53 protein-coding genes, 1 tRNA gene and 1 pseudogene (1 of these 55 running past the window's edge) are annotated in these 57,671 nt (G+C 36.8%); 3 read left to right on the forward strand and 52 right to left on the reverse strand.

The window, feature by feature from the left end; all coding sequences use genetic code 11:
- Positions 1-2: 2 nt before the first annotated feature.
- The 29 genes from E7L28_RS04170 to E7L28_RS04310 all read right to left on the reverse strand — a co-directional run bounded on the left by E7L28_RS04170 (position 3) and on the right by E7L28_RS04310 (position 28,503).
- Positions 3-78, reverse strand: a tRNA-Asp gene (locus E7L28_RS04170).
- A gap of 50 nt (positions 79-128) precedes the next feature.
- Positions 129-725, reverse strand: a complete 597-nt coding sequence (locus tag E7L28_RS04175; protein WP_278466642.1) for an MBL fold metallo-hydrolase — start codon at positions 723-725, stop codon at positions 129-131.
- Between the two features lie 15 nt (positions 726-740).
- Positions 741-2,228, reverse strand: a complete 1,488-nt coding sequence (locus tag E7L28_RS04180; protein WP_316691694.1) for a TrkH family potassium uptake protein — start codon at positions 2,226-2,228, stop codon at positions 741-743.
- Between the two features lie 12 nt (positions 2,229-2,240).
- Positions 2,241-3,581: a Trk system potassium transporter TrkA gene (gene trkA / locus E7L28_RS04185; protein WP_008713810.1), complete on the reverse strand. Its 1,341-nt coding sequence runs from the start codon at positions 3,579-3,581 to the stop codon at positions 2,241-2,243.
- Positions 3,582-3,586: 5 nt separating this feature from the next.
- Positions 3,587-4,495: a CvfB family protein gene (locus tag E7L28_RS04190; RefSeq protein WP_024061794.1), complete on the reverse strand. Its 909-nt coding sequence runs from the start codon at positions 4,493-4,495 to the stop codon at positions 3,587-3,589.
- A gap of 1 nt (position 4,496) precedes the next feature.
- Complete coding sequence (gene rsfS, locus E7L28_RS04195; protein ID WP_021148083.1) at positions 4,497-4,859, reverse strand: ribosome silencing factor; 363 nt, start codon at positions 4,857-4,859, stop codon at positions 4,497-4,499.
- Positions 4,860-4,875: 16 nt separating this feature from the next.
- Positions 4,876-5,997 (reverse strand): LCP family protein, encoded by a 1,122-nt coding sequence (locus E7L28_RS04200; protein ID WP_021148082.1) that lies wholly within the window; start codon positions 5,995-5,997, stop codon positions 4,876-4,878.
- A 12-nt stretch (positions 5,998-6,009) separates the two neighbouring features.
- Positions 6,010-6,579, reverse strand: coding sequence for a bis(5'-nucleosyl)-tetraphosphatase (symmetrical) YqeK (gene yqeK, locus E7L28_RS04205; RefSeq protein WP_004693186.1), 570 nt, complete (start codon positions 6,577-6,579; stop codon positions 6,010-6,012).
- A 3-nt stretch (positions 6,580-6,582) separates the two neighbouring features.
- Entirely contained in the window at positions 6,583-7,197 is a 615-nt protein-coding gene (gene nadD / locus E7L28_RS04210) for a nicotinate-nucleotide adenylyltransferase (protein WP_004693184.1), read from the reverse strand.
- A 139-nt stretch (positions 7,198-7,336) separates the two neighbouring features.
- Positions 7,337-8,596 carry a glutamate-5-semialdehyde dehydrogenase gene (locus tag E7L28_RS04215; protein ID WP_287507883.1) on the reverse strand — a complete coding sequence of 420 codons (1,260 nt, stop codon included), beginning with the start codon at positions 8,594-8,596 and terminating at the stop codon, positions 7,337-7,339.
- A gap of 9 nt (positions 8,597-8,605) precedes the next feature.
- Positions 8,606-9,727 (reverse strand): glutamate 5-kinase, encoded by a 1,122-nt coding sequence (gene proB / locus E7L28_RS04220; protein ID WP_004693178.1) that lies wholly within the window; start codon positions 9,725-9,727, stop codon positions 8,606-8,608.
- A gap of 72 nt (positions 9,728-9,799) precedes the next feature.
- A complete protein-coding gene (yhbY, locus tag E7L28_RS04225) occupies positions 9,800-10,084 on the reverse strand; it encodes a ribosome assembly RNA-binding protein YhbY (RefSeq protein ID WP_004693176.1) in 285 nt (94 codons plus the stop codon).
- Positions 10,085-10,092: 8 nt separating this feature from the next.
- The gene (gene obgE, locus E7L28_RS04230; RefSeq protein WP_316691696.1) at positions 10,093-11,364 is read right to left on the reverse strand and encodes a GTPase ObgE; all 1,272 of its coding nucleotides are present in this window, start codon (positions 11,362-11,364) and stop codon (positions 10,093-10,095) included.
- A 17-nt stretch (positions 11,365-11,381) separates the two neighbouring features.
- Positions 11,382-12,521, reverse strand: a complete 1,140-nt coding sequence (locus E7L28_RS04235) for a S41 family peptidase (protein WP_316691697.1) — start codon at positions 12,519-12,521, stop codon at positions 11,382-11,384.
- Between the two features lies 1 nt (position 12,522).
- Positions 12,523-13,704 (reverse strand): murein hydrolase activator EnvC family protein, encoded by a 1,182-nt coding sequence (locus E7L28_RS04240; protein ID WP_012864280.1) that lies wholly within the window; start codon positions 13,702-13,704, stop codon positions 12,523-12,525.
- A 5-nt stretch (positions 13,705-13,709) separates the two neighbouring features.
- Complete coding sequence (gene ftsX / locus E7L28_RS04245) at positions 13,710-14,597, reverse strand: permease-like cell division protein FtsX (protein WP_012864279.1); 888 nt, start codon at positions 14,595-14,597, stop codon at positions 13,710-13,712.
- On the reverse strand, positions 14,587-15,273 hold the full coding sequence (ftsE, locus tag E7L28_RS04250) for a cell division ATP-binding protein FtsE (RefSeq protein WP_004693165.1): 687 nt from the start codon (positions 15,271-15,273) through the stop codon (positions 14,587-14,589). The genes ftsX and ftsE overlap by 11 nt, the downstream gene beginning before the upstream one ends.
- A 14-nt stretch (positions 15,274-15,287) precedes the next feature.
- Positions 15,288-16,220 carry a transketolase family protein gene (locus tag E7L28_RS04255; protein WP_316691698.1) on the reverse strand — a complete coding sequence of 311 codons (933 nt, stop codon included), beginning with the start codon at positions 16,218-16,220 and terminating at the stop codon, positions 15,288-15,290.
- Positions 16,220-17,056, reverse strand: coding sequence for a transketolase (locus tag E7L28_RS04260; protein WP_316691699.1), 837 nt, complete (start codon positions 17,054-17,056; stop codon positions 16,220-16,222). The genes E7L28_RS04255 and E7L28_RS04260 overlap by 1 nt, the downstream gene beginning before the upstream one ends.
- 33 nt (positions 17,057-17,089) lie before the next feature.
- On the reverse strand, positions 17,090-18,190 hold the full coding sequence (gene csaB / locus E7L28_RS04265; RefSeq protein ID WP_004693157.1) for a polysaccharide pyruvyl transferase CsaB: 1,101 nt from the start codon (positions 18,188-18,190) through the stop codon (positions 17,090-17,092).
- Positions 18,183-20,225, reverse strand: coding sequence for a DUF5693 family protein (locus E7L28_RS04270; protein ID WP_021148074.1), 2,043 nt, complete (start codon positions 20,223-20,225; stop codon positions 18,183-18,185). Before E7L28_RS04270 ends, csaB begins: the two co-directional genes overlap by 8 nt.
- Positions 20,226-20,237: 12 nt before the next feature.
- On the reverse strand, positions 20,238-20,933 hold the full coding sequence (locus E7L28_RS04275) for an LmeA family phospholipid-binding protein (RefSeq protein WP_004697145.1): 696 nt from the start codon (positions 20,931-20,933) through the stop codon (positions 20,238-20,240).
- Between the two features lie 8 nt (positions 20,934-20,941).
- Positions 20,942-22,049, reverse strand: a protein-coding gene (prfB, locus tag E7L28_RS04280) for a peptide chain release factor 2 (RefSeq protein ID WP_206669385.1) whose coding sequence is annotated in 2 segments (ribosomal slippage) — positions 20,942-21,991 and positions 21,993-22,049 — 1,107 coding nt in all. Because the reading frame shifts where the segments join, the coding sequence is not laid out codon by codon here.
- A gap of 120 nt (positions 22,050-22,169) precedes the next feature.
- Positions 22,170-24,605, reverse strand: coding sequence for a preprotein translocase subunit SecA (gene secA, locus E7L28_RS04285; RefSeq protein ID WP_316711456.1), 2,436 nt, complete (start codon positions 24,603-24,605; stop codon positions 22,170-22,172).
- Positions 24,606-24,823: 218 nt separating this feature from the next.
- The gene (gene hpf, locus E7L28_RS04290) at positions 24,824-25,351 is read right to left on the reverse strand and encodes a ribosome hibernation-promoting factor, HPF/YfiA family (RefSeq protein ID WP_004693058.1); all 528 of its coding nucleotides are present in this window, start codon (positions 25,349-25,351) and stop codon (positions 24,824-24,826) included.
- A 241-nt stretch (positions 25,352-25,592) separates the two neighbouring features.
- Positions 25,593-25,790 (reverse strand): cold shock domain-containing protein, encoded by a 198-nt coding sequence (locus tag E7L28_RS04295; RefSeq protein WP_004693056.1) that lies wholly within the window; start codon positions 25,788-25,790, stop codon positions 25,593-25,595.
- A 516-nt stretch (positions 25,791-26,306) separates the two neighbouring features.
- Positions 26,307-27,032: an amino acid ABC transporter ATP-binding protein gene (locus tag E7L28_RS04300; protein WP_004693054.1), complete on the reverse strand. Its 726-nt coding sequence runs from the start codon at positions 27,030-27,032 to the stop codon at positions 26,307-26,309.
- Positions 27,029-27,685: an amino acid ABC transporter permease gene (locus tag E7L28_RS04305; protein ID WP_004693053.1), complete on the reverse strand. Its 657-nt coding sequence runs from the start codon at positions 27,683-27,685 to the stop codon at positions 27,029-27,031. Before E7L28_RS04305 ends, E7L28_RS04300 begins: the two co-directional genes overlap by 4 nt.
- Positions 27,686-27,696: 11 nt before the next feature.
- Positions 27,697-28,503 carry a basic amino acid ABC transporter substrate-binding protein gene (locus tag E7L28_RS04310; protein WP_008600779.1) on the reverse strand — a complete coding sequence of 269 codons (807 nt, stop codon included), beginning with the start codon at positions 28,501-28,503 and terminating at the stop codon, positions 27,697-27,699.
- A gap of 903 nt (positions 28,504-29,406) precedes the next feature.
- Here E7L28_RS04310 and E7L28_RS04315 point away from each other — a divergent pair.
- Positions 29,407-30,009 (forward strand): HD-GYP domain-containing protein, encoded by a 603-nt coding sequence (locus tag E7L28_RS04315; RefSeq protein ID WP_004693025.1) that lies wholly within the window; start codon positions 29,407-29,409, stop codon positions 30,007-30,009.
- A gap of 41 nt (positions 30,010-30,050) precedes the next feature.
- Here the strand turns inward: E7L28_RS04315 and E7L28_RS04320 are convergent, their stop codons facing one another.
- The 16 genes from E7L28_RS04320 to polA form a co-directional block, all read right to left on the reverse strand.
- Positions 30,051-30,746, reverse strand: a complete 696-nt coding sequence (locus E7L28_RS04320) for a ComF family protein (protein WP_004693022.1) — start codon at positions 30,744-30,746, stop codon at positions 30,051-30,053.
- Positions 30,746-32,899, reverse strand: a complete 2,154-nt coding sequence (recD2, locus tag E7L28_RS04325; protein ID WP_316691702.1) for an SF1B family DNA helicase RecD2 — start codon at positions 32,897-32,899, stop codon at positions 30,746-30,748. The genes E7L28_RS04320 and recD2 overlap by 1 nt, the downstream gene beginning before the upstream one ends.
- Positions 32,899-33,663 carry a shikimate kinase gene (locus E7L28_RS04330; RefSeq protein WP_316691704.1) on the reverse strand — a complete coding sequence of 255 codons (765 nt, stop codon included), beginning with the start codon at positions 33,661-33,663 and terminating at the stop codon, positions 32,899-32,901. Before E7L28_RS04330 ends, recD2 begins: the two co-directional genes overlap by 1 nt.
- A gap of 12 nt (positions 33,664-33,675) precedes the next feature.
- Positions 33,676-34,608, reverse strand: coding sequence for a bifunctional riboflavin kinase/FAD synthetase (locus E7L28_RS04335; RefSeq protein ID WP_123137981.1), 933 nt, complete (start codon positions 34,606-34,608; stop codon positions 33,676-33,678).
- A gap of 2 nt (positions 34,609-34,610) precedes the next feature.
- Complete coding sequence (locus E7L28_RS04340; RefSeq protein WP_270278807.1) at positions 34,611-35,552, reverse strand: tRNA pseudouridine synthase B; 942 nt, start codon at positions 35,550-35,552, stop codon at positions 34,611-34,613.
- Between the two features lie 2 nt (positions 35,553-35,554).
- A complete protein-coding gene (locus tag E7L28_RS04345) occupies positions 35,555-36,496 on the reverse strand; it encodes a DHH family phosphoesterase (RefSeq protein ID WP_004693013.1) in 942 nt (313 codons plus the stop codon).
- Between the two features lie 17 nt (positions 36,497-36,513).
- Positions 36,514-36,870, reverse strand: coding sequence for a 30S ribosome-binding factor RbfA (rbfA, locus tag E7L28_RS04350; protein ID WP_004693011.1), 357 nt, complete (start codon positions 36,868-36,870; stop codon positions 36,514-36,516).
- A gap of 9 nt (positions 36,871-36,879) precedes the next feature.
- On the reverse strand, positions 36,880-39,342 hold the full coding sequence (gene infB, locus E7L28_RS04355; protein ID WP_316691708.1) for a translation initiation factor IF-2: 2,463 nt from the start codon (positions 39,340-39,342) through the stop codon (positions 36,880-36,882).
- A gap of 15 nt (positions 39,343-39,357) precedes the next feature.
- Positions 39,358-39,663 carry a L7Ae/L30e/S12e/Gadd45 family ribosomal protein gene (locus tag E7L28_RS04360; RefSeq protein WP_004693007.1) on the reverse strand — a complete coding sequence of 102 codons (306 nt, stop codon included), beginning with the start codon at positions 39,661-39,663 and terminating at the stop codon, positions 39,358-39,360.
- 12 nt (positions 39,664-39,675) lie between these two features.
- Positions 39,676-39,945 (reverse strand): RNase P modulator RnpM, encoded by a 270-nt coding sequence (rnpM, locus tag E7L28_RS04365; protein ID WP_004693005.1) that lies wholly within the window; start codon positions 39,943-39,945, stop codon positions 39,676-39,678.
- A 2-nt stretch (positions 39,946-39,947) separates the two neighbouring features.
- Positions 39,948-41,024, reverse strand: a complete 1,077-nt coding sequence (nusA, locus tag E7L28_RS04370) for a transcription termination factor NusA (protein WP_004693004.1) — start codon at positions 41,022-41,024, stop codon at positions 39,948-39,950.
- Positions 41,025-41,041: 17 nt separating this feature from the next.
- Entirely contained in the window at positions 41,042-41,500 is a 459-nt protein-coding gene (locus E7L28_RS04375; protein WP_316691710.1) for a ribosome maturation factor RimP, read from the reverse strand.
- Between the two features lie 263 nt (positions 41,501-41,763).
- The gene (locus tag E7L28_RS04380; protein WP_316691712.1) at positions 41,764-42,459 is read right to left on the reverse strand and encodes a hypothetical protein; all 696 of its coding nucleotides are present in this window, start codon (positions 42,457-42,459) and stop codon (positions 41,764-41,766) included.
- Entirely contained in the window at positions 42,443-42,997 is a 555-nt protein-coding gene (locus E7L28_RS04385; protein ID WP_012864253.1) for a lytic transglycosylase domain-containing protein, read from the reverse strand. Before E7L28_RS04385 ends, E7L28_RS04380 begins: the two co-directional genes overlap by 17 nt.
- A 160-nt stretch (positions 42,998-43,157) precedes the next feature.
- On the reverse strand, positions 43,158-43,760 hold the full coding sequence (coaE, locus tag E7L28_RS04390) for a dephospho-CoA kinase (protein ID WP_012864252.1): 603 nt from the start codon (positions 43,758-43,760) through the stop codon (positions 43,158-43,160).
- Between the two features lie 29 nt (positions 43,761-43,789).
- Complete coding sequence (gene polA, locus E7L28_RS04395) at positions 43,790-46,411, reverse strand: DNA polymerase I (protein ID WP_101928210.1); 2,622 nt, start codon at positions 46,409-46,411, stop codon at positions 43,790-43,792.
- A 267-nt stretch (positions 46,412-46,678) separates the two neighbouring features.
- Between polA and rpsT the strand changes: the two genes are divergently transcribed.
- Together rpsT and E7L28_RS04405 are read left to right on the forward strand one after the other, a co-directional pair.
- Complete coding sequence (rpsT, locus tag E7L28_RS04400; protein WP_004692998.1) at positions 46,679-46,939, forward strand: 30S ribosomal protein S20; 261 nt, start codon at positions 46,679-46,681, stop codon at positions 46,937-46,939.
- 142 nt (positions 46,940-47,081) lie between these two features.
- Positions 47,082-49,286: an RNA ligase gene (locus tag E7L28_RS04405; protein ID WP_316691899.1), complete on the forward strand. Its 2,205-nt coding sequence runs from the start codon at positions 47,082-47,084 to the stop codon at positions 49,284-49,286.
- 115 nt (positions 49,287-49,401) lie between these two features.
- Here E7L28_RS04405 and ade read toward each other — a convergent pair whose 3' ends face one another.
- The 7 genes and pseudogenes from ade to E7L28_RS04440 all read right to left on the reverse strand — a co-directional run.
- Complete coding sequence (ade, locus tag E7L28_RS04410) at positions 49,402-51,075, reverse strand: adenine deaminase (protein ID WP_316691898.1); 1,674 nt, start codon at positions 51,073-51,075, stop codon at positions 49,402-49,404.
- 13 nt (positions 51,076-51,088) lie between these two features.
- On the reverse strand, positions 51,089-52,402 hold the full coding sequence (locus E7L28_RS04415; protein ID WP_278469402.1) for an NCS2 family permease: 1,314 nt from the start codon (positions 52,400-52,402) through the stop codon (positions 51,089-51,091).
- A gap of 254 nt (positions 52,403-52,656) precedes the next feature.
- Positions 52,657-53,829 carry a phosphopentomutase gene (locus tag E7L28_RS04420; protein WP_316691897.1) on the reverse strand — a complete coding sequence of 391 codons (1,173 nt, stop codon included), beginning with the start codon at positions 53,827-53,829 and terminating at the stop codon, positions 52,657-52,659.
- A 130-nt stretch (positions 53,830-53,959) separates the two neighbouring features.
- Positions 53,960-54,493, reverse strand: a complete 534-nt coding sequence (locus E7L28_RS04425) for an NUDIX hydrolase (RefSeq protein WP_024061770.1) — start codon at positions 54,491-54,493, stop codon at positions 53,960-53,962.
- A gap of 8 nt (positions 54,494-54,501) precedes the next feature.
- Positions 54,502-56,127: a class I SAM-dependent methyltransferase gene (locus E7L28_RS04430; protein WP_279007718.1), complete on the reverse strand. Its 1,626-nt coding sequence runs from the start codon at positions 56,125-56,127 to the stop codon at positions 54,502-54,504.
- A 349-nt stretch (positions 56,128-56,476) separates the two neighbouring features.
- A complete protein-coding gene (locus E7L28_RS04435; RefSeq protein WP_287550491.1) occupies positions 56,477-56,953 on the reverse strand; it encodes a hypothetical protein in 477 nt (158 codons plus the stop codon).
- 93 nt (positions 56,954-57,046) lie between these two features.
- Positions 57,047-57,671 (reverse strand): annotated as a pseudogene (locus E7L28_RS04440) (IS30 family transposase) (its annotated part continues 182 nt past the right edge of the window); the annotation flags it as partial.

Here is a 57,671-nt window from a genome sequence, read left to right on the forward strand (position 1 = left end):
AATGGCGACCCCGATCAGATTTGAACTGACGATCTTCGCCGTGACAGGGCGACATGTTAACCGCTACACCACGGGGCCGTAACCAAAGTACTTGCTTAGTATATCGGTTATCAGGACTTTTGTCAACACTATACTACAATATTTTTAATAAATTCTTCCTCATGTTTTAATATAGTAGATTCCCTATGTCCAGGCTCGACAATCAAATCCTTGGACAAGGTTAAAAGATATTTCAAACTCTTAATCAAATCAGCTGGATTACTGTTATAATTATCTGTATTTCCCACATTTTGTTTAAATAAAGTATCACCAGTAAATAGATGGCCTTCAATTTCTAAACAAACCGATCCAGCACTATGCCCAGGTGTATGATGAACTATTATATTAAAAGGATCTAACTGTAATTGCCCTTCTACTAAATCATTACAATGTGTATACATTTTTTTCTTATATACACTTGGTCTCCGTCGAATTAACTGTAACAATTCTTGATCTAAAGGATGTAAATAAGCGGGAATATTATAATGTGTACACACTTCATCCAAGGCTGACACATGATCACAATGACCATGTGTCAATAAAACTGCTATGGGTTGAGAATCTGCAACCATATCAATAATGTGGTTACAATGAAAACCCGGATCAATGATTATAGATTTTCCCTCTTTGATAAGCACATAACAATTTGCTTTATAAAGCCCTAGAGGACGTTTTATAACTTCCATATAGTTCCCGCCCTCCTATAGAATACGATATCGTTTAGGAACCTCTTTTTTAATAAAATACCCTTCCCAAAACTGAGGGTGAAGCATAACTAAAATCGTAAATAACTCCAAACGACCTAGTAACATGTCTACAATAGCAATACATTTAGCAGTATCCGGCATAACATTAAAGGAATCAGTAGGACCAAAGCCACCAAACCCTAGTCCTATATTGCTAAGAAAGGCCGTAACCACTTGCATAGAATCATATGTATTAAGACCAGTACAAGTCATTAGAAAAACAGATACCACATAAATCATTAAATATAAAAATAAAAATTGATGTGTCATCTGGATCCATTTAGTAGGCATCGGTTTGCCATTAATACGTACTACTTGAACCATATCAGGATGAATTGATTTTCGCAGATAAATTATAGAACTCTTAATCAAAATAATAAGTCGTATAATTTTTACACCGCCCGTTGTAGAACCACTACAACCACCAAAAAATGTACAAATAAATAACATCATCTGTGCTGCAGCAGGCCACAAATCATAATCACTAATAGCAAAACCACTACCAGTTTGAAGCGAAACTAAATTAAAGGCAGCATTTCTAACAATCTCTAAAGGACTAGAATAGCTAGATTGTAATGCTAGAGATATTGATACAATGGCAATACCAATAAACACTACAAGCCAGTACATACGTGTTTCAAAATCATTAATTAAAACGCGAATTCCTTTTTGAAGTGCATTGTAATACACAGAGAAATTGCCACCAGCAAGAAACATAAAGAATATAAATACGAAACAAATATAATTACTTTGTTCATAAATAAAAGCCCCTGCTGATGTCGGTGCAAATCCACCTGTGGCAATAATAGAAAAGGCATAGTTTAACGCATCAAAAGGTTCAATGCCGCCAGCCCACAGCATAAGAAAGCAAAGAGCAGTAAAGGTAATATACAACTGCCAAAGCTTGGTGGCCATTGATTGAATACGTGGCATTACAACGCCAGGCTTTGGTACAGATGCCTCTGCATTAAAGAAATGTGCTGCATCTGCTCCTAAATTCTTTAAAAATGATAAGATAAGGACGATGATCCCCATCCCTCCAACCCAGTGCATAAGACCACGCCACAATACAAATGTGTTTGGTAACGCATCAACACTATAAATAATAGTTGCACCAGTTGCAGTAATACCCGAAGTGGCTTCAAATAAAGCATCAAAAACATTAGTCAATATGCCACTCCCCAAAAAAGGTAAAGCCCCCAAAATAACCGTGAATATCCAAGTAGAGGATACAACTAAGAACCCATCACGAATACTAAAGCTTTGACTTTCACAACCGTAATAAGATAAAAGCGTCCCCAAAACTAAAGAAAGGCTTGTAGTTATAAGGAATGACCAATATGCAGTTTCAAATACAACACTGTATATAAAAGGGATTAAAGTAAAAACCCCAAATATATAGAGTAGTCGACCCACTAAGGACATAACGATTTGAATTCGCATAGCCCCTCCTTACTAAGTAAGATATTTAAGCAATTTGCTTACCGATTCAGGTAATGTAAAGAGAACGATATGATCACCATCTAAAATTTGAGTATTACCACGAGGTACGATAGCTTCATTTTCCCGTAAAATTACACCTACTAAGGCCTTCCCAGGTAAACGTATATCTTTCAATTGTTTACCTGCCACAGGCGATTCATTGGTAATTTCAATTTCGATAGATTCGGCTTTACCACCTTCAAAGGTGGAAATAGATACAACCCCTTCTCCACTTCGTACAAAGCGCAAAATTTGACTTGCTGTTAATAAACGTGGAGAAAATACAACGTCAATACCTACTTGCTCCATCAGCATAATATATTCTGGCCGTCCCACACGAACAACGGTTTTTGGGATGCCCATATGCTTACCTACGAGTGCTACTAGTAAATTAAGTTTATCGTCATCAGTTAGAGCAATAATTACATCACTATCAGCAATTTCCTCAGCTTCAAGCAAATCAAAATCAGTGCCATCTCCATTGATAACCATAGCTTTATCCACTTGATTTGCCAGGTTCTCACAACGGTCAAAGTCTTTTTCAATAACCTTCACAGAAAAACCAGCTTTTTCTAGTAATACAGTTAAGTTCCGACCTAAGAGACCTGCCCCAATAATGACAGCCCGTTTATAGAATGTATTATAATTATGGAACCAAAGGTTCTCCACTTCAGAAACGGACTCTTTCAAACCTAGGAAAAATACACTATCATCAGCCTGTAATCGACTTTCACCATGAGGAATAATCATTTCACCATAGCGTAAAATACCAACTAACAGAACACCTTCAGGAAAGCGAATCTCTTTTAATGGCTGTCCTAATAGAGGAAATTCATTATTCAATTTGAATTCCATAAGGCGCACAGCACCCTGTCCGAACTCCTCAACATCTATAGCTGATGGTGTTTCTAAAATTCGTAATAACTCTTGAGCTGTAACCATTTCAGGATTGATGAAGAGATCAACACCTAATTGAGCTCGTATCTCCTCATCCATATGTTCCGCCACACTATTATCGCGAACGCGTGCAATAGTCGTAGGAACACCTTTTATTTTTGCTACCGAACAGGATAGCATATTAACCTCATCTGAATCAGTAACAGCAATAAACATACCAACATCAGACATATCGATTTCATTCAATAATTGAACATCACTGCCATTCCCTAGAACTAGACTAACATCTAACGTATTTTCAAGATTATGAATGCGTTCTGGAGAACGGTCGATGACATATACATCATGATCATCTTGAATAAGTCGTTGTGCTAATGAATAACCAACCTTACCAGCACCTACAATGACTATTTTCATTGACTTTATTCCTCATCTTGGGACTCATTATTAGCAGGCGGTGTCCACTGCCGACCTATGTCGGTAAGTAATGTCCACCCCTCCTCTTGAACAATCTTTTTCTCTTTCATTAAATGCCCCAAAGCACGTTTGAAGGCAGATTTGCTAATGTTAAATTTATCTTTAATCAACATAGCAGAAGATTCATCACTATAAGGCATCTTACCCCCACGATTTAACAGGTACCCCATGATAATATCTCCATCTGAAACAAGAGCCTTTTCCTTTGTAGGACGCATAGAGACATTAACGCGACCATCATCACGTTTGAAAGTAATACGGCCTTCAATCATTTCCCCTACTTTTAACTTTCTCGTCATTTCGGAACGATGCAAAAAGGCAATCCAACGCTCAGGGGTAATAAAAAAAGCCCCCTCACTAGTTAAATTATAGATTGCCCCCTTTACAAGTTGTCCTACCATAGCTTCTGTTGCAGCTTTAGAAGCACGACGCATTTCATCATCTACATCCATGGATACCGCCAAACGACCGGATTTATCAGTATATAGACGAACCCATACTTTTTCACCTACCTGAGGTCTACCACGCATCTCCGCATGAGGCATAAAGATACCACGTTCTGTACCTACCTCAACAAAACAACCAAAATTTGTAGTATTGATAACCTCAACATAACCAATTTGGCCAACCTTCATGGCTGGTAGACGCATAGAGGCAGTTAAACGACCTTTTGGATCTCGATATAAAAAAACCTCGACTTCATCTCCGATAGCCACAGGAGCAATTTGTTGATCTTTATGAAGCAATATATCATCATTAGTATTGCCAGTTTGACCATCTAAAAAAGCACCTTGATCACTAGTACGCAACACTTTTAATGTGGCAATTGTATTTTCCAACAATTCTGTAGCCATATTATACTCCTTCAAATGGAACTCGACCAGCATCATTCCACAATTCTTCTAGACTGTAGAATTCACGCAATTCATCACCACCAAAGACATGACAAATTATATCGCCAAAATCCAATAAGATCCATTCACCTTCACGATAACCTTCTCTATGCTGTACTGTTATACCTAATTCGGCTGCTTTATCTTCCATTTCATCAGCAATACTTTGAGATTGCTTACTATTATTTGCACTAACAATTAAGAAATAGTCGCCTAACATAGAAATTCCTTCTAAATCAAGAATCTCAATATCTCTCCCCTTTTTATCAAATGCAGCTTGTGCAAGCTCTAATACGATTTGTTTAATATCTTCTTTCTTTTTCATTATTTAGCCTCTTATCTTATCGCTTACTACCGCTCTCCTCACCAGGTTCTGTTGGCTTTGTAATAGTGCCACCATTATGTTCTGATTCAGGTGCAACCTTCGACGTACTATTAGTTGGTGCAGATATAAATTGTGTCATTTCATTAGCTGGCAAATTACCCATTGTTATCCCTACTAAACGTTGAGCTTCCGTAGGGTTTACCTTCCAATAAGTCGTTTCACCTATAAGCTCTTTTTCTCCAGGAAGAATATAGAAATGAATTTCTTCCTTATTAATTTTGCTCGCATTGTATACCAACTTAATAGCATCTAAAGTAGAAATATTACTATCATAATGATCCCAAATACGCCAAATATGCCATGCATTTGTTAAGAAAAATGCATTATGTTCTTGTTCCACCCACAATTTTAGGAATCTTTCTTGTCGTTGCACACGAGTAAAGGTATCGTGTTTAGGATCTGAATATCGTAAATACGCTAAGGCATTATTACTATCTAAAGTTTGGTAACCACGTCGCAAATCAATATCTATATTGCCTTCTGCATCAATATGTTCCATCGGTTGTTCTACATAAATTTGCTGATTTCCTAACACATCATTAGTTTTCTTGAAGGCAGTTTGATTAACTACTACATAGTACGGGATTGAAATATGGAACATATCCTCAATTACAGCTTTAGTAAGTTCAATGCCTCCTTTTTCATAAATACTATTTAACATAGTCGCATCGGTTTGATCACGATTATCGATTTTACTATTACTTGGAATGCCGATAACGTCCATCGTTTTTTGATCAAGGTTTACAGATAATAGGAATAGACTATCACCTTGACTAGGATTATTGTCATCAGTGCCGATAACCAAAATATATAAAGGTTTATCTAAGCCTTTTTGCTCTACTGATACAGTATTTGCGTCCTGTTTATTTCCACTATCTGTCACGGCTTCAGTAGCTTCAGTAGTTCCTACAATTGCTCTATATGCATAAGATACACCACTATATATGCCATACCCTATCCCACCGAGCAAAGTGAAAACTACAACAATAGCCAAAATAACTCTAGGCCACTTCACAGATGGCTTTTGTTGACGTCTTTTTCTACGTCGGCGAGCTCTTGCACGTTCACGTTCGTCCATATAAAAACTCCATTATTTACAAGATTTTAATACATCATTACGACCAAGAATGGTCAAAGGATAAATTGAAAGATGTTGCTCAATAAGGTGGTTAATAGTATTGTCAAAACCAAGCAATACAGCCTTATTTAGATCTTTTTTAGCCACATTTCGAAGTTCATCAACACCTGGAAAATCACGATTGGGTTCAATATAATCTGCTAAGAATATAACTTTATCTAATTTAGACATTCCCACCTTACCAGTTGTATGAACACGAATAGCTTCTAAAATCTCTGAATCGGTTATAGAGAACTCAAGTTTAGCTCGAATCATACCTGCTAATCCATGTAAAAGATTACCATTGGCTAATAATTCTTCATCAGCTTTGTAATTATTCTCCTTCACCAAATCTTGCATCTCTTTCAAAGGCATTTCTTTAGCACAATCATGTAGCAATGCCGCTAATCGTGCTTTTTCTACATCAACATTATAAAGTTTAGCCAACTGAGTTGCGGATTCAACAACACCTAGAGTATGCTTAAAACGTTTTTTCCCCATCCATTGGCTTACCCTATGTTGTATTTCATCAAACGATAACATCATTTATTCCTTCCCATATATATGGTTTTCTTCTATATAATCCACTACACATTTAGGCAACATATAACGAACGGTCTTTCCAGACCGTAAGCGCTCTCGTAAATACGTAGCAGACAATTTCATTTCAGGCACTTCCATAACATGTATTTTTTCACGTGCTTTAGATCCTAACTCATCCAAAGTAGAATCAATAGCACTTGATCCATCTGGCCTAGTAGCTCCAATAAAATGAACCTCATCTATAAGTTCATCTATAAATTTCCAAGTCGGTAATGCACGAATAGTATCAGTCCCTGCAATAAAGTAAAATTCAACAGTAGGACCATATAGTTTTTTAAAATATTGAATCGTATCAACGGTATACGAAGGGCCTTCTCGGCGCATCTCTACATCAGAAATTTCAAAATTTGGATTATCCGAAACTGCGGCCGCCGTCATAGCATAGCGATGATGACTATCAATCACATCATGTTGCTTATGTGGTGGAATACGAGCAGGTACAAAGATAACCTTTTCTAAATTAAAGCTTTCACAAGCCACCTCTGCAATCATTAGATGACCTAAATGAATGGGATTAAATGTTCCACCAATTATACCTATACGACGTTTATCTACCATAATGTGGCCACTCCCTTAATGACAATGACACAAATAATGATGAATATGAGCAATGCTTTTATATAGGATATCCATTCATATCGTCCCTTTGGTGTTTGAATGTATCTATAGTATGCCCTTAAAAAATAATATAATTTCTTCACGTCCGTACTTGGCCTTCTCCAAATACAAAATATTTATAAGATGTTAGAGCCTGTAACCCCATAGGACCTCGAGCATGGAGTTTTTGTGTACTAATGCCAATCTCAGCACCAAAGCCAAACTCAAAGCCATCTGTAAAACGTGTAGATGCATTATGATACACAGTAGAGCAATCTACTAAATTCATAAACACATTAGCACGCATAGGTTCATCTGTGATAATAGCCTCAGAGTGATGTGTAGTATACCGATTCACATGATCAATAGCTTCTTCAAGATTTTCAACGATACGCACATTTAAGTCCATATCATTGTATTCTGTGCTGAAAGACTCTTCTGTTAGAGGAATTGTATTCTCCATATATTGAGCTACAGCCTCATCACCATGAATACGAACACCATATTCTAGTAGTGCTATATTAAGGCGTGGTAAAAACTCTCTAGCCACAGCTTGATGAACTAGTAAGGTTTCCATAGAGTTACATACAGATGGACGTTGGACTTTAGCATTGACTGCAATTTCTAAAGCCATCTCTAAATCAGCAAATTCATCAACAAAGGTATGACATACACCGCTGCCAGTTTCAATAACAGGGATACTACTATCTTCTACAACACGACGAATAAGTCCAGCACCCCCACGTGGAATGATTACATCAATATATTCCCGTTGTTGTAAAAGTACTCCAACCAGATCTCGATCAAGCACCTCAACGAGTTGAATAGAGTCACCATTAATACCTAACGACTCTAAGGTATTCCGCATGATAGACACGATGATTTGATTCGTGTGAAATGCCTCCTTACCACCTCGTAAAATTGTAGCATTTGCTGTCTTTAAACAAAGAACACCTGCATCTATGGTTACATTAGGACGGGCTTCAAAGATAATACCAATTACACCAAAAGGTACGGATCGCTTTTCAATAATCAAACCATTAGGACGAGTGATTGTTTCTATAATGGAACCTACAGGACTTTCAAGAGCAGCCACTTGACGCACCCCTTCTGCCATTAAAGCAATGCGACTAGGTGTCAAAGTCAATCGATCTATCATAGTTCGAGGTAAATTATAGTCAACAGATTTTTCTAGGTCTAACTCATTAGCCGCCATAATTTCATCTGTTTGTGCTTCTACAGCATCAGCAATTGCTAACAATGCAGAATCTAAAGTTTCTTGGTCGAGTTGGGCTAATTCAAAAGATGCCGTTTTAGCTCTCTGGCCCATATCTTTACAAATTTTTTCATACTGGTTCATAGGATTTCCTCAGTGTAATAAAACTAGATTATTACGATGTACAGCCTCATCATAGGTCGTATTAATACCCAGAATCTCGGCTATATCATTTGTATTGTGACCTTTAATCGCCTTCATATCATCAATACTATAATTAATAAGTCCACGACCAATTTCCTTATGATCATGATAAATGGAAATTGTATCACCAGGTCCAAAAGTCCCCTCTACTTCAATAATACCAGCGGGCAGAATGCTAGCACCCTTATCTAAAACAGCGCGAGCACACCCGTCATCAATCGTAATGGAGCCTTTTAATCGTTTACCAAAAGCTAACCAATGATGTTTACCAGATAAACTTGCATCATGGGCTTCAAAGAGTGTCCCAATTTGTTCACCCTTACATACACGACGAACAGAATCCTCTACTTCACCTGAGGTAATAACCATTGGTACACCAGAATTTGTTGCCATATGAGCAGCTTTAATTTTTGTATACATACCACCCGTTCCCATATTAGAACCAGCACCACCTGCAATAGCATAGGTTTCATCGTTAATTTCAGAAACAGTTTCTATCAAAGTAGCATCTGGATTAGTGGCTGGGTTAGCTGTATATAAGCCTTCAATATCTGACAAAATGATAAGTAAATCTGCATCTACAATACCTGCAACAGTAGCAGATAATGTATCGTTATCACCGATTTTAAATTCTTCGATAGCAACCACGTCATTTTCATTAATAATAGGAATAACGTTAAGTTGCAATAAAGTATGTAATGTATTACGCAAGTTAAGATAACTATGTCGTCCAGTACTATCCTCTTTCGTTAAAAGAATTTGCCCTACGGTTCGACCATATTCTCGAAACATGCGCTCGTACATATGAATGAGAATACCTTGACCTACTGCAGCAGCTGCTTGTTTTAATACGAGATCTCTAGGCTTTTCTTTAAAGCCTAAAGGGGCAAGACCTGCACCAGTAGCACCAGAGGAAACAAGAATAATCTCTTTACCTTGGTTAGCCAAATCTGATAATTGGCGCACTAATCTTTCAATACGCTCCAAATTTAAATGTCCGTTAGTGTAACAAAGCGTACTGCTACCAACTTTGACTACAATTCGTTTTGCATTAACGATAGCGCTGCGCATAGACTAACCTCCTAAGGTTGAAATTCTTAACTACGATGTATACAAATTTTTATGATTTACTAGATTATAAAATTATTTTGGCAAAATGATTTTAGGTTCTTTTTTAGCTTTATATAAAACACCATTAAAGCCAATCACTTGAACTAATTCAGCGCCAAGCATATCTGCTAAGTCTTGAAAAATTGTCTTATCTTCAGGACTATTATTATGTAATTTAACCTTAATAAGTTCACGTGCTGTAATCGCTGCACGAGCACTATCTATAACACTATCCTCTAAACCATTTTTACCAATTTGGACAACTGGTGGTATTGTAGCCGCCAATGAACGTAAATACCGTTTTTGTTTTCCTGTCATTATTACTCCTACTCTTGGAAAGTAAAGCGCTGATCGCCGATTACAACTTCATCACCGTCTTTACAGCCTTTTTCCTTCAATTTTGCATCAAGCTCCATAAAGCGCCAAATGCGTTGGAATCTACGAAGAGATTGATCATCGTCAAGATTTGTCATAGCTACTAATCGTTCAATACGTTTACCAGTAATGTAGAAAGCAGCATCATCACCGCGAGTAATGACAAATTCTACATCTTGTTTTGCTTCGTATACAACTGTATCATCATTTGCTTCAGGCTCTGGTTCGTAGTTTTCTACATAGTAGTAAGCTCGTTCCATAAGCTCCGACAAACCTTCACCACTTAAGGCGTTAATGAGAAATACTTCATAGCCTTTGTCTTCAAAATATTTTTTTGTTTCGGGAATCGTCGTGTCATCAAAGACCATATCGATCTTATTGAGAGCTACAATTTGTTTCTTATTAGCCAATTTTTCAGAGTATTTACGTAACTCTTCATTAATCGCATCAAAGTCGACCTTAGGGTCTCGGCCTTCCATACCAGATACATCTAAAACATGAATTAAAATATTCGTACGTTCAACATGACGTAGAAAATTGTGACCTAAACCTACACCTTCACTAGCCCCTTCAATAAGGCCCGGAATATCGGCCAAAACAAAGCTACGATCTCCAGAAATTGTAACTACCCCGAGTACTGGTGTTAGTGTAGTAAAGTGATATGCTGCCACCTCTGGTTGAGCTTTAGATACTTTTCGCAAAATACTAGATTTACCAACAGATGGATAACCTAATAAACCTACATCAGCTAATACTTTAAGCTCTAATTGTAACCAGAATTCTTCACCAGGTTCACCCTTTTCTGCAAAGGTTGGTGCACGGTTAGCACTAGTTTGGAATCGAGCATTGCCACGGCCGCCACGACCACCTTTGGCAATAACAAAGGTATCGCCATCGTTAACAAGGTCGCAAAAGATTTTTCCTGTTTCCTCATCTTTAATTACTGTACCCAATGGAACTGGAATGATAAGAGAATCAGAACCTCGACCGTGCTTATTAGAGCTTTCACCATTACCGCCAGCTGGTGCCTTAAACTGACGTTTATATCTAAAGTCTACAAGCGTATTAATATTCTTGTCAGCTTTAAAAACAACATCCGCACCTTTACCACCATCACCACCACTAGGGCCGCCATTTGGCACGTATTTTTCTCGACGGAAGCTGGACATACCATCCCCACCGTCACCAGCTTTAACAAAGACACGCGCTCTATCTATAAACATAATTTAACTCCTATGCATTATTGCTGTAATAGCTCTAATGCCTTTTTAATTTGAATATCATCTAATGTACTAGATGGATGTACACCTTTTGGTAAATCGATTTCTACATCAGGTTTAATACCTGTTCCATCAATAACACGATCACTTGGCGTGTGGTACTTAGCAATAGTTACTTTAATTCCTTCATCATCTAAACTAGGGAAAATAGTTTGAACGGTACCTTTACCATATGTATTAGTACCTACGATAGTGCCTAATTTACGATCTTGAACAGCGCCTGCTATGATTTCTGATGCACTAGCAGAGCCCTTATTAACTAAAACAACCAATGGCATAGCTACATCAGGTCCATCTGACTTATAAGTATCCTTTTTACCTGATCGATTTTGTACTGTTACGAGTGTACCTGGAGGCATAATATATTTAGATATCTTTTCAGTAGTAGATAATAAACCGCCTGGATTATCTCGTAAGTCCAAGACAAGGGCCTTCATACCTTGAGATTGAAGCTCTTTATATTGAGTGGCAAAGTCTTCTGCGGTATTTTCTGCAAACTGACTAATACGAATATACCCAACTGTGCTAGTTAGCATTTTACTTTTAACAGTAGGCAAAACAATGGATTCACGAGTGATATCAAAATGCAACTTTTCACCATTACGCTCAATATCAAGAGTTACAGTAGTACCTGCTTCGCCACGAATACGAGAAGATGCTTCCTCTACCGGAATTTCAGTAGTGGCTTGTCCATCGATAGCAATAATGTGGTCTCCAGGTTTAATTCCAGCTTTGAAAGCTGGTTGGTCTTCCATAACGCTAACAGCATATAGACCTTTATCATCAGTACCAAGGACCATACCGACACCAGCATATGTTGCAGATGTTTGCATTTTCATGGACTTATATTCTTCTGCATTTAAATAAACACTATGCGGTTCTCCCAAAGAGTCAATTAACCCCTTTAGCATACCATCATAAAGGGTACTTTTAGCCATAGGTGTCATAAAAACTTGACTCGCAGTATAATAGGCTATAAATAATCTTGGCAGACCCCAGAATGAACCGGAAAGGTACCAAAATGTAAGCCACATAATAACGATGCCAGAGCCTATATATTTCAATAGACTCCATAACACCGTACGTGTATCAAATTTCATATTATAAATATCCCATAGGATCCACAGGATCCCCACTTATACGAACTTCAAAATGTACATGTGGCCCTGTACTATTGCCTGTGCTACCAGCATAGGCAATAACTTGACCCTTACCCACATCTTGCCCTTCAGAGACAGCAAGTTCAGAATTATGTCCATAAAGAGTAGACATGCCATTACCATGATCGATAACTACGGCATAACCATAGCCACCCATCCAACCCGACCAAGCAACAGTACCACCATCTGCAGCATGAACAGGTGTACCTTCATCAACACCAATATCAATGCCAGAATGATAAATTGTAGTGCCCCAAATCGGATGTGTACGATAGCCATATGGAGAGGTAATTTCACCACTTACAGGCCACCCAAGTTGACCAGACCCTTGTACCCAAGAGTAAGTTGGTGAAGATTGTTGAGCCGCTGCCGCAGCACGAGCAGCGGCACGCTCTGCTTGACGTGCTTTCAATAACGCTGTAATCTGTGCAGAAGATGCATTTAATTCTTCTACTGCTTGCATTGCTGTAGCACGATCATTTTGAGCCTTTTGAAGAACTACCTCACGTTCTTTCTTTTTTTGCTCTATTTCAGCTCGTTTTGCCGCAGCTGCTTTTTCAATCTCAACTAGTTTTGCACGAGACTGTTCTAGTGCTTGCTTTCGAGCCGCTATTTCAGCGCGCTCTTTTTTGATTTCCTCAATTAATTTAATATCAGAATCAATAATTCGTTTTAAAATTTCTAAACGATTAGCAAAGTCTGTAAAATCTTTAGATCCAATAACTACATCTAAATAACTTAAACGACCGTTAATATAAATATCACGTACACGCTTATAAAATACGGCTTCTCGCCCTTCTAGTCGCTTTTGTGCTTCAGCAAGTAATTTTTCATTCACTGTAATATCATTTTCAACAGATATACGTTGTTGTTGAATAGAATCCAATTGTTGCTGAGCCTGACGTAATTGTTCTTCGATTTGACGTAACTGTTCGGATACACTGACTATTACAGTTTCAGCATCTGCCTTTTTAGCATTTTGTTGATTAACTTGTTGTTGAATTGAATCAAGTTGATTTGTTAAATCTTCGTCCTCTGCAACGATGTATAATGGTGTTCCCAATACCACTATACCAGTCAAAATTGCCGCTACGAAGCGAGATTTAAATATACTATTATTCATAAACATTACACCTTCATGTATTGTTTCAAAGAAATAGTACTACCAATAGCACCTACTACTATGCCGCCACCTAAGATATAAAGGGCTACATCATAGAAGAATGGGAACATTGGTACTAAAGGGAAGAATGCTAATGATTCAGAAACTTCCAGTGTGATGAAGTGATAAAATTCACCAACGCAAAGAACGGCAATGATAGCACCAATTAAGCCTAACAACATGCCTTCAATCAAAAATGGCCAACGAATAAATCCATTAGTAGCACCTACATATTTCATGATTGCAATTTCTTTACGACGTGCGAATACAGTCAACCGAATTGTATTTGAAATGATGAATAGTGTTGCAGCTGCTAGGAAAGCAATCAATACAATCCCACCAATACGAATTACTTGCGTAATGCGGAAAAGCTCTTCTACAATATCTTGACCATAATGTGTACTTTCTACGCCTTGGAATGTCGTAGCTAATTTTGCAGTTGCTTTTACATCGCTAGGATTATCAAAGGTTAACACATACGAGTTAGGCAACGGATTTACATCACCTAAAGCATTCACCAATTGTTGCTGATCACCAAGGCGTTCTTTGAACTCCTTCATAGCTTGCTCTTTATTAACAAATTCTAAATGCTTTAAGTTAGGTATAGCCTTAATTTGCTTTCCTACTGCCATAATTTGATCAGTTGTTAAACCATCCTTTAAGTAAATACTTAACTGTACTTGATTTTCTAGACTGGATGCCATGTTATTCAAATTAATGACACCACAAAGGAATACACCGAGCATAAATAAGGATAAAGCCACTGTAGAAATGGACGCTAATGTCATAAGTCCATTACGTTTCATAGACTTCAGTGCTTCTTTAAAATAGTATTTTATCGTTCTAGGCTTCATTAATTTCTGCACCTCTCATATTATCACTTTGAACACGGCCGTCTTTTAAACGAATAACGCGTTTATTCAAGTATGAAACAAGATCCATATTATGGGTAACCATAATAACGGTAGTGCCGAAATTGTTAATATGCTTAAACAATTCAACAATATCCTTACTAGTATCAGGATCAAGGTTACCAGTAGGTTCATCAGCAATTAATACTGTTGGGCGATTAACAATTGCACGCGCAATAGCAACACGTTGTTGTTCCCCGCCAGAAAGATCCTCTGGTAAGTCATTAGCCTTCTCAGATAAACCAACAAGGTCTAATACATGACTCACCTTTTCTTTAATGATTTTTGGTTTTTCTTCAATAACTTCAAGAGCAAAAGCAATATTCTCTGCTACCGTTTTATTAGGCAATAATCGGAAGTCTTGGAATACAACGCCAAGCTTTCTCCGCAATTTAGGAATTTTACTGCGCTTCATACGCGTAACATCAAAGTCATCAACAATGACAGTACCAGCATCTGGCACTACCTCATGCGTTAATAACTTAAATAATGTTGATTTCCCTGCACCACTGTGACCACAAACGAGAACAAATTCACCATCGTTAATGGTTAAACACACATCGTCTAATGCAACAGAACCATTATCATAGACTTTACTAACATTCTTAAATTCAATCATGGGATCCCCTTTGATTATTTACGAGCGATTACACGTTTTACGGCTGCTACAATATCATTGGCAGTTAAGCCATACTTTGCCATTAGTTCTTTTGGTGTTCCACTCTCCCCAAATGTATCTTGGACACCAACGAATTCCATAGGTACAGGCTTATTAGATACTACTACTTCAGATACAGCAGAACCGAGGCCACCAATAATATTATGTTCTTCAGCTGTAACGATAGCACCAGTTTCCGCAGCGGCTTTTATAATTGCTTCAGCATCAATAGGTTTAATAGATGCCATATTAATAACACGTGCAGATATATTAGATTCAGATAAAGTTTTAGATGCCTCTACAGCAGGTCCAACTAATGCACCACAAGCAATAATTGTAGCATCAGAACCATCTACCAAAATAGTAGATTTACCTGGCACAAATGAGTAGCCTTCTGTTGTTACATCATCTACACCAGCACGCCCCAAACGAACGTATACTGGGCCGTTATAAGATGCAGCCCATTCGATAACAGCCACTGTTTCACGCTCATCAGCAGGTACCACTACAGTCATATTTGGCAATGTACGCATACAGGAAATATCCTCTAAACTTTGGTGCGTTGCACCATCCTCACCAACAGTAATGCCCGCATGTGTAGCACATACTTTCACGTTTAATTTAGGATAGCATACAGCATTGCGAATTTGTTCAAATGCACGTCCTGTAGCAAACATGGAGAAAGATGAAACAAATGGTATCTTACCTGCCGCTGCAAGTCCAGCACCAACAGAAATCAAGTTTTGCTCTGCAATACCTACGTTAAAGAAACGTTCTGGGCACACAGCTTTAAATGTGTCTGTTTTAGTAGATTTGGATAAATCCGCATCTAGTACGATAATATTAGTATTCTCTTTACCAATGCGAGCTAGCGCATTACCATATGCTTCACGTGTTGCTTTACCCATTATTGCACCCCCATAATTTCATTAATAAAGGCTACACCTTGCTCTTCACTTGGTGCTTTACCATGCCAGCCTGCTTGACCTTCCATCTCTTCAACGCCTTTACCCTTTACAGTATGCATGATAATACATGTTGGGCCTTCTGTAAAAGCTTTCGCAGTTTCAATAGCATTATGAAGCTCATCAAGGTCATGACCATTAACTTCAATAACATTCCAATTGAAAGCTTTGAACTTTTCTGGAATTGGTAATGGAGAAAGAACTTTAGTAATATCACCATCAATTTGAAGACCGTTAAAATCGACAAAAGCTGTCAAATTATTCAGTTTATAAAAACCAGCAAACATTGCAGCTTCCCACACTTGACCTTCTTCAAGCTCACCATCACCAAGAATAGAGTATACACGGTAATCTGCATTATCAATTTTGCCTGCCAATGCCATACCACAAGCTGCAGAAATGCCTTGTCCTAAAGAACCTGTAGACATATCTACACCTGGTGTGTGTTTCATATCAGGATGGCCTTGTAACATATGATTAATTTTACGTAAGTTCAAGAGTTCTTCTTTAGGGAAATAACCTTTTTCAGCCAATGTAGCGTATAGTGCAGGCGCTGCATGACCTTTAGAAAGGACAAAACGATCTCTATTAGGAGCTTTTGGATTTGCTGGATCTACATTCATCTCAACATAGTACAACAAGGCCATCACATCGGCGATGGATAATGAACCACCTGGGTGACCGGATTTCGCTGCCGTTACAGACTGTACAATACCAACGCGAATAGCTTTTGCCTTCTCTTGAACTAATTGTTTAACATCTTGTGTTAATGTAGCCATAGAGACCTCACTTTCTGGATAAAATCCAATATATTAATAATCTTTAAGTAATGAAATAGCAATTTCTGCATTGCGTTGGGAATCTACACGCAATGATTCAATGCGATCATAAGATGCTTGATACTCCTCACGAGAATTCAACAATTTATGACACCATTGATATAAGGCTTCTTCACGCAAATGAGTCATTGTGCCAATAGGCTCTTGACCAATCATATGTAAAAAGCTTGTAATTTTAGGATCATAGGAAATACCAATAACTGGTTTTCCCATTAAAGAACTAAAAACTAAAGCGTGAAGACGTATACCAATCATGAGGTCCACATTTCCAGATAATGACACTTGTTGCTCTGTAGAGAACGGACCTTCTAGCACAATAGCGCCATTCGGCATATAGCTGGCAATGATCTTAGCCTCTTTTGTATCCTCAGGATGTGACATAGGAATAAAGATAATTTCCACATTATCTTGTTCTTGTAATCTGCTCAATACATTAGCTAAGGATTCTCTATACTCTGTATCCTCTTTCCAACTACGAACCGCCACACCAATTCGTTTACGTTGTTCATCTGCTTCAGATATTTTAGATATATACCCTTTCAGAATATGAGAGCCAATTGAAAGATCTGCTGGTTGCATGGCCAATACCGCATCTGCAGTAACTTCTACATCTTCAATTCCCAAAGAAACTAGTTCATCCTTTGAAATAGAATCTCTAACTGTAATAGTATCTACAAAACGCAATACAAATCCAACGGCACGACGTGTTGATGAACGATTTAAAGGACCAATACCTTGGGAGTATAGCATTACTTTTTTCCCAAGCAACTTTGCTAACGCCATAATACTTAAGTAATAGTAAGTATTGCGAATACTAGTAGCATCTTGTAATAAACTACCACCACCACTAATAACAAGATCCGAATGAGCAATTGCTTTTAAGATACCCAATGCAGAAAATGTACCTACAGCATTAATATTATGCTTTTTACTAGTCTCTTTAGGATTACCAGAAATTACAGTAATATGTGCATCAGCCTCTTCTTTACGAATAGCATCGATAATAGCACAAAGCATGGCCTCATCACCAGCATTACCAAAGCCATAATAACCAGAGATAACAATATTACTCATGGTCAACCTCCCTAGCTTGGAACCATTGTGTTACGTACATCATAAACCGTACTGCGATGATAAGAAGCACTCCAAAAAGGGCGCCAATTAACAAACCATCATAACCACGCATGATGGACATGAACACTGGCGTTCTAAGATGACAGAAGGTTTCAACCATCGAAGCAATGCCAATAACACCAGCTAGAGTTAACAAGAAATGAATTACTGTAGGCCACTTACGCATGAACGCAAAGGTAGCTAGCATTAAAGCAGGATGACCAATAATGAACTCTTTTTCACGCGGTCTCGCATACATTGTATTTTCAAGAAAACGACGTAGCATAAGTTCAAAGCCTGGTACAGGAACACCTGCAGTGTGTCCACTACGGCCAACAAATACCCATACTGCACCACCAAGTGCTGCTATTATAAAGAATACATATAATTTAACATCCATAGTTAAGAATTCCACTACAAATGTTTTCGCTTCTTCTTTGGAATTAATCATGCGGCCGTTCCACAATGGGAATCGTTGAAGGTACGCAATAATAACTAAAATAATTGGCAGAACAAAGGTCAACTTAACACCTCTAAAGAGAGCAAACTCCATAAAGAATTTCGTATTGCCCAATAAAGATGCGATATACATTCCGCCAATAGCAGCAAATAATGCAGCAATTACAAGATATAATAAGGCAAGAATAGTAGACTTAATGGCACCTAATGGACGTGCACCATCATAACGGCGCCACTCTTCCATCAAGCGTATCATAGCACCTACAGGAGCCATAATAGCACTAGATAGAGCCCATATTTGAGTAATTAAGGTACCACTTGTAAGAATAAATACAACAATGGATGCCAAAGAAATTCCAAAAAAGGCCACAAGTTGCGTATGCTTAGACATTGGTAACATCATTTGTAGAACATATACAAAAAGTGCTATAGCCCCGATCATTGTAATAACTACTAATAATGGATTTGGTGTATAAGCAGGATAAATATCCGCTGGACCAAATTCATAACCTTTTACAGCCAATTTCTCTGTAGCTATGTTAATATAGTTGATTGTAGTCTGTAATACAGTTTCATTATTTATACCTGTTTCATACATCGGAAACAAGTTAAAACGAATATTTCGCTCTATATCACTAATGTAAAAGCGTTGTGCCGCTTCTTCAGGGGTAATTTTCTTTAACTCCTCTTTAGCGATAGTATACACACGACCTACACTATAATTATTTTTGGCCGCCATTTCCAAGAAACCTTGTTGTGGCTCATACTGCAACTGATTTACAGCTTCGATACCAACTAGTGGAATATGGTTTTTATTTAGTAATGCTAATGTTTCATCCGTTAAATTAGGTGCACCTAGAGCTTCTTTACCAGCAAAAATCATCCCTGTTACATGAGGAATGCCTTCAAGTCGTTTAAATACATATTGAATATCTTCAGATGTTACGTTTCTATAGTTTGTTGGACGAACGATAACATTGAAACCACGATCTACAACCTCTTGTGCTTGCAACTTTGAAATACCAAGATTCATCTTTGCATAGCTATCTGCTGTTGCACCATACAATTCAAGAACAGGACCAATACTTGTATTAAGCTCTTTCACCTTGTCCTTGCCAATACGGTGGTATAAATCCTCTCGAATTTCTTTATAATAACCTTCTTTACCTGAAATTAATGCCACATAAGTCGCCCCAGGTTTAATCGCAGCGCCATTAACACGAACAGAGTCCATCTCTTCAGAGCTTAATACTTTAACTTGGCCCGCATCTTTTGCTTTTTCTAACGTGCGATCATAAATAGCAAAAGCAGTCACACCAGCATTATGTAATGCATCAAAAGCTTCTTGTTGACTACGCTTTTCAAAGGCGCTGGCTCGTAAAACTGCATCATAGTCTACAATATTTTCAATATGATTTTGAGATTTCTCAATCTGATGGCGTTCAAATACTAAGTATAAGGAAGATAAAAGACCTATAATAATACAAAGTATAAGAATCCATGAGTACTTACTTTTTTGTGCGTTCCGATGATTCACGACAAATCCTTTCTAGTTGAGTACAGGTTTAACTTTAATGAGAATTTCACCATTATCAACAGTTAAACTTTCCGCTTTTACAGGAATTGGAAAATTGTTAAAGTCATAAATTTGAGTACTTTCTAACACATTAGATGTCATACCAGGAATTGTAGCACCATTTATGGTGAACTTTTTAGGTGAAAACAATAATGTATTGCCCTTTAACTCTAAATTCCCATCTAATTTAACATCCCCTTTAAACACCATGCCTACATTCATTTTACCGGTTAGGCTGATATTATCTTTACTAATGTCAACTTGTACGTCTTGAATATCACTACCTGCTTCATTACTTAAGAAAGTCCCTAAATCAGCTTTATTAATAGTCCCATCAATACTAGCATTCCCAACACTAACGATATCAATTTGTTGACTAGCTAATAAAGAAATTGGATTAACAAAAATTTGTTTAGCATCAAATCGGAAGCTAGCAAAATTCAATTTACCCAGTTTAATATTCTCCAAAGTGCCATAAACACGATCCACCTCACCATATAAAATTTTGAAAGCAGGTTGAGCCTCAACATTTACTGTTTGAGCCGTTGGTTTCAATGTTTCATTTAATTGACTTTCAATACGAGAGCCAATAAAAGATGGTAATAAAAATTGGGATGCCACTACAAGAGCAATAATTAGCACTAATAGGAATAGTAAAAACTTTTTCATAGTATCTCCTAAATTGTTAAGTTAGCCTCTTTTTTTAAGAAACCTTCGATAAATGGGTCTAAGTTGCCATCCATAACAGCTTGAACATTACCAGTTTCTACACTAGTACGATGATCCTTAACAAGATTATATGGATGGAATACATAGGAACGAATTTGACTCCCCCACTCAATTGCTTGGTAGGTACCTCCAATCTGTTCTTTAAGTTCAGCTTGCTTTTCGAGCTCTAACTCAAATAGTTTCGCCCGTAACAAACGTAAAGCTTGTTCTCTATTCTGCATTTGAGAACGTTGTGTTTGGCATTGTACTACAATACCTGTTGGCTTATGGGTCATACGAACAGCAGAATCGGTTTTATTAATATGCTGACCACCAGCGCCACTAGCACGATATGTATCAACTTGAACGTCTTTCATATCGATATTAATTTCTACAGTATCATCGATTTCAGGCATTACATCGACAGCAGCAAATGATGTATGACGTCGAGCCGCGGCATCAAATGGTGAAATACGAACGAGACGATGCACACCTTTCTCAGACTTCAAGTAACCAAAGGCATTTTCACCTTTAACAAGGAATGTAGCAGATTTTATCCCTGCTTCATCACCAGGTTGTTCATCCATTAACTCGATGGAGAAGCCAGATTTTTCAGCCCAGCGCAAGTACATGCGAATTAACATAGAACACCAATCTTGTGCCTCCGTCCCACCAGCACCAGCATGAAATGTTAAAATAGCATTATTTGCATCATATTCACCACTTAACAATAAAAGTACTTCTTGCTTTTCCAAGGTTTCTTCTATTTGCTTAACATATTCCTTGATTTCACTCTCCATGGAGAGGTCATCTTCATCTATAGCCATTTCAAGCATCATATTAGCATCTTCAATATCACTAACAAGTTGCTTATAGCTTTCTACAGCATTTTTTAGTTGTGTGGCCTCTTGAGAAATCTCACGAGCTTTATCTGGATTATCCCAAAATGTAGGATCACTCATCTGTACATCAAGTGTAAATATTCGGTCTTCCTTCTGAGCGATGTTAAAGTGAATCCCTCATCCCATAAATACGTTCTTCTAGATTAGAAATAATCGGTTTTAAATCTTCTAACAATTTATGTTCACCACCTTTAGTTAATTAGCCTATTACATCAATAAACTATTACCTTAACAAAATAGAAAAATGGCCGTTGCCCAGTGGAAATCCCTTTGAGCAACGTGCCATTCACAAATCTTAATCTATGTTTTGTGGCTCCAACACATCTTCATGATGGGATTGTGCACCTTCTAAGTGATCAACTGGTTCTTCGATTTCTTGAATCAATTGTGCACGAATTTTATATAATGCCATGATTGTCTCATCTTGAATAGCTACAATCATGTTTTGGAACATATCGAAAGCTTCAAACTTATATTCTACCAACGGATTCTTTTGACCATATGCACGGAGGCCAATACCTTCTCGTAGCATATCCATATTATCCAAATGTTCCATCCATTTATTATCAACAACGCGCAACATAATCGCCTTTTCAAGTTGACTAAACATAGCCTCTCCAAGCATATCAACGCGATCTTGATACTCTTCATGAGCAATTTCTAATAAGCGTTCTAATAAGTCTTGACGACTATATTCTTCCATATCTTGAGAAGACATAATCTCCTCTGTTAAGAAATATTGACTTAAATGTTTATAGAGACCTTCATAATCCCATTCTTCTGGATAGAGCTTTTCATCAGCATAAGCATCTACAGATTCGGTAACAAGCTTGTCAATCATTTCATTAATTGTTTCACGCAAGGATTCGTTACGTAAAATACGACGTCGTTGTTCGTATAATACTTCACGTTGTTGATTCATAACATCATCATACTCGAGTACATATTTACGAATGTTATAGTTATGATCCTCTACTTTCTTTTGAGCACGTTCAATAGATTTAGTAATCAAAGAATGCTCGATAGGTTCATCCTCTTCCATACCAAGTTTATCCATGATACCTGTAATATTGTCAGCACCAAAGATACGCATTAAGTCATCTTCTAATGATAAAAAGAATTGAGAAGAACCAGGATCCCCTTGACGACCAGCACGGCCGCGTAATTGATTATCGATACGTCGGCTTTCATGGCGTTCTGTCCCCAAAATTGCTAAACCACCTAGTTCTGGCACACCTTCTCCAAGAGTAATATCTGTACCGCGACCAGCCATATTAGTAGCGATTGTTACCATTCCCATTTGGCCAGCAGCTGCAACGATTTCTGCTTCTTGTTCATGATGTTTAGCATTCAATACTTTATGAGGTACACCTGCACGCAACAACATGTGTGAAAGTTCTTCAGACTGTGTAATAGATGTAGTACCAATCAGAATAGGTTGCCCTATTTGGTGCCGTTCTACTGCATTTCGTACTACAGCACGATATTTAGCAGCTTTAGTTTTGAAAATTTGATCAGGCAAATCCATCCGGATTAAAGGCTTATTTGGTGGAATTGGTATAACCTCTAATCCATAAATATCGATAAATTCTTTTTCCTCTGTTTTAGCAGTACCTGTCATACCTGATAATTTATCATACATACGGAAATAGTTCTGGAATGTAACAGATGCTAAGGTTTGGCTTTCGCGTTCAACTTTCAAACCTTCTTTAGCCTCAATAGCCTGATGTAAACCATCAGAGTAACGGCGTCCAAACATCAAACGGCCCGTAAATTCATCGACGATAACAACTTCACCATCTTTAACTACATAGTCTGTATCACGATGCATCATAGCATAGGCACGCAAAGAAGCACCAAGCAAATGATTCAACTCGATATTTTCTGCATCATATAGGTTTTCAACACCAAGCATTTTTTCAACCTTTGCGATGCCAGAATCTGTAGGGGCAATAGTTTTTTGTTTTTCATCGATAACATAGTCTTCATCTTTTATAAGGTGAGGAACAATTTTAGCCAATTTATAATAATTATCAGTGGAACGTTGACCAGGGCCTGAGATAATTAATGGTGTTCTTGCTTCATCAATAAGAATGGAGTCTACTTCATCCACAATGGCATAATTCAATGGTCGTTGTACCATTTGAACAACATCGGTTACCATGTTATCCCGTAAATAGTCAAAACCAAACTCATTATTTGTACCATATGTAATATCACACGCATAGGCTTCTTTACGTTGATTAAAGTCAAGATTAGCCACAATAAGGCCCGTGGAAAGTCCTAAGAAATTATATAAACGTCCCATTTGCTCGCTATCACGAGTCGCCAAATAATCATTTACTGTTACAACGTGTACACCCTTACCGGTCAATGCATTCAAATATACGGGCAATGTAGCTACTAATGTTTTACCTTCACCAGTACGCATCTCCGCGATATTACCATTATGCAGGCAAATGCCCCCCATTAACTGTACATCGAAATGACGCATGCCTAAAACGCGTTTAGATGCTTCACGAACTACAGCAAATGCTTCTGGCAATAGGTCGTCTAACGTTTCCCCTTTTTGCAAACGACGTTTAAACTCATCAGTTTTTGCCACTAAGTTAGCATCACTTAATTTAATATAATTAGGTTCAATTTCATTAATATGATCTGCAATAGCACGCATTTTTTTAATTTCTTTTGCGTTATTATTGCCTAATAGCCTTTGTAAAAAGCTTAACAAACAAATCACTCCTCTACGGGACATCTTACATTATTTTATCTAACTTATTATAACGAAAAAGCCTTGAATAGTCAAAGAATTCAAGGCATTTCAAGATTATTTATAATATTATTTTGGCAAAAAAGGTGGATGACTATTTTAAGTCATCCACCTTAATATAATAATCGGCTGATTTAAAGTAGAAAGGAGTTAGGATTAAGTTCAGCCGACATTATATATTATTGAAGTTCTGGCTCGATCAAACCATAGAAACCATCATGTCTACGATATACAACGTTCATCGATTCAGTTTCAGCATTGAAGAACATAAAGAAATCATGACCAATAAGATTCATTTGTAAAATCGCTTCCTCAACATCCATAGGACGCACAACAAAATGTTTGCGTTTTACAACTTCAATAGTTTCTTCTTCCACAGGAGTTGCCAAAGTTTCAGGATGGAAAGCTTCTTGTTTTTTGAAACGTTTAGCCAAACGAGTTTTATATTTATGGATTTGGCGAACAATTTTATCTACTACTAAATCAATAGCTGCATACATATCATCGTTGGTTTCCACACCACGAAGAACGATTTTATCAACAAAGCATGTAAGTTCAATTGTAGATTTATCTTTTACAACGGATAAAACCGCTTGTGCATTTAACTCATCATCGAAGTAACGAGTCAATTTACTCAATCTTTTTTCGATATATGCTCTTAAGGCATCTGTTACTTCAATGTTTTTTCCTCTAATTGCTACTTTCATAAGTCAACACCCTTTCTAAAAATCATCCACGAGATGCGAGTGTGTGGTATTATATAACCTTATCTCTCGTGTTATATTTAGTATTTCTACATCCAACTGTAAAACTCCTTCTTTTTTATCTAAAAATCTTATATTTTTTGTAGAATTATGTATAAAATGTATATAGAAAATCAAAAACCCTGATAGTATATACTATCAGGGTCCAATTATATATTGTTTTTATAATTTTTTTGGTATGTAGTTACGCTTTAACAACGTTAGCGGCTTGAGGTCCACGGTTTCCATCAACAATCTCAAATTCTACATTTTGACCTTCAGTCAAAGATTTGAAACCTTCGTCTTGGATTGCAGAGTAGTGTACAAATACATCGCTACCGTCTTCACGTTCAATAAAACCATAACCTTTTTCTGCGCTGAACCATTTTACTTTACCTAACATGGTAACATCCTCCTAAAAATATATATATTGTCTTGCTGTCTTGCTCTATATGTGTATCATAACACAGCATGTATAAAATATCAAACAACAATATTTACATTTTTAATGAATATACAAACACTAGAAATAAGAATATCATTTGCTGTAAATCTCAACAATCCCTATATCTATACATGTTATAAATAATTATATACACCCTATAAATTAATTGTATATTTTTATAATCATAAAAATATGTGAATTAAAAATTATTATTTTAAAAAATGACTGTATAAATTATTGTTATATCACAAATATTTATAGCAATAATCGTGTTTTTCAGATTAATCTACCCTGTAAATCTTTATACAAACTCTTTATAATTAATAAATTCAGTCTAAAAGTTATCAAATATATTAATAGATATTAAGCTATACATATATAATAAAAATTAATATAAATAGATAGGTTAAATTTAATGTAAAAAAACAGGAAGCAATTTCTAATTCTAGAATTTGCTTCCTATAATTATATTATTTAATCTAACAAAATTTTATCTAAGAATGATTTTGTTCTTTCATTGGTAGGTGCATCAAATACGCGTTCAGGTGTATTATCTTCTAAAATCAAGCCACCATCAACAAATAACACTCTATCCGCTACCTTTTTCGCAAAGCCCATTTCATGAGTAACGATGACCATCGTCATACCTTCCTCAGCTAAAGACTTCATAACATCTAGCACTTCACTAACCATTTCAGGATCAAGAGCTGAAGTAGGTTCATCAAAAAGCATTACTTTTGGTTTCATAGCTAAAGCACGAGCAATAGCAACACGCTGCTTTTGACCGCCTGACAAAGAATCAGGGTATGCATTGGCTTTATCCGCCAAGCCTACTCGATCAAGTAAAGCTTGACCTATCTTCTTAGCCTCTTCCATAGATGTTTTACGAACCTTAGTTTGTGCTAAGGTAAGGTTTTCCATAACTGTCATATGTGGGAACAAATTAAAGTTTTGGAATACCATTCCTACTTCAGCACGAACGTCATTTAACTTTTTCTTATCAGAAAGATCCATGCCATCTACGATAACCTTACCAGATGTAGGTTCCTCTAAATAGTTCATAGTGCGCAGTACCGTACTTTTACCAGAACCAGAAGGGCCGATGATTACAACTACTTGACCTTGTTTAATATGTAAATTAATACCTTTTAGTACTTCATTTTTACCAAAAGATTTATGTACATTTTCTAATTTAATCATTTAATGCTATATTTCCTTTCAAGATATCCAACTAATTGTGAGATAGTCACTGTCATAATAAGGTAAATCACAGCAACCGTACCCCAGATTTCAAAGGATGCATAGGTTTTAGCAATGATTAATTGACCACGACGTGTCAACTCCTCGAAACCGATAACAGAAACTAAAGAGGAATCTTTCAACATGGCAATAAATTCGTTCCCTAACGGAGGAATAATTGCTTTAAAAGCTTGAGGCATAATGATGTAACGCATGGTTTGTCCCCAAGTTAAACCAAGAGAACGACCAGCCTCCATTTGACCTTTATCAATAGATTGAATACCAGCACGGAAAATTTCAGATACATAAGCACCAGAGTTAATACTACATGCGGTAACAGCCGCAATATATGGATCAATCCGTTGACCTGTAATCATAGGCAAGGCAAAATAGATTAGGAAAATTTGCACCAGTAATGGTGTACCACGAATGATATCTACATAACATTTTGCAAGCAATCTAACTAATCTAAATTTAGATAAATTTGCTAAAGATACTAAAAGACCGATAAAAAAGCCACAACCTACAGACATGGCTGTAATTTCTACAGTCACTAGAGCACCTTGTAGCAAGAGCGGTAAATTATCCGCAATTAACCCCCAATTAAAACTCATAATCTCTCCTATTATTTAAATTCTAAAACTACTGGCATATCAGCAGGTGTATCTACATTAAACCATTTTTTATATAATGTATTAAATTCACCATCAGCCTTCATATCAGCAATTGCTTTATTAATTTCTTCTTGCAATGCTTTGTTATCCTTATTAATTGCTAAGCCCAAATATTCTTTAGTATTTGGATATGCCATAAATTTAATATGTTGATCAGGATGCTTAGTACTGTAATATTGAGCTACAGGTAAATCGATTACAGTTGCATCTACTCCACTATTTTGTAATTCTAACAAAGCTTCATTACTATGGTCAAATTCTTTTACAGTAGTACCTTCAATTTTATGAGCTAAATCTGCACCAGTAGTACCTAATTGGGCTGCAATTTTTTTACCCTTTAAGTCATCAAGAGAATTCACAGCCGTTCCATCTTTATATACTACTGCTAAGGCATTTTCATAATAAGGAGAAGAAAATAATACTTTTTCACTTCTCGCTTTTGTAATGGTCATACCAGATGCAGCAACATCAATATCATGTGTGTTCAAAGCTGGAATCAAAGCATCAAAAGCTACATTTTTTAGCTCTACATCTTTATTAATACGCTTACCGATCGCACGAATCAATTCAATATCAAAACCTGTATAATCTTGAGTTTTTTCATCTTTAAACTCAAATGGAACAAATGTAGCATTAGTGCCAACGACAAGTTTATTAGATGTAGGTTGATTAGAAGAACCACATCCACCAACTAAAGAAGCCGCCATCACTAACATACAACCGCCAAGAATTATTTTTTTTACTTTGCTATTTAACATATTATCAACCTCATTATTTTAACTTACTACTACTTTATAATAGTATATAGATTAAGTATAATTATGTCAATAATTTTGTATATAATTTTAGATGCAATCGCAAAATCTCTATATTTATATTTTAATTTTATACATTGTTTGTATAAATATTACGTTCATGTATAAAAACTTTCCCATAGTTAGTGGTTTTCTATAGATTTTATAATATACAACTGTATAAAAAAAGCACATGAGAAAAGCCTCATGTGCCCCTATACGGCTGACCTGGTCTTTGCCCCCACACTCGCCTGCTGGAAGGTTCGCTCATAAGTCCAAGACTCCCCACTACTACCTCTCTCGATTTTATCGGCAGGACTTACACCTAAGCCGCACCATGCTCACAACCCTTTGGGCTGCTTATGTGGATCGTTTTGCCTGCGACTAGCCTCGACTTTCAACCACAGACCCGTATAGACGTATTATAAAGAATAACAGTATTCATGTCTAGTTTTACTATTATTTTAAAAAATTTTGATTATATAGTTAAGTAGCCAAACATAATTTTTTTACCAAACATACTATCGCATAATTCTTAGAACAATGAGAATAAATTTTGCAACCCCTATTTGTTGATGTATAGAAAATTGGAATAGAAAACCTAAAATATTCTTCATAATATTTTAATATTTCTAAAATCACATTTTTTAAGTACCATATCTAGTGGATTCTTAAATTGTCAATTAGTTTTTGTATGCCAAATATGAATACAACATATTTGTAAGAACATACGTATCATACACAAAAAATTATTTATGGTGTATAATTTGTATACTGTTAAATTAGAACGGCCTAAAGTTGTACGATATGAACATAAGTACGAGGGGTTGTACCATATGTTCAGTTTGTTAGTTAGAGGGGTTTATTATGTTTATGTTATCATTGATGCAACCATCAGGTTTGTATGAACTGGAGAAAGATAGTTTAGAAGCCATAAGCGCACAACTTTTACAGATGATACAAATGAAAAGCTATCATCTCTATACACATTCTATCCAGGTTTCAAACTATGCTGTTAGCATCGCAGCTAAAATGGGTTTGCCATTAAATGAAATTGAACAGATTCGTCACGCAGCTCTACTTCATGACGTGGGTCTATTAATGGTACCTAATGCATTAATCCAAAAATCTCCATATCTTAATAAGCAAGAAATGTCTAAGTATAAACAACATGCGGCAAGTGGAGCCAATATGATTGAAAACTATCCTTGCTGCCAACAAATTTTGCCTTATATTCGTTACCATCATGAAAAATGGGATGGCTCTGGTTATCCCAAACATTTACGTGGTGCCAATATTCCGTTAGGAGCTCGAATTATTGCTGTAGCAGATTACTATGATACAACAGTTAATCCTTCTACTGAATTTTGGGCGAAAACAAAAGCTAAAGCAAAAGAAGAACTCTTTAGTGCATCTGGCTCACTATTTGATCCTGATGTAGTTAAAGCATTTATTGATGTGCTTGGCTAATATGAAATCAAATATTATATTCCTACATTTAGTAATAAAGATTAGAAACTACCACTAGCCAGCGTAAGGGCATCAATGCGTAGCGCTTTATGCTTTTGTAAGACTTTTGCTACAGCTTCAATTGTGGCACCTGTAGTATATATATCATCAACAATTAATATATTCTTATTGGTAAAATCAATATCCTTATAATCAGCACATATAACAAAGGCATCATCAATATTTTGATGTCTTTCTTTATTTGTTAATCCCCACATATCTCGAGAAGTATCAAACTTGTATATACAATCTAACCATTTAAAGTTTTTTCTATCTATCTCCCATAAAGAATGAGCCCATTCAAGAAAGAATAAATCTACTTGATTATATCCTCTCTTAGCTTTTTTCTTTTCGCTAGATGGTACAGGAACAATATAATCATACATAATTTTACAATTACTATTCACAATATTAGACTCATTATATTTCATGTAAAAGTTGTACGATACTAAAAAAGGAGCGGCCCCTTTGGACTGCTCCTTTTTTTCATTAAATTTTACATCGTAAATCATAGACTTTAGACCACCACGATATTCGGCCAACACACATACATCATCTACATAGTGTAAAAATTTATGTGGTACATGACGAATATGTAATAAATCTGTAAAACAAGCTTTACACCAATCCCCTTGTGTTGCCACAGGTGCACCACAGTGAGGGCATACAGGTGGAAATAGGAAATCCCAAAGACTCATTACGAATCACATCTCCCTTGTAGTCGTTCTTTAAACAATGTGTAACGTTCATCGGCATTAACAGTACGCACAGCACGTTCAACTGCGCTCGTAGTACCAACGATGATTACTTTACGCTTTGCCCGTGTAACAGCAGTATACAACAAATTACGTTGTAACATACCACCATAACGTGGAACAAATGGAATAATAACTACACCATACTCACTACCTTGACTCTTATGGACCGTAATAGCATAAGCAGGCATAATCATATGTGCTTCATCGATAGGTAGACGAACCTCTTTATGGATAAATCGGATACAAATATCGGTCCGCATAATAGCATAGATAACGCCAATTTCGCCATTAAACACTTCTAACTCATAATCATTGAGAATTTGAATAACCTTATCCCCAACGCGATACGTAATGCCATTGACACGAACTTCTCCCTTATAGCTATCTGGAGGGTTTACGGCTTGTTGTACATATTGTGATATCAATGTACTACCTGCTTCACCACGGCGCATAGGAGAAATAATTTGAATATCTAATTCATCCTCTATCGTCTCTTGTTCACGTTTATATACATCAATGATGGCTTTCATCATCATGTCATAAGATTTAACAGGAATAAAAGAAAACTCTTCGCTCACACCTTCCAGGTTAGGCATTTCACCACGGTTAATTGCGTAAGCACTTTCAACGATAGTATTACCAGAGCTTTGACGATAAATCTGATTAAGTCGTGTATAGGGCACACAATCACTATCTAATAAATCTTTTAATACGAACCCAGCACCTATAGGTGGTAATTGATCTACGTCACCCACAATAATGACATGGGCTTCCTTTGGAATAGCAGCCATCAAAGAATAGAATAAACGCACATTAAGCATAGATGCTTCATCGATGATAATGACATCTATATCTAGAGGATCATCTTCATTCTTTGTAAAGTCATAGGAGTCACTACCTTGAACAGGTACCAATAGACGATGAATTGTAGTAGCTTCAAACTCAGTGGCCTCGGTCAGACGCTTTGCAGCACGTCCCGTAGGAGCACAAAGTATAATGCGCCCCAATCCACCGAGTTGGAAACCTTTTACTAGTGCCTTGATGATAGTTGTTTTACCTGTACCAGGACCACCAGTTATAAGAGAAAACTTTTCAAAAAATGAGAGCTGTATAGCTTCTTTTTGAGCATCACCAAAGATAATGTAGTTGTCTCGTTCAAACTTTTCAATAAAACTAGAAATATCTAATGCTATTGGATCAGCTTCTAATAGAAACTCACGAGTATAGTGGACACCTTCCACTTCAGAAACATACATCTCTGGCGGATAGATATATAAGATATCTTCATAATACGTACTATACAGTGCACCTTGTTCCAGCAGGCTTTCAATAAAGTTCGCAATATCATCTACATCAGTTTGTAATAAATCGTCAAGTCGACCGATAAGTTGGTCTACTGGTAAACATGTATGACCTTGATTATCTAGACTACGTAGAATCCATTCTAAACCAGCCTCTAAACGGCGTGTATCACTACCATTAATACCAAGATGCTCTGCTAGTGTATCGGCCGTACCAAAAAGCATATCCGGTGCTACACGTAATAATGTATAAGGATTATCCTCTATAACTGCGACAGACTGCACACCATAATAGGTATATACAATACGACTCCATTTCGATGAAATGTGATGACTTTCAAAAAAATGATTTAAATCAGATAAAATACCTTCGCCAAGTAAGGTATTGAATAGCTCATCCTTAACACTCTTTCGGAGACCTGGAACATCTTTAATCTCTTCTGGACGTTCTTCCCGTAAAATTTCTAAAATACGAATACCGAAATATTCTAGTACCTTCTCTACGGATTTTTCACCAAAACCTTTTATTCCTAGATTCAACAAATAAGTCTTGGCAGCACCCATATTATCAGGTTTTAACTTTTCAACACTGCTCGCATCAAATTGGCGGCCGTACTTTTCATGTTCTACATAGCGGCCCCGTACTTCGATGTCTTCCCCTTCTTTAGGAGACTCAAATTTGCCAGTACAAGTAATGTATTCCTCATTATAATCTTTTAGGATAAACACGCAATATGTACGTTGTGTATTCTCATATATAGTTCGGTATACAAATCCTCGTATGGCGTCCATTATTTCTCCGTATTCGGCAAAGCTTCAATAATTTCTTGCACTGCATCGGTAATACTGCCTTCGTTACCAATTTTAATATGTGCTACTTCTTCATATAAAGGATTACGTTCTTCATATACATTAAAAATATATTCGATACTTTCTTTTACAAGCGGACGAATCTCTAGATCCAAATCATCTAAAATATGATTTACATCGCGGTTAACAAATACAACAAGACCATTATTGCGCATCAATTTAACAGTTTTATCATAGGTAACAGTGCCGCCACCTGTAGCAATGACAGATGGTTTATTGTGAATTAATTCTTTGATTGTACTATATTCATATTCACTGAAAGCATCTTTACCATCGTAAATATAAATATTTTGAACGGATTTACCTACCTTGTCTTGAATCGTTTGGTCTAGATCGAAAAAGTCGCGGCCTAACTCTTTTGCTAGAACCTTACCAACAGTAGTTTTACCTGCGCCAGGCATACCAATGAGAAAAATATGCTTATGCATATGCTCCTTTAAGAACTCATTACTCATAGAAACGACGGTTTTTATATAATTTTCAACATAAGGTGCTAAAACTTTATCTTTACAATTTTGAGTATGTAAAGCAATGATAGTTTCATCCCGTTCTTCATCAATAAGTGGTAAGTGATGTTCATCCTTATATTTACCAATTTCTTTAATCAGTGTGAGTCGCTTCTCAAACTCCGTAACTAATACAGAATCAATACTATCTATCTGTTTTCGAGCTTCTTTAATATCCATGAGAACCCCCTTTTATGCATTAGCCAAAATAGCTAGAGCCTGTTCTTCATCTACCTTCATTTGATTGATAAGATCTTGTAAATTATTAAATTTAACTTCCCCTCTAATATAAGAAATGAACTGTACAATTACTTCTTTTCCATATATATCTTGGTCAAAGTTAAAAACGTGTACTTCACATCTATGGTACTGATTTCTAAAGGTTGGATTATCTCCAATATTGCCTACCCCATCATACCAAATACCATCAATACATACACGATTAGCATAGACTCCGTCTGGAGGTGTAGCCATTTCATTAGGAAGTAATAGATTTAATGTAGGAAATCCTAATGTGCGTCCCCGTTGATCACCTTTAATCACAGTTCCTTTAAACTGGAATGGCCTACCTAGCCAATGATTTGCATCCTCCAAATGCCCTTCATGAATAGCTTTTCTAATTTCTGTACTAGAAATAGGTGTACTACTACCATCACAAGGTAATAAAGGCTGTACAAGAACTCGTATATTCTTATCCGCTACCACTTGTTTCATATATTCTGGATTACCAAGCCCCTTTGCACCAAATGTAAAGTTCTCACCGATTACAATAGCTTCCACATTCATATCATTGCAGAGTTCATGTAAAAATTCATCTGCAGTCATTTTTAATAATGCTTCAGTCATAGGTAACCGCAAAATATAGTCAACTTTGAGTTCTTCTAGCACAGTATCCATAATCTCTTCTTGAATCACTCGTTTAGGTACTCGTTCTGGATGTAATATAGTCAATGGATGATGCTCGAAGGTAATGATGATACTAACCCCATCGACTGATATAGCCTCTTCAACAGCCTTATGTATAACTCGTTGATGACCTCGATGAATGCCATCAAAGGTACCAAGGGCATATACTTTTGTATCTTTGATTTGACGTAGTTCATCAAACGAATGTAGTTGCTTCATACTTATCCTTCAATAAAAATATTTTTTTCCACTTTTAATGTGTGGTTGTTTCGTTTCATAATACCAATAAAACCATTCGGTCCATAAGCTCTATAGAGCTGACCAATTTCTGTGAAAGCAAATTCTTTACCAATCGGTAACTGCTTGCCTTCTATCATCATTCTTAATTGTACACTATTTACAGTTACTTTTGAAAGATGAGAAACAGCCGTATCTGTTGGCAATAACAGACTTTCACCATGTAGCATCAATTCTTCGGCCATCTTAGCAGAGCCGATATCAAAAGGGCCTACTTGAGTACGTGCCAAAGAAGTCATAGCGCCAGGAATACCTAAAGCAATACAAATATCGCGTAATAATGAGCGAATATAAGTCCCCCCTGAGCATGTCACGCGAATCGTGAAAAAAGGGAATCCATAAGCAATGAGCTCAATATTTTTAATATGAATTTGACGTAATGGTAGCTCCACAGGAATACCTTTACGAGCATATTCATAAGCTCGAATACCATTTACTTTAATGGCAGAATACTTAGACGGCCTTTGGTCCTGAACGCCAGCAAATTTTCTCAAAATACTAACCAATTCTTCAAAGCCTGGTTTAACCATCGTTGTCGAGATTTCTGTAGATTGAATAGCTCGATTCAATACAATACCATCTCGCAATAGCATATCATTATCTGGCAATACAGGTTGTCCTGAGCTATCTTCAGTATCTGTAAAAGTACCCAATTTACATTCTGCTACATAGGTTTTATCAAATTCATCCGTGTATTCTATAAGGCGCGTAGCCTTACCAAGAAACACAGGCAATACACCATAAGCCATAGGATCCAATGTACCGCTATGACCAATGCGCTTTTCCTTTAGAATACGACGACAAATAGCAACGGCATCATGGCTTGTAATGCCAGGTGGTTTTAAAAATGGTAATATCCCATCCATTATTAAATTACCTCAATGAGAGCTTGTTTTGCCTCTTCTAATGGTAGATTAATAGTGCAACCTGCAGCACGAATATGACCACCACCACCAAAATGGCTTGCTACAACGTTCACATCAATACCTTTGGAACGTAAACTTACACGTGTTATATCATCAGCTTCTGCTTTTAATAAAATTGCCACGTCTACAGTATCAACATTTCTAATAATATCTACAAAACCATCTGTATCATCGCCAAGAATAGTCATAGCCTCACGATTCAACTCGATGGTAGCAATCGTATCATTCTTGTAAAACTCGATAGTTTGCATAACTTGTTTTGTTAATTCTAAACGACTGGCAGATACGGCTTCTATGGTTTCAGAAATAACATTTGGTCTAGCCCCTGCAGCTACACATTTGGCAGCCATCTCAAGAGTATTTGCTGTAGTATTGCTAAATTTAAAGAAACCACAATCTGTAGCAATCGCCATATATAATGCAGTACCCATAGATTCAGTGATAGGCCAATTCCATTTTGTACATAAGTCGGTAACAATTTCACCAGTGGCAGCAAAGTCAGGCTTTAAATATAGATGGTCCGCGAATTCTGTATTAGAAATATGGTGATCTATATTAAAAATAGGTGCACTCCAAAGTGCACCTACTTTGCCAATTCGCTCATACGTGCTAGCATCCAAAACCATAAGCATATCAATATCAACTGGATTAGTTTCAAAATACGCTACATCATGAATGTGGTCCGTATATCGTAAGAATGTGTACTTCTCAGGAACTACATCATCCACTACCATATATACAGTTTTACCTTGTCCTACAAGGGCTTCGTAAAAGGCTACCATGGACCCAATAGCATCACCATCAGGTCTAATATGGACGGTTAGCATAATAGAATTAGCTTCACACAGAGCCATATGTAATTGATTAATAGTAATCTTACTCATGTTCTGTATCCTTTTTGTTAATTTATTTCTTCATCCTTTTTGATTTCATTCAAAAGGGATTCAATATGCATGCTATAGTCTAAAGACGTATCCTTATCAAAGGTGATGGAAGGAATATGGCGTAATTTAAGTACTTTACCAAGCTCTGTACGAATATGACCTGCTGCATGCTTTAATGCGATAAGGGTATCTTCTTTTTCCTTATCGGAACCAAACAAGGAAACATAAATCGTAGCTTCACGTAAATCACCTGTTACATGAACATCGGTAATAGTAGTGAAGCCGATACGCGGATCTTTCAATCCGCGCATCAACATTTGACTTACCTCTTGTTTGATAAATTCTTGTAATTTTCTGACACGAACATCACTCATATAAACCTCCTATAATTGAGGTGCAATTTCTTCCATCAAGTAAGCTTCAATAACGTCGCCTTCCTTGATGTCGCGGTATCCTTCTAAGGAGATACCACATTCAAAGGATGTTTTAACTTCCTTAACTTCATCTTTAAATCGACGTAAAGAATCAACCTTACCTTCAAATACAACGATGCCGTCACGAATTAAACGAACTTCAGAGTCGTTAGTAATACGACCTTCTGTTACATAAGAGCCAGCTACAATAGCCTTTGGTGTGGAAATAACCTGACGCACTTCTGCACGACCTACGACAACCTCTTTAAATTGAGGCGCCAACATACCGCGCATAGCAGATTCAACGTCATTGATAGCATCATAAATTACACGATATGTACGCAAGTCAACCTTTTCTTGTTCCGCTGCACGTCGAACATTAGCATCAGGGCGTACATTAAAGCCCATTACAATCGCATTAGATGCAGATGCCAACATGATATCCGATTCATTAATGGCACCTACTGCAGCATGAACAATAACAATACGAACCTCAGGGTTTTTGATGCCTTCTAAAGATTGACGCAATGCTTCTACAGAACCTTGAACATCGGCTTTGATGATAATATTAAGATCCTTCAACTCGCCTTGTTGAATTTGGTTGAAAATATCATCTAATGTAACTTTATGTGTAGCTTGCAATTCTTGAACCCGTTGCTTAGCAATACGTTTTTCAGCAATTGCACGTGCTTCGTTGTCATCCATACCATTTATAATTTCACCGGCTTGTGGAACTTCGGAGAAGCCCAAAATTTCTACCGGCATAGACGGACGAGCAACTTTTACTTTTTCACCGCGCTCATTTGTCATGGCACGTACTTTACCGTATGCAGTACCAGCAAGTACTGTATCACCTACACGAAGAGAACCTTTTTGTACCAAGACAGTACATACAGCACCACGACCTTTATCAAGTTGAGCCTCGATAACTACGCCATATGCCTTACGGTTAGGGTTCGCTTTCAATTCCATAACCTCTGCTACAAGCAAAATATTTTCAAGTAAGTCATCAATACCTTGTTTTTGTTTAGCAGATACAGGAACCATGATGACATCGCCGCCCCATTCTTCTGGTAAAAGACCATGTTCAGACAATTGTTGTTTAACATGGTCTGGGTTAGCACCTGGTTTATCCATTTTGTTGATGGCTACAATAATAGGTACATCTGCAGACTTCGCATGATTAATGGCCTCGATAGTTTGTGGCATTACTCCATCGTCAGCAGCTACTACGAGAACTGCGATATCTGTAGATTTTGCACCACGTAAACGCATAGCAGTAAACGCTTCATGACCAGGTGTGTCAAGGAATGTGATTTTATTATCCTTGTAGCGAACTTGGTACGCACCGATATGTTGAGTGATACCACCAGCTTCGCCAGCTGTTACATTAGTTTGACGAATTACGTCCAACAAAGATGTTTTACCATGGTCAACATGACCCATAATAGTTACTACAGGAGGACGTGGTTTTAACGTTTCTGGTGCATCTTCAATTTCGATAACATCTGTAGGATCTTCTTCTGGTTCTACTTCAGTTACAGTTACACCGAACTCTTCAGCTACAATAGTAGCTGTATCTACATCAACCTCTTGGTTAATGCTGGCCATAACACCTAAAAGCATCAATTTCTTGATGATTTCAGATACTTCACGACCCATTTTTTCAGCTAATTCTTTAACAGTTAAAGGACCGCTCAATTCAATTTCTGTAGCAATTGCTGCTTCAGCTTTACGTTCAGCTTCTGCTTTTTGCTGTAAGTACTGCTCGTTACGATGTTTTACGCGATTCTTCTTTTTTTGCATAGATGTAGATAACAAGGATTGAGGGCGGTTATTGCCACCTTTTTTATTTTTCTTGTTACGGCGATCATTATTAGAATTGCGGTTATCGTTATTGCGGTTGTCGTTATTACGATTATCGTTGTTGCGATTATCATTATTACGCGCATCATTAGAACGAACGTTATTACGGTTATCATTATTGCGGGTATTATTAGGGCGATTGTTAGCGCGGTCTCCACCATGTTGGTTACCATCGGATTTGCGTGTAGGCTCAGAGATTTGTACATGACGTACATTGCCTTTTTTATGGTCCTTTTGTTTAGATTGATCGTCTTGTTTTTGACCAGATTGTTTATGTTTATCTTTTTTCTGTTCGTTAGAACGATTTGAATGTTGTTTATGTGACGCAACTTCTTGTTTATGAGCTGCAGGAGCAGACTTTTGTTCTACCTTTTTTTCTATTTTTTGTGCTACTTTAGGAGCTTCAGATTTTTTACCTAATTGTTTTTTTACAATTTCATAACCTGAATCATCTACAGAATTAACTGCTTTCGTAACATTGATATTATTTTGTTGCAAGATAGAAATGACCTGCTTACTTTCTACGCCGAACTCTTTGGCGATTTCATGAACGCGCTTTTTGGACATCTACATACCCCCTTATTATCGATCAATCTCTTTAAGTAATGCCTTTGCAAATCCATCATCTAGTACGGCAACTACTACCCTAACTTCCTTACCAATGGCCGTTCCTAAAGCCTCTTTATTGGCAATACTGTGAAGTGGAATGTGATGGGTTTCTGCTAATTGAGTATATTTCTTTTCATTATTGGCTGCACAGTCACCAGCGAGAAGTACCAATTTCGGTTCCTTTCTCTTTATAGCTTTTTCTACGATAAAATCACCAGAAATAACTTTTCCTGCTCGTTGTGCTAAGCCTAAGAGATTCAAAATTTTATCTTCATTCATGTATATCAGTGATTACTCATTCTCTTGTAAATCACGTTGTAATGCTTCGTATATCTCTTTAGATACACTATGTTTTAATGATCGTTCTAATCGTTTTGCCTTATAAGCCTGCTCAAAACACGACATAGACTCACATAAATAAGCTCCACGTCCTGGTGCTTTACCGCTGCGATCAATAGTGATATTGCCGTCTGGACTCAAGGCTACGCGAATCAACTCTCGTTTTGCCTTAGGTTCACCACATCCTACGCAAGTACGCATAGGTTGGGATTTTGGTTTCATGACTATTCACCATCCTCAGCATTGCCAAAACCTGTGAAAGGTTCTTCAGCAGCTTGAGTTTCGCTTTTAATATCAATTTTCCAGTTAGTCAACTTAGCAGCTAAACGAGCATTTTGACCAGCCTTACCAATAGCTAAAGATAATTGGTAATCAGGCACTACTACATAAGAAGCTTTTTCTTCTTCGCTTACATCTACCGATACAACCTTCGCAGGGCTTAAGGAGTTAGCAATATAAATTGCTGGATCTTCATCCCATTTAACAATGTCTATTTTTTCATCGTGTAATTCATCAACAATATGTTGTACACGTTGCCCTTTAGGACCTACGCAAGCACCAACAGGATCAATATTTTCATCACGACTATATACGGCGATTTTAGAACGCATCCCCGGTTCACGAGCTACAGACTTAAGCTCTACTACGCCTTCAAAGATTTCTGGAACCTCTAATTCAAATAGACGTTTTAATAGACCTGGATGTGTACGAGAAATCATAATTTGAGGGCCTTTCGTAGTTTTCTTAACCTCTACGATATAGCATTTAATACGATCTCCTTCACGGTATGTTTCAGTAGCAATTTGTTCAGTTGGAGGTAAAATTGCTTCTGTTTTACCAAGGTCGATAAACACATTTTTACCTTCGACACGTGTAATAACACCAGTGATGATATCACCTTCACGACTGTAGTATTCCTCATATACTACACTGCGCTCAGCCTCTTTTAAACGTTGAATAAGCATTTGTTTTGCAGTATGGGCAGCACTACGACCAAAGTTAGCAGGAGTTACATCGACTTCTACTACATCACCAATCTCAAAACGCTTATCTTTTTTGCGAGCATCCAACAAGCTAATTTCTGTTTCAGGCAATTCAACAGTTTCCACAACTTGTTTTTTGGCCATTACTTTATAAACACCTGTTTCGCGGTCAATCACAACGTACGCATCTGGATTAGATGTTGGTTCTTTGCGATATGCTTGCAGTAATGCAGCCTCTAAGGATTCAAAAATAACCTCAGGAGCAAAACCTTTTTGTTTTGTAAGCACCATTACCGCTTGAATTAATTCTTGACTCACTCGTATGCCTCCATATATTAAAAATCAAGATGTAATCGAATTTGTGCAATAGCAGAACGTTCAAATGTTATGCTTTCACCATTGATAGTAAATTCGATAGTTGTGTCTGTAAAACCTTGTAATGCACCAGTAAATTGTTTACTACCATTAATAGCCTTAAACAACTGAATATCTACATCACGGCCATTATAGCGAACTAAGTCCTTGTCTTTCTTAAGAACTCGATCAAGACCGGGAGAAGATACCTCCAATAAATAGTTTTCCGTAATTGGATCCTTTTCGTCGAGGACAGCACTTAATTTTTCGCTCACCAACTGACAGTCATCCAAATCTACACCACCTGGTTTATCAAGGTAGACACGTAAATACCAATCCCGTTCACGTACATAGTCTACATCGACGAGTTCCATATCGGTGCCGGCTATAATACCTTCAACCACAGAGGATACAAACTCCTCCACTGCTTCTCTTTTCATAGCCATCGCCTCCTTACTTACTACATCTTGTATATATCTCTTGATAAAAACACTATAAAATTGAGCTAATCATAAATGAAAGAGTGGACATACGCCCACTCTTTTAAAAGATTTATATAAAAGTCATATATAGTATATCACATTTACTGCGTATATACAAATTCTACGTTTTCTAATGGGCATTAAAGAAACCAATCCCACATAAGTCATTTTATAAAAACAAACAAATGACAAAAAATAGCATAGTTAAATCTATCCAAACTTTAATCAATGCGCTCATTCAAACCTTTTAATATAGCACCTAAATGCTCGCGCAATAACAATGCTAAATCATCTAGATTTTTTGCATCTAAATGATGGTCAATTTCTGGATAGCTTTTATACCGAAGTTCCGCAAAGTATTCATCACGTAATTCATTATAATACAATAGTAAGCCTGTACACTCGTCCATCTTACGGTATTCGCCGATGATAAAAGACCCATTAATCATGCGAATCGCATGGGCTGGATCAATATCGCGTACAAAACCTTCTAACTCCTCAGGCATAACTTGTGAGAAGTCCCATTCAGGAATTCCTCGGCGACGATAAGTAAAGGTAAAGTTATTAGCAGGTTCTATTAACATATTGGTTAACCCTTTTACACATCGTTCTTGTAGCCCTGTCCAAAAAGACTCTAAATCGGCTCGCACAAAAGAAATGTCCACAAAGGAAAATAGTGGCATTTCTATATGTACTGTATAGTCCTCTACCTCTTTATCATATAAGGCTGACCAACGCCATCCCAAATCGTTTTGATAGTGGAAAATAGGTACCTTCAATACGTCTTCACCAGCACTAATACGATTAGCTAACTTTGTATAGTCAGTTTCAGTAGAGGTAACTAGTGTAAAGCCTTCAATAGATTGAGGCAACCATGAATAGTCTAAGGCTTTACAAGCTTCAATAATCGTTTCCATATAATGCCTCATATCTTTCTTGATACTGTAAGACTGCTTTTACATAGCTACGAGTCTCAGGAAACGGAATCGTATCAACCATTCCATTCCAGTTATTTTCGTGAATCCACGATTCCACATGACCACGACCAGCATTATAAGCAGCTAATGCTAGTACTTGATCCCCATTAAACTCCTTCAGCAAATGACCTAGGTACCAAGTACCTAGCTCAATATTTATAGTAGGTTCTTTTAATTGACGATCTGTATAATTGCCATGCCCAACTTGTTGTGCCACCCAACGAGCTGTATCTGGCATGAGTTGCATCAATCCAAGCGCACCGGTTTCAGACTCCGCTGTGTTTTTATACTTGCTTTCAGCTAAGATAACACTGGCCACCAAAGACGGAGGTACCTGCTCTTTCTCAGCTGCGGCTATAACTTCCTCTTTATAGTTAAAGGGATACGCGATTTGACGCGCGAAATGGTCATCTAGATATGTAAAATAAAACCATCCTAGTACGACACAGGATAGTGCCGTTGCCGTTGCACGTTTCATATATCCCCCTTTCTACATACAAACTGAAAATAGTCATCAAAATCTAACATATAACAAATGCTAAACTAATATTATGCTAAGTTTTATGGGCTTATTATACCATTTATTACTATTATTTATATACCAAATTTGACACATAAAATGGCAATTATCAATTTTCTTATAGAACTGATTCAATACGCTCATTCCAGATGGTATCTAATTGTTTCTTTAAATCCAAAGTTGTACCATTATTATCAATGATTACATCCGCATAAGTCCGTTTGTCATCAAGACGCATTTGACTCTTAATACGAGCCAATGCATCCTCTTTGGTAAATCCATTGCGGTTCATTAAGCGCTCAATTTGAGTTGACTCATTCACATATACGAGCCACACCTCGTCCATCATGGTATACCACTCTCCTTCGATAAGTAAAGGAATGTCATATAGTAAAACTGGTGTATGCAGTGCCTCATAATGAGCTGTGAGCTCCATGATTCGATTTTGAATATGCTCTTTTAAACAACCATTCAGTTGTTGGCGTTTTTTTTCATTGTGAAAGATAATAGCCCCTAATGCTTCTCGGTTTAATGTCCTATCATCGTGCAATACATCGGTTCCAAATGCAGCTACAATTGCTTCTAGCCCTTTTGTACCAGGCTCTACAACTTCACGAGCCACAATATCAGCATCGATATACGGTATACCTTTATCCTTAAAATATGTAAGAACTGTACTTTTGCCAGATGCAATGCCACCAGTTAAGCCAATTTTAAACATATATACCTTCTATTAATTATAAATATATATTACTTTACTAATGCCCAGTTTTCTGCATGATGTACGTCTACAATAAGAGGTACTTGTAGCTCTACAACAGATTGCATTGTATTACGTAATAATTCCTCTATAGCTTCTAATTCAGAGTTCACCACTTCAAGTACTAGTTCGTCATGTACTTGTAATAAAAGTCGAGACTTAAAGTTTTGTTCTTCTAATTTTTGCTCCACTTGGTTCATGGCTAACTTAATAATATCTGCGGCAGTACCTTGAATTGGCGTATTCATTGCAGTTCGTTCAGCAAAGGAACGACGGTTAAAGTTACGACTATTAATATCAGGTAACTCGCGTTGACGACCAAACATAGTGCGAACCTTGCCTGTTTCATGAGCCTCTTGAACCATTCGATCCATATACTCTTTAACCTTAGGATAACGGCTAAAATAAAGATCAATATAGTTTTTAGCTTCACCCCGTGTAATACCAAGGTCACGAGATAAACCAAAGTCAGAAATACCGTAAATAATACCGAAATTAATCGCTTTCGCATGAGAACGTTCTTCGCTAGTTACATCATCTTGAGCTTTACCAAGCACCTCTGCAGCAGTAAAACGGTGAATATCCTTGCCTTCTACAAAGGCTTTAATCAATGCTTCATCGCCAGATAAATGGGCTAAAATGCGCAACTCAATTTGGGAGTAATCGGCACTCACCAATGTATCATATCCAGCACCCGGATAGAATAAGGCACGAATTTCACGGCCTTTTTCGGTACGAACAGGAATATTTTGCAAGTTCGGATCAGATGAGCTAAGTCGACCTGTAGCCGTAACCATTTGATTGAAAGTCGTATGAATACGACGAGTCTTATCATTGATAAGAACTGCCAAACCTTCACAATAGGTAGATACTAATTTAGCAACAGAACGGTATGCCAAGATTTTTTCAACAATCGGACTTTCGTGACGAAGCATATCCAGTACTTCCGCATCTGTAGAATAGCCGGTCTTAGTTTTCTTGATGATTGGCAAGTTCATCTTTTCAAACAAGATTACACCCAATTGTTTAGGTGAATTGATATTGAAATTTTCTCCAGCTAATTCATAAATCTCTTGTTGTACTTGGGCTAGTTCCTCTTTAAAACGAGTTGTTGTTTCCGCTAACTTCTCTGTATCGATATAGATACCATTCTTTTCCATCACTACTAAAGTATGAATCAAAGGCAACTCAATCGTTTCATATAAAGACCATAACTCTTCACGACGAGCAGATTCACAAGCTGCTTCGTTCATGGCGAGTAATGCTTTCACCATGGATACGCATTCTACATCTACACTACCGCTAGCAATGCTAGGTACAGAGAAGCGCTCAGTTAGATATAGATATCCATAATTAGTACGCGTAGGATCTAATAAATACGCAATGAGAGACATATCGTGAACACGAGCAGTTTTATCAGCATTAAATAAAGAAATCTCAGCTGGCACATCTGCACCAAAGGCTTCGATAATCTCCTTGGTCTGAGTTGTAACGATGGCTTTAGCACCTTGTAAAACAGCTAAAACAGCTTTAGTATCGTCTGTTTTTACAATAGTATCACCATTAGATAGATACGTATTCGTTACCGTTCTAAATGGTGTTTTTCCATCTAATATAACATGTACTGCTACCGTTTTATCTTTATAGAAGTCGGCTGTTAATACTTTAGCATCTGCTAAATCATCTAAGGAAATCTCCTCTTGTGGTGCAAATAATGAGCCTGGATCTCCAAAAGCTGCTTCCTCGCCCCCCATTACTTGAACAATGCGAGGTGTTAATTTAGTGAAGCCTAAAGTTTCAAATAAAGGCTGTACTTCAGAGGTATGGAAGTTTTGTACAAAATCTTCTACTTTATAAGATAACTCCATATCTGTTTTTATTGTTGCCAACTCACGAGATAAAAAGGCTAACTCTTTATTCTCTACGAGACGCTCTTTTAATTTCTTACCAGAAATGTCTTCAATATGTTCGTATACAGATTCAAGATTGCCATATTCGGTAATTAATTTAAGCGCTGTTTTCTCACCTACGCCTGGTACACCTGGAATATTATCGGAAGAGTCACCCATAAGCGCCTTCATTTCGATAACCTTATCAGGACCATAACCATAAAGCTCCTCCATATTATCTAGAGTAACTTCTAACATATCAGAAATACCTTTTTTAGTTAAGAACACATGACTATGTTCTGTTACAAGCTGTAAATTATCGCGGTCACCTGTAATAATTTGGACAGCCATTTCAGGGGCTCCAAACTTTTTACTTAAAGATCCAAGAATATCATCCCCTTCAAAGCCTTCTTCTTCGATGACACAAATACCCAATGCTTTTAATACATCTTGAATTAAAGTAAATTGTGGACGCAAATCCTCAGGTGCATCTGGACGATTTCCTTTATATTCACTATACATTTCAGTACGGAATGTTTGACGACCTTTATCAAAAGCTACGGCAATATAGTCAGGATTAATTTCTTCATACAATTTAATGAGCATCGTTAAGAAGCCATATACTGCATTCGTTGGTGTTCCTAAAGCGGATTTCAACGGTGGTAATGCAAAAAATGCGCGAAATAACAAACTGCTGCCATCTATAATCATTAATTTTTTCATAAGACACCTCACTTAATTCTATTCTTCATTATAACATAAGGACCCTTTTAACTTTCATAAATAAAAATTAATATATTGTTACACTATAAAATAAATGATTAATTTAATTTTAAAAACCACATATATGCTTTCATAAATAAACAGTAGAATATGTTTTATAAATCATGTCATTAAGGAAAATATTGGGCTGAAAAGTCCTTGCGTATCAATATTTGGTATGATATAATCATTCAGGTATAAGAAACGATTTTTAAGGAGGTGACTCAATTGCCAAACATTAAATCCAGTATTAGAAGCGTAAAAACGGATGCTGAACGTCGTGCGAAAAATGCCGCTGTAAAATCTCAAATTCGTACAGCAGCTCGTAAAACCGTTGAAGCTGTTCAAGCAGGCGCAGTAGAAGAAGCAAAACAAGCACTTGTTCATGCTACTAGCGTAATTGATAAAGCAGCCTCCAAAGGTGTACTTCATAAAAACACTGCAGCTCGCAAAAAATCTAACCTTGCAGCTAAAGTAAACGCTTTATAATTTTAAAAGCAAGCAAGACAGTCTCTCGGGGATCCGTTGAGACTGTTTTTTTTATGGCCTTTTCTATTTAATCATAAAATATTTTTCGTTTGTTATACAGATATATTATTACGCCCTATGGGCAGATTAGAGGACTATTACTATGAGAACACTATTATTAATGCGTGGTGCTCCTGCTAGTGGTAAGTCTCAGTGGATTCGTGATAACAATCTTGAGGCTTACACCCTTGAAGCCGATCATTTCCGTATGCTTTTACGTAGCCCTTCCCTTGGTGAGAATGGCTGGTATATTTCACAAGAGGATAATGGTCCAGCATGGAAGCTCCTACTAGATTGTTTAGAAAAACGAATGATCAATGGCGACTTTGTCGTCTTAGATGCTACCCACACTACATCTAAAGCTGTTAATGCTTACAAAGAATTGCTTAACAAATATAAATATACTGTATATTACTATGAACCAGATACATCCTTAGAGGATTGCTTGGCCCGTAATGCGGCTCGCGTCGATTACAAACGAGTGCCAGAGCAAGTCATTCATCGTATGTACAAAATGATTAAAACAAGTACATTACCAAAGTTTTGTAAAAAAATTAACTCTATTGATGAAATCAACAATTACTTTACGGTTAATCTAACAAATAGATATGATCGAGTGCGTGTTATCGGTGATATTCACGGTTGCTACACCGCATTACAACAAGCTATTACACCGTGGGATGAAAAAACATTATACATCTTCTGCGGTGACTATTTAGAACGCGGTATTGAAAACAAAGAAATGATGTACGAAATGATGCGTCTCAGCGCATTCCCTAATACAATTATGTTAGAAGGCAATCACGAGCGACATATTGCAAACTTTGCATTTCATACAAATTTAGATCGTTCTAAACGCTTTATGAAAGATGTGGTAGCACCTATCGTAAAGGATATGACGAAAAAAGAAGTGGAATCACTTCAACGAGAACTGCGACTCTTTTATAAATCACTTCGTCAATGTTATCCTTTTAGCTTTCATAGCAAAAAATATTTAGTTTCCCATGGTGGTATCTCCTATGTGCCTAATATGACCTTCATAGCTACCTCAACCTTTATTAATGGGTTTGGCGCTTACGAAACAAATATCGCTAATATCTATGATACTAATTACGAGCAAAACATGTGTCAGGACTTCATTCAAATTCACGGTCATCGTGGTGTTCCAGATGGAAAGTACTCCTTCTGTTTGGAAGGAGAAGTTGAGTTTGGTGGAGAGCTAAAATACATCGATATTACAGCAAATACTTTCACAAAAAATGGAATAAAAAACGATGTATATGATAAAGATTATATGCGCCATGAATTCCAAAATATGACACAACGCATCATCTTCACACAGAACGAAGATATTAATATTATTGGCAATTCAAAATTAGTAAAAGTAAAACAGTGTTCCCCCAACCTATATTCCTTGAACTTTACCTCTCGTGTATTTCATAAACGATTATGGAATGAAAGTACAGTACAAGCTCGTGGATTATTTGTGGATCAAATTACAGGAGATGTGAAATTACGTAGTTATAATAAATTCTTTAATCTTGGTGAGCGCCCAGAAACAGAGTTAGATAATCTAGCTAATACCCTCTCTTTCCCAGTCGAAATTCGAACTAAAGAAAATGGTTACCTTGCCATTCTTGGCGTTATCAACGAAGAATTAGTATTTGCCTCTAAATCTACAACAGAGGGTATACATGTGGATTTATTTAAAAACCTCTTCCATAGATTACCTGAAGGCTTACAAGTAGAAATCAAAGATTTATTAGCACGTAATAACTGCTCTATGATATTTGAGGTCATCAGCCAAGAGGATACTCATATTATTAAATACGACCAAGACCATCTCTATGTACTCGATATGATTCAAAATACTCTAGACGTAAATGGTAAGCATATAGATGTCCCATTCTCTAGAGAAAAATTAGCTGAACTTTATACGATTTTACAAAAATATGACACTGACTTGATTTCCATTGTTAAAACAGTTCAACAAGTTTCTACCATGGATGAACTCCAAGGCATTATAAATAAGGAACTAAATTCATTCCATGAATCTGAAGGCTTTGTATTAGTCGATAGCAATGGTTTTATGACTAAATTCAAAGGTCCTTATTATAATACGTGGAAGCACAGACGAAATCGCATTCTAGAGCCATATCAAAAATTTGGTAAAATTCCATATGGAAACTGTAAAAATGAAGATGACACTAAATTTGCAGACTTCCTTGGTTCATTAGATTATGATGTAGTATGTAAATCTACCATACTTGATATTAAAGATATGATGGAAAATCAAGGCTTGCTATAATTAAATAAACTCATCCTGTTTCAAGGATAAAAGCAAAAGGGACTGCAACTAGAATGTGGTAAAACCACATTCTGTTACAGCCCCTTTTTATATTAGCGTTTCATTAAACTTAACACTAGAACTCCATCACACCTGTAGTAGTAATTCTAATTTCTGGAATTACAGTTAATGCAAGGAAACTCAAATTAATAAAAGGATCTAGGCCTTTCGGCACGCCCATACCGTAAGCAATATCTTTCATCTTAGCTACTTTTGCATCTACTTCTTCGTGAGGTCGATTTGTGATTAAGCCCATTACTTCAAGAGCTAGTTCCTCTACTACTTTGCCTTTACTAGCAATGACATATCCGCCGCCAATTTCGCGAATACGCTCAATAGCAACCATCATATCTGCATCGTTGTCGCCAACAACAATCAGATTATGTGAATCATGTGCAAAGGATGACGCAATAGCACCATTTTTTAAATTGAAGCCTTTCAAAATACCAATACCATTTCTACCAGATGCTTTATACCGCTCGATACAAGTAATTTTATTGTACTCAGCATTAGGCTTGAACAGTCCATTTTCAACAGGAACCTCTTCAACAGTTTTTTGTGTAACTATTTGTCCAGGTACGATATTAATAATCGCTTGCGGACCTTCAACAAAAACATCTAATTTATTCTTTGTGAAAGTACCTATATTAATCGTATGCAGTAATTCAGCTGGTACAACCTTCTCTTCTCTTACGAGAACACGTTCAATCATTTTTCCTTTATAAAACACCTCGTGAATATCTACGCGTTGTTCATCATTAAGAATTACAAGATTAGCACTATAGCCAGGTGCAATAGCGCCTAAATGTTTCAAACCGTAGCATGATGCCGGATGAGTGGAGGCCATTTTATAAGCTTGGATTGGTGCCAGTCCCAGTTCAATAGAACGACGAATATTATAGCTGATATGGCCTTCTGAACGAATATCCTCAATATGTTTATCATCTGTACAGAAACCATAACGTTCCGTATTCCCTTGCTCTTCTACGAGCCCTTTCACAATGGAGTCTAGATTATGAGCCGCACTGCCCTCACGAATCCATACATAGATACCATTTTTAACTTGCTCTTTTGCTTCTTTGTAGGAAATACATTCATGATTTGTAGTAATGCCTGCCAAACGATAACTTGCTACTTGCTCTGGTGAAAGTCCAATAATATGTCCATCCATAATTGTATCTTTAAAGTAATCTAACTTTTTCATCATGTAAGGATCACTATTGATAACACTATAACAGTCCATGACTTCACCTAATCCTAAAATACGTGGATTAGCTTGTAGCTTATGTAACATATCGCCATCTAAAATAGCGCCATTATCTTCACCTGGTACAGCGGGCACACAGGATGGAGCCATAACATATACATCACCTTGAGCCGATGCAGTTTCATTGATCATGTACTCAACACCTGCAATACCCGCTACATTACCGGCTTCATGAGGGTCTACAATAAATCCTAACGTTCCCACTTGAGAGGCCTCAAATACGAGTTCTTTCGGATTTACCAAGGTTGATTCCAGATGGAGATGGCTGTCTATAAATCCGGGAACAATATATTTACCGCTGTAATCATATTCTGTTTCACCGCTATAGGTACCAACGCCTATAATCGTATCATCATGAATCGCAACATCCGCTTTTACCCATTCATCAGTAAATACATTTAAAACAGATGCCCCCTTTAATACGACAGTAGCCTTATCCAACCCCTGTGCCTGTCGAGAAATTTTTTCATTAAATTGTATCATATAAGGATCCTCCTTACATAAAGATTTCTTTCAAAATGAAAATAAGTGCCAAGAAATACATGACACCGGAAACATCTCGATATTTCCCAGTCAAAACCTTAATTAATACATAACTGATGAGACCCCATTCAATACCTACACCTATGGAATAAGCAAAAGGCATCATGATTATAGTTAAAAATGCTGGTAATCCTTCAGAAATATCACCGAAGTTTATATCTTTAACAGAGGCCATCATAAATAGACCTACTACGATAAGTACCGGAGCAGTAGCCGCTACAGGAATAACCATGAGTAACGGCGCTAAAAATAAGGATGCTATAAAGAGTCCTGCAATAGTTAATGCGGTCAAGCCTGTACGGCCTCCCTCTGCGATACCTGCTGCCGATTCAACCGCTACGATATGAGGAGATGTACCTAGTGCACTACCAATGATAGTACCTAATGCAGATACTTTCATACAAGAGCTTTGTACGCCCAACTGTTTATCTTGAGGCACCTCAGCTTGATTTGTAAGACCAATCAATACGCCAACTACATTAAATAAATTAACGAACAAGAACGTAAAGGCCACAAATACCATATCTACAGATAAAAGTTCGCTCATATCATAATGAAACCAAATCGGTGCCAACGATGGTGGCATAGAAAATATCGTCGACGGCAACTTTGTAATCCCACAGAAGAACCCAACAACCGCAGCAATGATAACGGCTAGAAATATTCCTCCTTTTACATTGCGTCCCGTAAAAACGGCGATTAATATGATTCCCAAAATGGATATCAAGCTAGATGGTGCCTGTAAGTCCCCAATGCTCACAATAGTAGCAGGATTGCTGACGATAAGCCCAGCACTACTAAGACCAATAAGAGCGATAAACAAGCCGATACCCGCTGTTACAGCCAATTTAATTGTATGAGGTATGGCATTAAACAGATATTCTTTTAACGGTGTAACTGCGATTAGTAAAAATGCTAAACCTGCGATTAATTGAGCCGTTAACGCAAAGGCAAAGCTATGTCCCATTTGGACCACAATAGTGTAAGCAAAAAATGCATTGATACCCATACCGGATAAGCCGGCGAATGGCATATTGCTATACAAAGCTAGCAATAATGTCATAATGATAGCACTAACAGCCGTTGCCGTGAATACGGCGCCTACATCCATACCGGCAGCGCCAAGAATAGCAGGATTTACAGCTAATACATAAGAAACGCAAAGAAATGTAGTGGCTCCCGCAAATAACTCTCTCGATACGGATGAGCCTCGTTCTGATATTTTGAATACTTTGTCCCATACACTACCTTGTACTTGTTCTCTCATGATGATTCCTCCTCTCGTACTTACAATCATGGGCGTATTCATGTATATTTATATATTTCCACATAACTACATAAATTTCCTGTATATGTTTAAAATTTTGTATACAAAAATACCGCAATACATGGTAATTACTTCAAATTATCATGTATTGCGGTATTTAAATAATCAATAAAGTATATTATGCCACCCAAATATTCTAGATACATACATATATGGTTCCAATGATACAGAAAGTATTATAGAATCGCATGTATCTATGATTTCAGAATATCCAAAAATGATTTTCCAATATGCCATTGTTTCAATCCAAAGTTTTGTAATACTGTTTCACCTATATCCGCAAAACTATGTCTATCACCCAAAGCTACGGAATGACTCATACTTGGACTATAAGCTAGCAAAGGCACCATTTCTCTCGTATGATCTGTACCTTTCCAAGTCGGATCATTCCCATGATCTGCAGTGATGAGAAGTAAATCATCATCTTTAAGCAAGTCCAACAAACCGCCTAATTGGTAATCAAAGTCTTCAATAGCACACTTATACCCTTCTACATTGCGCCGATGACCGTACAGACTATCAAATTCAACAAGGTTGACCATCATGAACCCCCGTGCAAAGCTTTGGCCCAACAGATAAGGAACTACGTTCATACCATGCGTGTTAGACTTTGTCGGATATGATGCATCCCAACCAACATGAGCATAAATATCGCCGATTTTGCCAACTGCCACTGTTGGAATGTTTGCATCTTGTAACTCTTGTTGCACCATTTTCTTTTCAGGCATACGACTGTAATCATGACGATTTGAGGTGCGTACAAAATGACCTGGTGTACCAACAAAAGGTCGAGCTATAATACGCCCCACATAATAATCACCGACACATACTTTATCCCGTGTAATTTGACACATGCGATACAAATCTACTAAGGGAATGATATCCTCATGCGCAGCAATTTGAAAAACCGAATCCGCCGATGTATATACGATTGGCTTACCAGTTCTTATATGTTCTTCTCCGAGGCGTTCAATAATTTCCGTTCCAGAGGCTACCTCATTACCAAGAAATCCATAACCCGTTTCTTTTGTGAAAACATCCATCAGTTCCTTCGGAAATCCATCATAAAATGTCGGAAATGGCACCGTTACAGGATGCCCCATCATCTCCCAATGACCACTTGTCGTATCTTTGCCAGTACTCGTTTCAGCCATACGACCATAAGCGCCAATAACAGGCTCATCAAACGCTGATATATCAGCAATATTAGCTAGACCTAGAGATTTTAAATTTGGACAGCGAATAGGTCCTGCTACCGCTTCGATATGTCCTAATGTATTCGAACCTTCATCGCCAAATTTAATCGCATCGGCTGCATGCCCTACACCGACACTGTCCATTACTAGTAGAATAATTCGATTATACATATGTACTCCTAAATCTATATGAGATTAGTTACTCATATAATGTAAAAATACTTTGTAATATATTACAGTTAAAATCATCAATATGAATTAATAAAATACATATTATATTGAGAGATAATATTTCTAAAAATTATTTAAGATATGGCATAGCAAGCATGAGGGCCGCCAAAGATTTGCTATCCTTAATAGCCTCATTCTTGATAGCTTCCAATAGTTCTGGCAATGTGTAGTATTCTAGCTCCACATATTCATCAGGATCCCAATTGGTTTCCCCCATGGTAAGGTCCTTCGCAAGATATAAATGTAATACTTCATTGCAGAAACCAGGACTCGTAGCAATTGTACCTAACGAAATCCATTGAGCTGCACGATAGCCGGTTTCCTCAGCAAGCTCCCGTTTAGCACAAACAATCGGTTCTTCATTTGGATCCAATTTTCCTGCTGGTACCTCCAGTAGCGTCTGTTGCAAAGCATATCTAAATTGACGTTCCATAACAATCTTATTATCCTCTGTTACTGCCACAATCGCTGTAGCACCCGGATGATGCACAACCTCACGCCATGCATCCTTTCCGTTCACATCGGCTATATCATAGGTAACTTGAATCAACTTACCGTTAAATTTCATTTCACTGGATTTCTGAATTTCCTTACTAATTGCCATATATACCTCTAATCTTTTATTTTATGTAAAAACCCGAGCATTCTTATACGTTGTAAAATTTCCTCTAAATACACTTTATTAGGAACAATAAAATCAATATTATCCCGCGTATGACGCTGAACTGTGATATTGTCATCCATAATAGCAAGAATCTTTTCTCTTGTTGTAGGCTCCACCATTTGCTTTATTACAAAGAGAAATCCATTATCTATATCTTGTTGTACTTTATTGTACATGTCTCCTATACCAATATAGGAGCTGCCTTCTTTTTCTACTATAGTAGAAATAAAATCTATAAAACGTTGAGGTATATACACCTTATTATCTTCGAAAGCAACTCTTTCATATGGTTCGGCATACATATCGAGATTATCTACAATAATCAAATATAGTAAACGAGAATAAACTCTGTCCATTTCGATAGTATAACCAGGCAACTTTCTATGTATATGATCTACTATATCCTGAACAGTAAATATATCCCCTCGATCCATAACCTCTTTAATAGCAATATGGATACTATCCGTCATATTAGAAGGAATACCAGTATTAACAACGCTGCAATAATATAATTTTGATAATACATCTATACTAACTCGTTCATTACGAACAATCTTTTTACTATGTTTATTTTTCGTTAACAGGGACATTCTAAACTGCGTATCATAAATGTAATCATAATATTGCTCTTTTGCAATATAATCATCATTTGCCAGTTGAGCTATATTATCGTGAATATCCTCCGGTAACCAACTTATGAAAGATCGTGAAAGAAATACATCCCCTATATAGGCACAACCTTGGTCATTGGCACGTTTTATAAATTCATGTACATATACAGGATCATTAAAAGGCTCTAAATATTCATGAGCCACATAATAATCGTTAGAGCTCAACACATTTTGGATGTTATCAATTTTATAACTCGCTTTTTGACTGATCCGATTATCTAATCCCATTGTATCCGCTACGAGCTTCAATATATTCTTCGTATATAAAGTCCGCTCCATCAACGGTAGCTCTAACTCTTTTTGCTCTGCATATTGCATGATTTCTCGATACTGCTCTAATCGTTTCCATCCAGGATACGTATTATACGATACATAAGCTACACCATTGTCGGATAAATTCTTATTACAGATAGATAGAATTTTATCTTTTACCACATCCGGAACCCAGGACCAAATACCATGTACAATAATATAGTCAAAGGTGCCGAATGAATCATCAATATCTAGAATATCCTTCTCAAGCAAATGTATATTAGATAGTCCCATCGACGCAATCAGTTCATTTCCCATCTTAATCTGGGAAGACGATAAATCAATACCCGTAAAAGACGCTTCAGGATAATATAAAGCTTGAGAAATAATATTTCCCCCAAAAGAACATCCAAGCTCAAGGACACGCGCCTTTTTTAAAGATACAGGATTTAATCCAAATAACAAAGCTCGCGCTGCTAATGTGTTTAACGAGGTCGCCCCAAAAGGTTGAGAAATATATACTACATCTTCATAACTTTTTTTAAGAACCTTATTCTCATCCAATACGTGCATAGTATTTTGTGTAGTCTCAATGTCATTCCCCATAACTGATGTACCTACATTCTTTTTTTGTTTTGACTCCTGTTTCATAAAGCCTCCCGAATTTTCTACTAACTATAATAATTATTATATAGTATTATGTAAAAGAATTGTAGATATAGAAAAAGCCACAAATCACACCTATAATTCGTGGCTAAATATAAAAAAACTATATTTTTCTATCCATTAATAACACTTCTATCTTTTAACCATACAAATAATCGACTTAATGACATCAGGAAAAATAGAATCAATAAAATTTATTCCATCTCCATAACAATATATATCATTGAATCATTACGACCAACCAATCAAATAAATCAACTTCACATAATTTCGCTAAAAAAACTTTAACTAAAACAGTAGGATAAAATCTAAACATTACTCTCTATACTGACTCTTACTCATTCAATAAGTTTAAATAATACTCAGTCATTGTATAATCGAAATCTATTCTTCGTCTAAGCGCAATATGAATTTTATGTACAAATTTATTATATTGATTTATTTCTGGTAATGTAAGGAAAGCTAAAACTGTCGAATGATTATTATTAAGCCAATTAACACCATAATAATGATTTACATATGGTAAATCAAAACTTTGATCCTTGGGTCCTAAGCTATTAGAGAAGCCTATTAATCCTAAATTATATAGTCTTTTTGCTTTTTCTAAATTATCAGTAAATAAATCTACATGGACAAAGATAACATTATCATTTTCAAAAAAAATACTAACTCTTTCTTTCATTTGCCCATTATATTTTATTGAGCTCCATAAAGAATAAGAACGTTCTATAATGAAACTATTTTTATTATTTTCGGTTATTTTCCACCCTTTAATGTTACTAAAATTATTATACACATCATTTTTTGACATCCCCAAATAAACTGTATAAACTACGTTGGGATTTTTAGTAATTTCAGTTATTTTTTTTCTACATGATGAATTGCAATAAGTAATGCGACAAAATTAAATCAATTTTCCAATCTCATGTTTAAACATGTCAAATGGTGTTTTAAACCCAAGGCATTTCCTAGGTCGATTATTAATTAACATTAGTGCTTCTGTTAGTTTATCTAGTGTAACTTTAGCTAAGTCGGTTTTCTTAGGAAAAAATTCTCGAAGTAAACCATTACTATTTTCATTAGAACCTCGTTGCCAGGCTGCATAGGCATCGGCAAAATACATTGGTATTCCTAACTCGTTTTCAACCTGTTCATAACAAGCGAATTCCTTACCACGGTCCACCGTAAAGGTTTTAAGTAATTTACTGGTTAATGTATTGTACAGGGAACTAATAGCTAAAAACATAGAATCCATAGTGCGGTCATCCATTTTTATTGATACATAGAATCGAGTTTTACGTTCAACAAATGTAGCTAAACAACCTTTACTTTGACCTCTAGAAGAGACTATTGTATCTAGTTCCCAATGGCCAAAAATTTCACGTTTTTCAACTTCTTGAGGTCGCTCCTTAATGGTCCTTTTTACATTGAAGCGTCCACGATTTTCTTGTGTGCTGGGCTTTTTGCCTTTCCGGCGAAGTACTTTTTCTGTTACAGCAAGAAAACCACGATGAATCCAAGAATATATT

The organism is Veillonella parvula (assembly GCF_032575955.1).
Taxonomy (GTDB): Bacteria; Bacillota; Negativicutes; order Veillonellales; family Veillonellaceae; genus Veillonella; species Veillonella parvula_J.

Excerpts from the sequence above, each read along its gene's own strand:
- E7L28_RS04275 (WP_004697145.1), bottom strand. The coding sequence starts at position 20,933 with ATGAAAAAGTTTTTACTATTCCTATTAGTGCTAATTATTGCTCTTGTA.
- E7L28_RS04295 (WP_004693056.1), bottom strand. The coding sequence starts at position 25,790 with ATGTTAGGTAAAGTAAAATGGTTCAGCGCAGAAAAAGGTTATGGTTTT.
- E7L28_RS04345 (WP_004693013.1), bottom strand. The coding sequence starts at position 36,496 with ATGAGTAAGATTACTATTAATCAATTACATATGGCTCTGTGTGAAGCT.
- E7L28_RS04330 (WP_316691704.1), bottom strand. The coding sequence starts at position 33,663 with ATGGATATTAAAGAAGCTCGAAAACAGATAGATAGTATTGATTCTGTA.
- rbfA (WP_004693011.1), bottom strand. The coding sequence starts at position 36,870 with ATGAGTGATGTTCGTGTCAGAAAATTACAAGAATTTATCAAACAAGAG.
- trkA (WP_008713810.1), bottom strand. The coding sequence starts at position 3,581 with ATGAAAATAGTCATTGTAGGTGCTGGTAAGGTTGGTTATTCATTAGCA.
- E7L28_RS04240 (WP_012864280.1), bottom strand. The coding sequence starts at position 13,704 with ATGAATAATAGTATATTTAAATCTCGCTTCGTAGCGGCAATTTTGACT.
- recD2 (WP_316691702.1), bottom strand. The coding sequence starts at position 32,899 with ATGGACGCCATACGAGGATTTGTATACCGAACTATATATGAGAATACA.
- proB (WP_004693178.1), bottom strand. The coding sequence starts at position 9,727 with ATGCGCAGCGCTATCGTTAATGCAAAACGAATTGTAGTCAAAGTTGGT.
- E7L28_RS04175 (WP_278466642.1), bottom strand. The coding sequence starts at position 725 with ATGGAAGTTATAAAACGTCCTCTAGGGCTTTATAAAGCAAATTGTTAT.
- E7L28_RS04385 (WP_012864253.1), bottom strand. The coding sequence starts at position 42,997 with ATGAAACGTGCAACGGCAACGGCACTATCCTGTGTCGTACTAGGATGG.
- E7L28_RS04335 (WP_123137981.1), bottom strand. The coding sequence starts at position 34,608 with ATGAAGCAACTACATTCGTTTGATGAACTACGTCAAATCAAAGATACA.
- E7L28_RS04430 (WP_279007718.1), bottom strand. The coding sequence starts at position 56,127 with ATGAAACAGGAGTCAAAACAAAAAAAGAATGTAGGTACATCAGTTATG.
- E7L28_RS04300 (WP_004693054.1), bottom strand. The coding sequence starts at position 27,032 with ATGATTAAATTAGAAAATGTACATAAATCTTTTGGTAAAAATGAAGTA.
- obgE (WP_316691696.1), bottom strand. The coding sequence starts at position 11,364 with ATGTTTATAGATAGAGCGCGTGTCTTTGTTAAAGCTGGTGACGGTGGG.
- E7L28_RS04310 (WP_008600779.1), bottom strand. The coding sequence starts at position 28,503 with ATGTTAAATAGCAAAGTAAAAAAAATAATTCTTGGCGGTTGTATGTTA.
- E7L28_RS04260 (WP_316691699.1), bottom strand. The coding sequence starts at position 17,056 with ATGGCTACATTAACACAAGATGTTAAACAATTAGTTCAAGAGAAGGCA.
- E7L28_RS04255 (WP_316691698.1), bottom strand. The coding sequence starts at position 16,220 with ATGGGTAAAGCAACACGTGAAGCATATGGTAATGCGCTAGCTCGCATT.
- E7L28_RS04235 (WP_316691697.1), bottom strand. The coding sequence starts at position 12,521 with ATGAAATTTGATACACGTACGGTGTTATGGAGTCTATTGAAATATATA.
- rnpM (WP_004693005.1), bottom strand. The coding sequence starts at position 39,945 with ATGAAACCAAAATCCCAACCTATGCGTACTTGCGTAGGATGTGGTGAA.
- E7L28_RS04435 (WP_287550491.1), bottom strand. The coding sequence starts at position 56,953 with ATGTCAAAAAATGATGTGTATAATAATTTTAGTAACATTAAAGGGTGG.
- infB (WP_316691708.1), bottom strand. The coding sequence starts at position 39,342 with ATGTCCAAAAAGCGCGTTCATGAAATCGCCAAAGAGTTCGGCGTAGAA.
- E7L28_RS04380 (WP_316691712.1), bottom strand. The coding sequence starts at position 42,459 with ATGGAAACGATTATTGAAGCTTGTAAAGCCTTAGACTATTCATGGTTG.
- coaE (WP_012864252.1), bottom strand. The coding sequence starts at position 43,760 with ATGTTTAAAATTGGCTTAACTGGTGGCATTGCATCTGGCAAAAGTACA.
- E7L28_RS04315 (WP_004693025.1), top strand. The coding sequence starts at position 29,407 with ATGTTTATGTTATCATTGATGCAACCATCAGGTTTGTATGAACTGGAG.
- ade (WP_316691898.1), bottom strand. The coding sequence starts at position 51,075 with ATGATACAATTTAATGAAAAAATTTCTCGACAGGCACAGGGGTTGGAT.
- E7L28_RS04405 (WP_316691899.1), top strand. The coding sequence starts at position 47,082 with ATGAGAACACTATTATTAATGCGTGGTGCTCCTGCTAGTGGTAAGTCT.
- E7L28_RS04340 (WP_270278807.1), bottom strand. The coding sequence starts at position 35,552 with ATGGATGGGATATTACCATTTTTAAAACCACCTGGCATTACAAGCCAT.
- polA (WP_101928210.1), bottom strand. The coding sequence starts at position 46,411 with ATGAAAAAATTAATGATTATAGATGGCAGCAGTTTGTTATTTCGCGCA.
- rsfS (WP_021148083.1), bottom strand. The coding sequence starts at position 4,859 with ATGAAAAAGAAAGAAGATATTAAACAAATCGTATTAGAGCTTGCACAA.
- yqeK (WP_004693186.1), bottom strand. The coding sequence starts at position 6,579 with ATGTTATCGTTTGATGAAATACAACATAGGGTAAGCCAATGGATGGGG.
- E7L28_RS04375 (WP_316691710.1), bottom strand. The coding sequence starts at position 41,500 with ATGAAAAGAGAAGCAGTGGAGGAGTTTGTATCCTCTGTGGTTGAAGGT.
- ftsE (WP_004693165.1), bottom strand. The coding sequence starts at position 15,273 with ATGATTGAATTTAAGAATGTTAGTAAAGTCTATGATAATGGTTCTGTT.
- E7L28_RS04200 (WP_021148082.1), bottom strand. The coding sequence starts at position 5,997 with ATGGACGAACGTGAACGTGCAAGAGCTCGCCGACGTAGAAAAAGACGT.
- E7L28_RS04420 (WP_316691897.1), bottom strand. The coding sequence starts at position 53,829 with ATGTATAATCGAATTATTCTACTAGTAATGGACAGTGTCGGTGTAGGG.
- E7L28_RS04320 (WP_004693022.1), bottom strand. The coding sequence starts at position 30,746 with ATGAGTCTTTGGGATTTCCTATTTCCACCTGTATGCCCTCACTGTGGT.
- yhbY (WP_004693176.1), bottom strand. The coding sequence starts at position 10,084 with ATGACAGGAAAACAAAAACGGTATTTACGTTCATTGGCGGCTACAATA.
- E7L28_RS04180 (WP_316691694.1), bottom strand. The coding sequence starts at position 2,228 with ATGCGAATTCAAATCGTTATGTCCTTAGTGGGTCGACTACTCTATATA.
- ftsX (WP_012864279.1), bottom strand. The coding sequence starts at position 14,597 with ATGAAGCCTAGAACGATAAAATACTATTTTAAAGAAGCACTGAAGTCT.
- csaB (WP_004693157.1), bottom strand. The coding sequence starts at position 18,190 with ATGAGTAATATTGTTATCTCTGGTTATTATGGCTTTGGTAATGCTGGT.
- E7L28_RS04415 (WP_278469402.1), bottom strand. The coding sequence starts at position 52,402 with ATGAGAGAACAAGTACAAGGTAGTGTATGGGACAAAGTATTCAAAATA.
- E7L28_RS04425 (WP_024061770.1), bottom strand. The coding sequence starts at position 54,493 with ATGGCAATTAGTAAGGAAATTCAGAAATCCAGTGAAATGAAATTTAAC.
- E7L28_RS04190 (WP_024061794.1), bottom strand. The coding sequence starts at position 4,495 with ATGGCTACAGAATTGTTGGAAAATACAATTGCCACATTAAAAGTGTTG.
- E7L28_RS04305 (WP_004693053.1), bottom strand. The coding sequence starts at position 27,685 with ATGAGTTTTAATTGGGGGTTAATTGCGGATAATTTACCGCTCTTGCTA.
- E7L28_RS04360 (WP_004693007.1), bottom strand. The coding sequence starts at position 39,663 with ATGAATGAAGATAAAATTTTGAATCTCTTAGGCTTAGCACAACGAGCA.
- hpf (WP_004693058.1), bottom strand. The coding sequence starts at position 25,351 with ATGAAAGTAGCAATTAGAGGAAAAAACATTGAAGTAACAGATGCCTTA.
- nadD (WP_004693184.1), bottom strand. The coding sequence starts at position 7,197 with ATGGTAGATAAACGTCGTATAGGTATAATTGGTGGAACATTTAATCCC.
- E7L28_RS04215 (WP_287507883.1), bottom strand. The coding sequence starts at position 8,596 with ATGAACCAGTATGAAAAAATTTGTAAAGATATGGGCCAGAGAGCTAAA.